Source organism: Solibacillus palustris, assembly GCF_022549215.1.
Lineage (GTDB): Bacteria > Bacillota > Bacilli > Bacillales_A > Planococcaceae > Solibacillus > Solibacillus daqui.
In genome coordinates this window covers 1-57671 of the sequence record NZ_JAKZFC010000011.1, presented here as the reverse complement: position 1 = coordinate 57671, position 57671 = coordinate 1, and the positions used below count along the sequence as shown (strand labels likewise).

62 protein-coding genes, 2 tRNA genes and 2 riboswitches (1 of these 66 running past the window's edge) are annotated in these 57671 nt (G+C 38.4%); of the genes, 59 read left to right on the top strand and 5 right to left on the bottom strand.

Features of this window, described 5'->3' with window-relative positions:
- From LZ480_RS18700 to thiW, 15 genes are all read left to right on the top strand, one after another.
- Window positions 1-612, top strand: the 3' end of a protein-coding gene (locus LZ480_RS18700; protein ID WP_241371059.1) for an aminotransferase class I/II-fold pyridoxal phosphate-dependent enzyme. The gene continues 810 nt to the left of window position 1, outside the view; the window shows 612 of its 1422 coding nt (coding positions 811-1422); the start codon falls outside the window, past its left edge; its stop codon occupies window positions 610-612.
- Window positions 613-632: 20 nt separating this feature from the next.
- Window positions 633-1259, top strand: coding sequence for a dTMP kinase (gene tmk, locus LZ480_RS18695; RefSeq protein WP_241371058.1), 627 nt, complete (start codon window positions 633-635; stop codon window positions 1257-1259).
- A 69-nt stretch (window positions 1260-1328) separates the two neighbouring features.
- Window positions 1329-1658 (top strand): cyclic-di-AMP receptor, encoded by a 330-nt coding sequence (locus LZ480_RS18690; RefSeq protein ID WP_108711162.1) that lies wholly within the window; start codon window positions 1329-1331, stop codon window positions 1656-1658.
- Window positions 1659-1678: 20 nt separating this feature from the next.
- Window positions 1679-2116, top strand: a complete 438-nt coding sequence (locus LZ480_RS18685) for a YaaR family protein (RefSeq protein WP_241371057.1) — start codon at window positions 1679-1681, stop codon at window positions 2114-2116.
- 120 nt (window positions 2117-2236) lie between these two features.
- The gene (holB, locus tag LZ480_RS18680) at window positions 2237-3241 is read left to right on the top strand and encodes a DNA polymerase III subunit delta' (protein WP_241371056.1); all 1005 of its coding nucleotides are present in this window, start codon (window positions 2237-2239) and stop codon (window positions 3239-3241) included.
- Complete coding sequence (locus LZ480_RS18675; protein WP_241371055.1) at window positions 3234-4049, top strand: PSP1 domain-containing protein; 816 nt, start codon at window positions 3234-3236, stop codon at window positions 4047-4049. Before holB ends, LZ480_RS18675 begins: the two co-directional genes overlap by 8 nt.
- 24 nt (window positions 4050-4073) lie before the next feature.
- Window positions 4074-4433, top strand: a complete 360-nt coding sequence (yabA, locus tag LZ480_RS18670) for a DNA replication initiation control protein YabA (RefSeq protein WP_332844050.1) — start codon at window positions 4074-4076, stop codon at window positions 4431-4433.
- Window positions 4434-4642: 209 nt separating this feature from the next.
- Entirely contained in the window at window positions 4643-5392 is a 750-nt protein-coding gene (locus LZ480_RS18665; protein WP_241371062.1) for a tRNA1(Val) (adenine(37)-N6)-methyltransferase, read from the top strand.
- Entirely contained in the window at window positions 5376-5654 is a 279-nt protein-coding gene (locus tag LZ480_RS18660; RefSeq protein ID WP_241371054.1) for a GIY-YIG nuclease family protein, read from the top strand. Before LZ480_RS18665 ends, LZ480_RS18660 begins: the two co-directional genes overlap by 17 nt.
- Complete coding sequence (gene rsmI / locus LZ480_RS18655) at window positions 5635-6510, top strand: 16S rRNA (cytidine(1402)-2'-O)-methyltransferase (protein WP_241371053.1); 876 nt, start codon at window positions 5635-5637, stop codon at window positions 6508-6510. Before LZ480_RS18660 ends, rsmI begins: the two co-directional genes overlap by 20 nt.
- A gap of 107 nt (window positions 6511-6617) precedes the next feature.
- Window positions 6618-6705: riboswitch (TPP riboswitch) on the top strand.
- Window positions 6706-6815: 110 nt separating this feature from the next.
- A riboswitch (TPP riboswitch) is annotated at window positions 6816-6903 on the top strand.
- Between the two features lie 95 nt (window positions 6904-6998).
- Window positions 6999-7685, top strand: a complete 687-nt coding sequence (gene tenA / locus LZ480_RS18650) for a thiaminase II (protein WP_241371052.1) — start codon at window positions 6999-7001, stop codon at window positions 7683-7685.
- A 23-nt stretch (window positions 7686-7708) separates the two neighbouring features.
- A complete protein-coding gene (locus LZ480_RS18645) occupies window positions 7709-8446 on the top strand; it encodes an ABC transporter ATP-binding protein (protein WP_241371051.1) in 738 nt (245 codons plus the stop codon).
- Window positions 8433-9203: an ABC transporter permease gene (locus LZ480_RS18640; RefSeq protein WP_241371050.1), complete on the top strand. Its 771-nt coding sequence runs from the start codon at window positions 8433-8435 to the stop codon at window positions 9201-9203. The genes LZ480_RS18645 and LZ480_RS18640 overlap by 14 nt, the downstream gene beginning before the upstream one ends.
- A 14-nt stretch (window positions 9204-9217) precedes the next feature.
- The gene (locus LZ480_RS18635; protein ID WP_241371049.1) at window positions 9218-10222 is read left to right on the top strand and encodes an ABC transporter substrate-binding protein; all 1005 of its coding nucleotides are present in this window, start codon (window positions 9218-9220) and stop codon (window positions 10220-10222) included.
- A 21-nt stretch (window positions 10223-10243) separates the two neighbouring features.
- Complete coding sequence (gene thiW, locus LZ480_RS18630; protein ID WP_241371048.1) at window positions 10244-10750, top strand: energy coupling factor transporter S component ThiW; 507 nt, start codon at window positions 10244-10246, stop codon at window positions 10748-10750.
- 122 nt (window positions 10751-10872) lie between these two features.
- Here the strand turns inward: thiW and LZ480_RS18625 are convergent, their stop codons facing one another.
- Window positions 10873-11151 carry an AbrB/MazE/SpoVT family DNA-binding domain-containing protein gene (locus LZ480_RS18625; RefSeq protein ID WP_255731559.1) on the bottom strand — a complete coding sequence of 93 codons (279 nt, stop codon included), beginning with the start codon at window positions 11149-11151 and terminating at the stop codon, window positions 10873-10875.
- A 344-nt stretch (window positions 11152-11495) separates the two neighbouring features.
- Here LZ480_RS18625 and metG point away from each other — a divergent pair, with 344 nt between their 5' ends.
- From metG to mfd, 17 genes are all read left to right on the top strand, one after another.
- Complete coding sequence (gene metG, locus LZ480_RS18620) at window positions 11496-13454, top strand: methionine--tRNA ligase (RefSeq protein WP_332844049.1); 1959 nt, start codon at window positions 11496-11498, stop codon at window positions 13452-13454.
- A 249-nt stretch (window positions 13455-13703) separates the two neighbouring features.
- Window positions 13704-14480: a TatD family hydrolase gene (locus LZ480_RS18615; RefSeq protein ID WP_241371046.1), complete on the top strand. Its 777-nt coding sequence runs from the start codon at window positions 13704-13706 to the stop codon at window positions 14478-14480.
- 245 nt (window positions 14481-14725) lie between these two features.
- Entirely contained in the window at window positions 14726-15925 is a 1200-nt protein-coding gene (locus LZ480_RS18610) for a G5 and 3D domain-containing protein (protein WP_241371045.1), read from the top strand.
- A gap of 171 nt (window positions 15926-16096) precedes the next feature.
- Window positions 16097-16660, top strand: a complete 564-nt coding sequence (gene rnmV, locus LZ480_RS18605) for a ribonuclease M5 (RefSeq protein WP_241371044.1) — start codon at window positions 16097-16099, stop codon at window positions 16658-16660.
- Complete coding sequence (gene rsmA / locus LZ480_RS18600) at window positions 16653-17540, top strand: 16S rRNA (adenine(1518)-N(6)/adenine(1519)-N(6))-dimethyltransferase RsmA (protein WP_241371043.1); 888 nt, start codon at window positions 16653-16655, stop codon at window positions 17538-17540. Before rnmV ends, rsmA begins: the two co-directional genes overlap by 8 nt.
- 140 nt (window positions 17541-17680) lie before the next feature.
- Window positions 17681-17938: a biofilm formation stimulator Veg gene (veg, locus tag LZ480_RS18595; protein ID WP_241371042.1), complete on the top strand. Its 258-nt coding sequence runs from the start codon at window positions 17681-17683 to the stop codon at window positions 17936-17938.
- A gap of 107 nt (window positions 17939-18045) precedes the next feature.
- The gene (locus LZ480_RS18590) at window positions 18046-18237 is read left to right on the top strand and encodes a small, acid-soluble spore protein, alpha/beta type (RefSeq protein ID WP_241371041.1); all 192 of its coding nucleotides are present in this window, start codon (window positions 18046-18048) and stop codon (window positions 18235-18237) included.
- A 192-nt stretch (window positions 18238-18429) separates the two neighbouring features.
- On the top strand, window positions 18430-19296 hold the full coding sequence (gene ispE / locus LZ480_RS18585) for a 4-(cytidine 5'-diphospho)-2-C-methyl-D-erythritol kinase (protein ID WP_241371040.1): 867 nt from the start codon (window positions 18430-18432) through the stop codon (window positions 19294-19296).
- 70 nt (window positions 19297-19366) lie between these two features.
- Entirely contained in the window at window positions 19367-20194 is an 828-nt protein-coding gene (purR, locus tag LZ480_RS18580) for a pur operon repressor (protein ID WP_241371039.1), read from the top strand.
- A 1-nt stretch (window position 20195) separates the two neighbouring features.
- A complete protein-coding gene (locus tag LZ480_RS18575; protein WP_241371038.1) occupies window positions 20196-20570 on the top strand; it encodes a RidA family protein in 375 nt (124 codons plus the stop codon).
- 269 nt (window positions 20571-20839) lie between these two features.
- The gene (gene spoVG / locus LZ480_RS18570; protein ID WP_241371037.1) at window positions 20840-21139 is read left to right on the top strand and encodes a septation regulator SpoVG; all 300 of its coding nucleotides are present in this window, start codon (window positions 20840-20842) and stop codon (window positions 21137-21139) included.
- Window positions 21140-21421: 282 nt separating this feature from the next.
- Entirely contained in the window at window positions 21422-22792 is a 1371-nt protein-coding gene (gene glmU / locus LZ480_RS18565; RefSeq protein WP_241371036.1) for a bifunctional UDP-N-acetylglucosamine diphosphorylase/glucosamine-1-phosphate N-acetyltransferase GlmU, read from the top strand.
- Window positions 22793-22818: 26 nt separating this feature from the next.
- A complete protein-coding gene (locus LZ480_RS18560) occupies window positions 22819-23778 on the top strand; it encodes a ribose-phosphate diphosphokinase (protein WP_241371035.1) in 960 nt (319 codons plus the stop codon).
- A gap of 133 nt (window positions 23779-23911) precedes the next feature.
- A complete protein-coding gene (locus LZ480_RS18555) occupies window positions 23912-25111 on the top strand; it encodes an MFS transporter (protein ID WP_241371034.1) in 1200 nt (399 codons plus the stop codon).
- 159 nt (window positions 25112-25270) lie between these two features.
- A complete protein-coding gene (gene pth, locus LZ480_RS18550) occupies window positions 25271-25834 on the top strand; it encodes an aminoacyl-tRNA hydrolase (protein ID WP_241371033.1) in 564 nt (187 codons plus the stop codon).
- A 57-nt stretch (window positions 25835-25891) separates the two neighbouring features.
- Entirely contained in the window at window positions 25892-26119 is a 228-nt protein-coding gene (locus tag LZ480_RS18545; RefSeq protein ID WP_241371032.1) for an anti-sigma-F factor Fin, read from the top strand.
- A gap of 82 nt (window positions 26120-26201) precedes the next feature.
- A complete protein-coding gene (mfd, locus tag LZ480_RS18540; protein WP_241371031.1) occupies window positions 26202-29714 on the top strand; it encodes a transcription-repair coupling factor in 3513 nt (1170 codons plus the stop codon).
- 67 nt (window positions 29715-29781) lie between these two features.
- On the opposite strand, the gene LZ480_RS18535 is transcribed toward mfd, so the two are convergent.
- On the bottom strand, window positions 29782-30105 hold the full coding sequence (locus LZ480_RS18535; RefSeq protein WP_241371030.1) for a hypothetical protein: 324 nt from the start codon (window positions 30103-30105) through the stop codon (window positions 29782-29784).
- 241 nt (window positions 30106-30346) lie between these two features.
- On the opposite strand from LZ480_RS18535, the gene spoVT reads away from it, so the two are divergent.
- The 8 genes from spoVT (at window position 30347) to LZ480_RS18495 (ending at window position 36384) form a co-directional block, all read left to right on the top strand.
- Window positions 30347-30883 carry a stage V sporulation protein T gene (gene spoVT / locus LZ480_RS18530; protein WP_241371029.1) on the top strand — a complete coding sequence of 179 codons (537 nt, stop codon included), beginning with the start codon at window positions 30347-30349 and terminating at the stop codon, window positions 30881-30883.
- A gap of 208 nt (window positions 30884-31091) precedes the next feature.
- Window positions 31092-32696, top strand: coding sequence for a putative polysaccharide biosynthesis protein (locus tag LZ480_RS18525; RefSeq protein ID WP_241371028.1), 1605 nt, complete (start codon window positions 31092-31094; stop codon window positions 32694-32696).
- A gap of 9 nt (window positions 32697-32705) precedes the next feature.
- Window positions 32706-34172: a bifunctional methyltransferase/pyrophosphohydrolase YabN gene (gene yabN / locus LZ480_RS18520; RefSeq protein ID WP_241371027.1), complete on the top strand. Its 1467-nt coding sequence runs from the start codon at window positions 32706-32708 to the stop codon at window positions 34170-34172.
- Window positions 34173-34176: 4 nt separating this feature from the next.
- Window positions 34177-34467: an RNA-binding S4 domain-containing protein gene (locus tag LZ480_RS18515; RefSeq protein WP_241371026.1), complete on the top strand. Its 291-nt coding sequence runs from the start codon at window positions 34177-34179 to the stop codon at window positions 34465-34467.
- 84 nt (window positions 34468-34551) lie between these two features.
- Window positions 34552-34851, top strand: a complete 300-nt coding sequence (yabP, locus tag LZ480_RS18510) for a sporulation protein YabP (protein WP_241371025.1) — start codon at window positions 34552-34554, stop codon at window positions 34849-34851.
- Window positions 34848-35306, top strand: coding sequence for a spore cortex biosynthesis protein YabQ (gene yabQ, locus LZ480_RS18505; RefSeq protein WP_332844048.1), 459 nt, complete (start codon window positions 34848-34850; stop codon window positions 35304-35306). Before yabP ends, yabQ begins: the two co-directional genes overlap by 4 nt.
- 47 nt (window positions 35307-35353) lie before the next feature.
- On the top strand, window positions 35354-35770 hold the full coding sequence (locus LZ480_RS20025; RefSeq protein ID WP_241371024.1) for an FtsB family cell division protein: 417 nt from the start codon (window positions 35354-35356) through the stop codon (window positions 35768-35770).
- 185 nt (window positions 35771-35955) lie between these two features.
- Window positions 35956-36384: a S1 domain-containing RNA-binding protein gene (locus LZ480_RS18495; protein WP_008408265.1), complete on the top strand. Its 429-nt coding sequence runs from the start codon at window positions 35956-35958 to the stop codon at window positions 36382-36384.
- A 189-nt stretch (window positions 36385-36573) separates the two neighbouring features.
- On the opposite strand, the gene LZ480_RS18490 is transcribed toward LZ480_RS18495, so the two are convergent.
- From LZ480_RS18490 to LZ480_RS18480, 3 genes are all read right to left on the bottom strand, one after another.
- Window positions 36574-36795: a sodium:potassium antiporter gene (locus tag LZ480_RS18490; RefSeq protein WP_241371023.1), complete on the bottom strand. Its 222-nt coding sequence runs from the start codon at window positions 36793-36795 to the stop codon at window positions 36574-36576.
- Window positions 36796-37010: 215 nt separating this feature from the next.
- Window positions 37011-37082 (bottom strand) — tRNA-Glu (locus LZ480_RS18485).
- A gap of 9 nt (window positions 37083-37091) precedes the next feature.
- Window positions 37092-37168, bottom strand: a tRNA-Met gene (locus tag LZ480_RS18480).
- 277 nt (window positions 37169-37445) lie between these two features.
- On the opposite strand from LZ480_RS18480, the gene LZ480_RS18475 reads away from it, so the two are divergent.
- The 19 genes from LZ480_RS18475 (at window position 37446) to lysS (ending at window position 57223) form a co-directional block, all read left to right on the top strand.
- Window positions 37446-39806 carry a SpoIIE family protein phosphatase gene (locus LZ480_RS18475; protein ID WP_241371022.1) on the top strand — a complete coding sequence of 787 codons (2361 nt, stop codon included), beginning with the start codon at window positions 37446-37448 and terminating at the stop codon, window positions 39804-39806.
- A 141-nt stretch (window positions 39807-39947) separates the two neighbouring features.
- Window positions 39948-41354: a tRNA lysidine(34) synthetase TilS gene (gene tilS / locus LZ480_RS18470; protein ID WP_241371021.1), complete on the top strand. Its 1407-nt coding sequence runs from the start codon at window positions 39948-39950 to the stop codon at window positions 41352-41354.
- A gap of 32 nt (window positions 41355-41386) precedes the next feature.
- Window positions 41387-41929: a hypoxanthine phosphoribosyltransferase gene (hpt, locus tag LZ480_RS18465; RefSeq protein ID WP_241371020.1), complete on the top strand. Its 543-nt coding sequence runs from the start codon at window positions 41387-41389 to the stop codon at window positions 41927-41929.
- Window positions 41930-42217: 288 nt separating this feature from the next.
- A complete protein-coding gene (gene ftsH / locus LZ480_RS18460; protein WP_241371019.1) occupies window positions 42218-44245 on the top strand; it encodes an ATP-dependent zinc metalloprotease FtsH in 2028 nt (675 codons plus the stop codon).
- A 433-nt stretch (window positions 44246-44678) separates the two neighbouring features.
- Window positions 44679-45101 (top strand): MarR family transcriptional regulator, encoded by a 423-nt coding sequence (locus tag LZ480_RS18455; RefSeq protein WP_241371018.1) that lies wholly within the window; start codon window positions 44679-44681, stop codon window positions 45099-45101.
- A gap of 12 nt (window positions 45102-45113) precedes the next feature.
- Complete coding sequence (locus tag LZ480_RS18450; protein ID WP_241371017.1) at window positions 45114-45740, top strand: nitroreductase family protein; 627 nt, start codon at window positions 45114-45116, stop codon at window positions 45738-45740.
- Window positions 45741-45822: 82 nt separating this feature from the next.
- Entirely contained in the window at window positions 45823-46590 is a 768-nt protein-coding gene (locus LZ480_RS18445) for a type III pantothenate kinase (protein ID WP_241371016.1), read from the top strand.
- Between the two features lie 17 nt (window positions 46591-46607).
- Window positions 46608-47489 (top strand): Hsp33 family molecular chaperone HslO, encoded by an 882-nt coding sequence (hslO, locus tag LZ480_RS18440; protein ID WP_241371015.1) that lies wholly within the window; start codon window positions 46608-46610, stop codon window positions 47487-47489.
- Window positions 47473-48429 carry a peptidyl-prolyl cis-trans isomerase gene (locus LZ480_RS18435; protein ID WP_241371014.1) on the top strand — a complete coding sequence of 319 codons (957 nt, stop codon included), beginning with the start codon at window positions 47473-47475 and terminating at the stop codon, window positions 48427-48429. The genes hslO and LZ480_RS18435 overlap by 17 nt, the downstream gene beginning before the upstream one ends.
- A 167-nt stretch (window positions 48430-48596) precedes the next feature.
- Window positions 48597-49532, top strand: coding sequence for a cysteine synthase A (cysK, locus tag LZ480_RS18430; protein WP_241371013.1), 936 nt, complete (start codon window positions 48597-48599; stop codon window positions 49530-49532).
- A 229-nt stretch (window positions 49533-49761) separates the two neighbouring features.
- Entirely contained in the window at window positions 49762-51171 is a 1410-nt protein-coding gene (locus LZ480_RS18425) for an anthranilate synthase component I family protein (protein WP_241371012.1), read from the top strand.
- Window positions 51168-51737 carry an aminodeoxychorismate/anthranilate synthase component II gene (pabA, locus tag LZ480_RS18420; RefSeq protein WP_241371011.1) on the top strand — a complete coding sequence of 190 codons (570 nt, stop codon included), beginning with the start codon at window positions 51168-51170 and terminating at the stop codon, window positions 51735-51737. The genes LZ480_RS18425 and pabA overlap by 4 nt, the downstream gene beginning before the upstream one ends.
- Window positions 51738-51748: 11 nt before the next feature.
- Window positions 51749-52612, top strand: a complete 864-nt coding sequence (gene pabC / locus LZ480_RS18415) for an aminodeoxychorismate lyase (protein WP_241371010.1) — start codon at window positions 51749-51751, stop codon at window positions 52610-52612.
- Window positions 52596-53456, top strand: a complete 861-nt coding sequence (gene folP / locus LZ480_RS18410) for a dihydropteroate synthase (protein WP_241371009.1) — start codon at window positions 52596-52598, stop codon at window positions 53454-53456. The genes pabC and folP overlap by 17 nt, the downstream gene beginning before the upstream one ends.
- A gap of 10 nt (window positions 53457-53466) precedes the next feature.
- Window positions 53467-53835, top strand: coding sequence for a dihydroneopterin aldolase (gene folB / locus LZ480_RS18405; protein WP_241371008.1), 369 nt, complete (start codon window positions 53467-53469; stop codon window positions 53833-53835).
- A complete protein-coding gene (folK, locus tag LZ480_RS18400) occupies window positions 53832-54353 on the top strand; it encodes a 2-amino-4-hydroxy-6-hydroxymethyldihydropteridine diphosphokinase (RefSeq protein ID WP_241371007.1) in 522 nt (173 codons plus the stop codon). Before folB ends, folK begins: the two co-directional genes overlap by 4 nt.
- On the top strand, window positions 54305-54508 hold the full coding sequence (locus LZ480_RS18395; RefSeq protein ID WP_241371006.1) for a helix-turn-helix domain-containing protein: 204 nt from the start codon (window positions 54305-54307) through the stop codon (window positions 54506-54508). Before folK ends, LZ480_RS18395 begins: the two co-directional genes overlap by 49 nt.
- Window positions 54509-54529: 21 nt before the next feature.
- Window positions 54530-55549, top strand: a complete 1020-nt coding sequence (dusB, locus tag LZ480_RS18390) for a tRNA dihydrouridine synthase DusB (RefSeq protein ID WP_241371005.1) — start codon at window positions 54530-54532, stop codon at window positions 55547-55549.
- A 171-nt stretch (window positions 55550-55720) separates the two neighbouring features.
- Window positions 55721-57223: a lysine--tRNA ligase gene (gene lysS, locus LZ480_RS18385; protein WP_241371004.1), complete on the top strand. Its 1503-nt coding sequence runs from the start codon at window positions 55721-55723 to the stop codon at window positions 57221-57223.
- The last annotated feature ends 448 nt before the right edge of the window (window positions 57224-57671 follow it).

Sequence of the window (57671 nt, the reverse complement as noted above, 5' to 3'; positions counted from 1 at the left end):
AGCTATGTGGCGAATTATACGGAAAGTGATTTTGCCTATTTGATGGATAAGCGTAAGCAATTTATCGAATCATTAACGGCATCAACGCAACTACAAGTAATCGAAGTAGACGATGCGTTGAAACTTTTAATACGTGCACCAGGATATACAGGTTTTGAATTGAAAGATGCACTCGAAAAGATGCATGTCTATGTAGAATTGGCAGATACAATGCAAGTACTCCTTATTTTACCGTTATTAAAGCATGGGGATAGTTATCCATTTGCTGATTTACGTATTCGTATGAAAGAAGCGTTTATTCAATTGAAGGATCAACCATATAAAGAGCGAGTAGAGCAAAGTGCGAATTTTGAAATGGCAGCGATTACTAGCTCAGAATATACATTTGAGGAAATTGAACAGGCCCAAAAAGAGTGGGTACCTTATATGCGTGCGATTGGACGTACTGCAGCATCGACGATTATCCCGTACCCACCAGGTATTCCACTATTTGTACCAGGTGAGAAAATTACCGTTGCAAAATTAAGTCGGTTAGAAGAATTATTAGCCATAGGTGCAACATTTCAAGGTGAGCATCGATTACTAGAGAAGTTGATATATGTCATAAAATAAGTGCTAGGAGAATACTATATATGCAAAGAAGTTTATTTATTACATTTGAAGGCGGCGAGGGAGCTGGTAAAACAAGTGTATTACAGGCGATTGGCGAACGATTAAACAACCGCTCAGATATTTTATTTACACGTGAACCAGGTGGAATTGAAATCGCCGAAAAAATTCGTTCGATTATTTTAGATCCAGCACATACAGCAATGCATGAACGTACAGAGGCGCTACTTTATGCAGCAGCGCGTTCGCAGCACTTTTATCAGAAGGTAATTCCAGCGTTAGAAAGTGGTCAACATGTATTATGTGACCGTTTTATAGATTCGTCATTAGCGTATCAAGGCTATGCACGAGGAATTGGTGTTGATGATGTATTGGCGATTAATGAATTTGCAATTGGCAAACGTATGCCAGATGTGACGATTTTCTTTGATATCACACCGGAAAAAGGTTTAGCACGTATTCAAGCGACACGTGCCGATGAAATTAACCGATTAGATGCAGAGGGATTAGCATTCCACCATAAAGTATATGAAGGATATGAATATGTCATGGAGCGTTATCCGGAGCGTTTTAGAGTTGTCAATGCCGATCAGGCACTAGAGCAAGTAATTGAAGATGTGTGGATGATTTTAAATCCAATATTAGGGTAAAAGTAAATGAAGTGTAGCTTTTATTTATGATATAATAAAAGCACCAATTCAATGAAGGGGTGAGTGCGGATGAAATTAGTAGTAGCTGTGGTGCAAGATCAAGATAGTAATCGTTTATCAAATGCATTAACAAAAAACAACTATCGTGCGACGAAATTAGCGAGTACAGGTGGTTTTTTACGATCTGGAAATACGACATTTTTAATTGGTACGGATGATTCTCTTATCCCAAGATTATTAGATATTATTCGTGAAAACTGTCGATCACGTGAGCAAATGGTTGCTCCTGTGTCGCCAATGGGAGGAAACGCCGATTCCTATATTCCGTACCCTGTGGAAGTTGAAGTTGGAGGAGCAATTGTCTTTGTTTTACCAATCGAACAATTCCATCATTTTTAGTTTGTGGAGGCGAGCGGTAAATGAAAATTAATCAAGATCTCCGTATGAATTTAAACTCGAATCAAAACGTACGTCAAAATAACCAAGCAAATAATCGCTTCGGTGAAATGGTCGTGAAACAAGGTTCGAAAATGCAAACGGAGCAATTAACGAGACTAATAGGTGATATTTCAGCGGCTGGTGATCGTGTCGCTCGCTCGCGCAATTTACGCGAATTAGCGCGCTTTAAAATGCTTGTGAAGCGCTTTTTACAAGAGGCAGTTGATTATGGTCTAGAAATGAAGCAATCGCATACATGGAATCGTTTCGGTGAAGGACGTCGCTTAAAAATTGTCGAAACAATTGATGAGCATTTAGTAGAACTAGCTGAAGATATTTTAAATGAAGAAAAAGAGTCTATTGAGTTATTAGCCAAAATTGGCGAAATTAAAGGACTTTTAATTAATCTTTATATGTAAAATGCGCCCGTGTCTTTGTTGTGCACTAGACACGGGCTTTTTTCTAACAGATAGTATAGATTTGAATCGTACATAACACTTTTCAAATAAACATTAGCAACAAACGAAAAGGTGAAGGAAATGACACAAAAAATAGAACAGCTAACGAAGCTACAGCCTGTGGTAATGAAGCAGCTACAAACGATTGTCGAAAAAAATCGGTTAGCGCATGCATACATTTTTGAAGGCGAAAAGGGCACGGGTAAACGCGATGTTGTCTCGTTTTTTATGAAACTTCTCCTTTGTGGAAATTTGTCAAAAAATGTTCCATGTGAAACATGTCGAAATTGTCGAAGAATCGATTCGGGCAATCATCCAAACATTAAGCAAATTGAGCCGGATGGACAATTTATTAAAATTGACCAAGTGCGCGATTTAATTGCTGAGATGAAGATGACTGGTGTCGAAGAAGGTAAGAAAATTTATGTGCTACATCATGCCGATAAATTAAATGTTGCCTCAGCGAATATGCTTTTAAAGTTTTTAGAAGAGCCAGATGGACAAGTTGTTGCAATTCTATTAACCGAGCAAATTCAAGCGATTATCCCCACGATTCGTTCGCGTTGTCAGCATATAAAATTTGCTAAGGCACCGAGAGAAGCGATGATTGAAAGCCTAGAAAATCTAGGTGTTACAGCTTCGATGGCAGCGACATTAAGCATGGTAACTAATGATATAGATATTGCATTTGAGCTCTCAAAAGATGAGCAATTTTTACTTGCACGAAAAACAGTGTTAAAATTAGTAGAGATCGTTCATCAAAATGTTCATGAAGCATTATTATTTGTACATGACGAATGGTTGCCTCTATTTAAAGAAAAGGAGGCAATGGAACAGGCACTCGATTTGTTATTGTTTGCATATCGTGATATGGTAGCGATTAAAGCAAATCGAAATTCGACGTGCACATATCCTGATATGCATCAACGCTTTAATGACATCACATTGACATTAACGTATGATAAACTATCACGCCAAATGCAGTCTGTATTACAAGCGCGTGCGAATTTAAATCGTAATATGAATCGTACGTTATTGGTGGAACAGCTAATGCTGAATCTTCAGGAGGGGTACACATTTGTATAATGTAGTCGGAGTTCGCTTTAAAAAAGCGGGTAAAATATATTATTTTGATCCAGCAGCTTATATTTTAGAGGTTGGAGAATATGTCATCGTAGAAACTGCACGCGGTATTGAATATGGCAAGGTAGTCGTGCCAATGCGTCAAGTCGGAGAAAATGACGTTGTTTTACCATTAAAGCAAGTTGTTCGCCCAGCCGATGAGCGCGATCGTTTCCAAGTAGAAGAAAACGCAATTGAGTCCAATCGGGCGTTTGAATTAGCGAGTACTAAAATTATTGAGCACTCGTTAGAAATGAAGCTTGTTGACGTAGAATATACATTTGATCGTAATAAAATTATTTTTTATTTTACAGCAGAAGGACGTGTCGATTTTCGGGAGCTTGTAAAAGATTTAGCGAGTGTTTTCCGCACACGTATCGAACTGCGTCAAATTGGTGTACGTGATGAAGCGAAGTTACTAGGTGGAATTGGCCCATGTGGAAGAATGCTTTGCTGTTCGACATTTTTAGGTGATTTCGATCCAGTGTCGATTAAAATGGCAAAAGATCAAAACTTATCACTGAATCCAACGAAAATTTCAGGCTTATGCGGTCGTTTAATGTGCTGCTTAAAATATGAAAATGATGATTATGAAATTGCCAAAGAAGGTATGCCAGATGTTGGTGAAATGACAATGACTCCAGAAGGTGAAGGAAAAGTTGTCGGCTTAAATGTATTAGAACGATTAATTCAAGTATATTTAACGAAGCACGAGCGTATGGTTGAATATACCCTTGAAGAGTTATTGCAAGGTGAGAAAAATCTTATTTAGATAGAAATTAATGGGGTGGCTTGCGTGAAGGACCGTAATTTTTTAGATACTGTTATGGAGTTCGAGCAACAGCTTGAATCAATGCAGCAACAGTTTAACGCGTTAAAGCAATTTGTTGCGCATATGATGGAGGAGCATCAGACGCTTCAAACAGAAAACCTTCACCTACGTACGCGTTTAGAGGAGCTATTAGCCAAAGAAGCAAGTGTAGATCCACAAAAAGCGGAACTAAAAAAGGAACCTGTGGATATTGGAGAAGGCTATGACAATTTAGCAAGGCTTTATAATGAAGGCTTCCATGTATGTCATGTGCATTTTGGTGGCTCACGTAAAGGTGAAGATTGTTTGTTCTGTCTATCGTTTTTAAATAAACAAAATGGTTAACGAAGGAGGTGTCCGAGAAATATTTCTGGGACACCTCTTTTGCGCCGAAGATGGAGGTCAGCACGATGCTGGTTATGAATGCTTTGTCACAGGACGTGACGTTTTTAGCATTCGTTCCTCTTTATTCTGACCACCGCCTTAAGCAGTTAATTGATACATGAGGGATAGCCCTTTTGTTATTAGGAGATCAATTCATGGAGGATATAAAAGTGGAACAATGGTTAAAAGATGATGAACGCTTAGATTATTTACTTGCAGAAAACTTGCGAATTATTCAAAGCCCATCTGTTTTTTCTTTTTCATTAGATGCAGTGTTATTATCGCGTTTCGTGCAAATTCCAAAGAGTAAAGGGCATATTGTCGATCTTTGCTCAGGAAACGGGGTTATTCCGTTATTTTTAAGTGCAAGAACAAAGGCAAAAATTACTGGGGTTGAATTGCAACCACGTTTACATGATATGGCAACACGTAGTATTGCCTACAATAAATTAGAGCACCAAATTGAAATGAAGTTAGGCGATGTTAAGGATGTACCAAAAACGTTAGGAATTGAAAAATACGACGCAGTTACATGTAACCCACCGTACTTCTTAGCGCATGAACTAAGCGAAAAAAATACGAGTGAACATTATGCGATTGCGCGACATGAAATACATTTAACGTTAGAACAAGCAGTAGAAGCATCAAGTCGCTTATTAAAGCAAGGTGGAAAAGCTGCGTTTGTGCATCGTCCAGGCCGTTTATTAGATATTGTAACGGCAATGCGTGCAAATCGATTAGAGCCAAAGCGTATTCAATTTGTGTATCCGAAGCGTGGAAAGGAAGCGAATACACTGTTGATTGAAGCGATTAAAGACGGTAAGCCGGATTTAAAAATTTTACCTCCGCTCTATGTTTATGAAGACAATAACGAATACACGCCAGAAGTGAGGGCGTTATTATATGGCGACGAAAACTGAGCATTATTTTTATGTGTTGGAGTGTAGTGATGCCTCGCTGTATGCGGGTTATACGAATAATTTGGACAAGCGAATAACAGCGCATAATACTGGAAAGGGAGCAAAGTATACACGCGCACGTGGTCCAGTAAAATGTGTGTATTATGAAACATTCGACACAAAACAGCAAGCAATGTCGGCAGAATATGCCTTTAAACAATTAACACGAGCAAAAAAGTTTGTATATATGAGGAGGGCGCATGATGAAATCGCAAAAGAGTAGTCAGCATGAACAGGGTAGTTGCTTATATTTAGTTGCAACGCCGATTGGCAATTTAGAAGATATGACAATGCGTGCACTACGCATTTTAAAAGAAGTGGATATTATTGCAGCAGAAGATACGCGTAATACGAGAAAACTTTGTAACTATTTTGATATTCAAACACCTTTAATTAGTTATCATGAGCATAACTTAGAAGTAGGTGGCGAAAAATTATTAGCATTTTTACGCGAAGGAAAATCAGTAGCACTTGTTAGTGATGCTGGGTTACCTTGTATTTCAGACCCAGGTGCCGATATTGCAGCAAAAGCCATTGCAGAAGACTTTGCGGTTGTGCCAATCCCTGGGGCAAATGCTGCTTTAACAGCACTTATCGCATCAGGTATTACACCGCAGCCATTTTATTTCTTCGGCTTTTTGAATCGCAACAAAAAAGAGCGTCGTGAGCAGCTTGAAAAATTAAGTAAACGAGAAGAAACACTTTTATTTTATGAAGCACCACATCGCTTAAAGGATACATTAAAGGATTTACAGCTTATTCTTGGTAATCGACAAATTACATTAGCACGTGAATTAACAAAGAAATTTGAAGAGTTTTTACGTGGTTCAATTGAGGAAGCGATTACTTGGGCTAATGACAACGAAATTCGCGGTGAGTTTTGTGTAGTAGTTGAAGGCAATACATCAGGCGAAGTGGAAGAAGAAGACAATTATTGGACGGATATGACGTTAGATGAGCATGTAAACTATATAATAGAAGAAACTCAAATATCGTCGAAAGAAGCGATAAAAGAAGTTGCAAAATTGCGTGGACTTTCGAAAAGAGATGTGTATAATGAGTATCATCAAGGGCATTAGGAAAAGGTCCGTGGTGGAATTTAAATTGGATAAAAAAGTATTGTTTACTTGAAATCACTTGCGTAAATTGTAAGTCATGTTATGATAAAGATGAAAATAAATATTACTAATAGCACTGGGGGCGCCACTGGCTGAGAAGAACCCTTTGAACCGGATCTAGTTAGGACTAGCGTAGGGAAGTGAGGTATGTTGATAGGATACATGTACATTCCCCCGCTCTCTAAAAAGAGTGGGGTTTTATTTTTAGTGGAAAAGAAAAGTATAAGCTTTCAATGGAATCCACATAAGAAAAATTGAATAGGTAGATAAACTGCTAGGGGCGCCATTGGCTGAGAAGAACCCTTTGAACCGGATCTAGTTAGGACTAGCGTAGGGAAGTAGTTTCGAGTATATGTGTATACAACTTATACGACGAAACCATTTCCTGTTTTTTGGAAGTGGTTTTTATTTTTTTTAAAGTAAATGTTATAAAAAAGGAGGAAACAATAATGAAAGTGAAAACAGAAAAATTTACTGATCGACTTTTTAGAAATGTGCAACCTATTTGGGACGCAAATCATAGCCATCCATTTGTGCAAGAACTAGGGAAGGGAACACTTGATAAGGATAAATTTATTCAATACATGAAGCAGGATTATGTGTATTTAATCGATTATGCCAAACTATTTGCCATTGCCTCTGTCAAATCAACGGATCTTGATATGATGGGGAAATTTGCTGCGATATTAAATGATACACTCCATTTTGAAATGAATTTACATCGTGAATTTGCTGCGGAATTTGGAATTACATCAGAAGAGCTGGAGGCAACCAAACCAACGCCTGCGAATTTAGCATATACGAACTATATGTTAAATGCTGCGCAAAGTGGTAGCCTGGCGGAAGTAGTGGCCTGCCTATTACCCTGTGCGTGGGATTATTGGGAAATTGGCAAGCTGCTAAGAGCACAGTATGGTCATGATTTAGCGAATAATCCTTATGCCAAGTGGATAGAAACATACGATTCAGAGGAATTTGGCAACGGTGCAAAATGGTTAATTGATGTAATGAATGAATTAGCAGATGGGAAGCCCGAACGAGAGCTAGTCCAACTAGAAAAACATTTCCAAATGACGTCAAAGTACGAATATTTATTCTGGGATATGAACTATTACAAACAGGATTGGCCGATTTAGTTTGTTTAAGAAGGTGATAATAAATGGTAGTTAGCTTACAAAATGTGACCTATGCTTTTGAGAAACATTCCCCACCTGTAATCTTGAAATTGAATATGGAAATTAAGCAGGGGGAATTCGTATCAATAATCGGCAGAAGCGGTACAGGAAAAAGCACGATTTTTAAATTGATGACGGGACTACTTACACCCGATGAGGGGAGTATTGTTATTGATGATCGTCAAGTAGCCCCTGGTGATGTGGGTTTTATGCCACAAAAGGATTTGCTGCTGCCATGGCGTACAATTTTGGAAAATGTCATGATCGCAGCAGAGATTCAAAAGAACGTATTGTTAACAAAAGAGGAAGCAATTGTCTGGATTGAGCGAGTTGGTTTAAAGGATTATGTACAAGCTTATCCGAAAGAACTTTCTGGTGGAATGAGACAGCGCGCGGCTTTTTTAAGAGCACTCTTAACAGGTAAAGATGTGTTATTACTTGATGAACCATTTGGAGCATTGGATGCTTTTACGAAAAAAGAAATGCAGAGTTGGTTATTGTCGATGTGGGAACAATTAAAGAAAACAGTGCTCTTTATTACCCATGATTTAGAGGAAGCGATTTTACTAAGTGATCGCATTTTAATCTTACATCAAGATAAAAGCGTAGAGGAAATCATCGTTGATTTGCCAAGACCACGTGCCAACGAAATGAGCTATTCAGAAGCAGGTATAGCTCTAAGAAGAAAGCTAGAAAGGAAGATTTCTAGTGAAATGGATTAGAAGTTGGTTTCAACAATACGCTTTATTCCTACTGTTTTTTATAATCGTTCTTGTTGTACTTGAAGTGCTCGTAAGGCAAGGCATTGTGCCGAGCTTTATTATACCAGCACCAACAGGAGTTCTACAGATGATTATCGATAATTGGCGAGTCCTCATTTTCGTGCATTTAAAGGCAACCACAATCGAGTTTTTCATCGGCTTTTTGATAACTGTCCTATTGGGGGTGTCTCTTGCTATCGGGATGTTTTGCTTTAAACCTATAGAAAAAGTAATGTATCCGGCTGTCATCATTTCGCAAATGATTCCAATCATTGCACTATCTCCTATTTTTGTACTTTGGTTTGGTTATTCTATTTGGAGTAAGGTGGCAGTAACGGTGCTTATTTCATTTTTCCCTGTTGTGGTGAGCACCTATGATGGTTTAAGAGCGTGCGATAAAGATTATATCGAACTATTTCGTTCGATGGGTGCTTCCCGCAAGCAAATTTTTCTAAAGCTACATATTCCAATGGCATTACCTTCATTCTTCTCAGGTTTTAAAATGGCTATTGTGTTTGCACTAGTAGGGGCAACCATTGGGGAATGGCTAGGTGCAAGTGAAGGGTTAGGTTATTATAGCCGAAGAATGTCTGGGAATTTAAATGCGGAAGGAGTATTCGCGGCGATTACGATATTAACTTTTGTAGGGGTACTCCTTTTTGCATTTGCTACATGGATGGAGCGAATCATTCTTAAAAAATGGAAATATGAAAATTAGAGGTGGAACAGAAAATGAAAAATTGGAAAATTCCTGTTGTTTTTCTATTGTTGGTCATCATGTTGGTCGGCTGTAGTAATGATAAAGGTTCACAAGAAAACGGGCAATCAGAATTAGAGAAAATATCAATTATGCTTGATTGGTATCCGAATGCGGTACACTCAGCATTGTATGTTGCGAAGGAAAAAGGTTATTTTGAGGAGCAAGGATTAGATGTCGAAATCCAAATGCCTGCAGACACAAATGACCCGTTAAAGCTTGCTGCAACAGGGAAGGTCGATTTAGCAATTAGCTATCAAAGCCAAGTCGTGCAATCAAGAGCTGAGGGAATACCGGTTGTATCGGTAGCTGCTTATGTTCGCCATTCGCTTGATTCCATTATGATGAAAAAAGAAACAGGGATTAATTCACCAAAGGATTTAGAAGGTAAAAGCGTGGGTTATCCATCTACCGTGATAACTGAAGCAGTTATAAAAACGATGGTAGAACATGATGGTGGAGATTTTAGCAAAGTGAAAATGACAGATGTAGGATGGGACTTAATTCCTGCAGTTGCAACAGATAAGGTAGATGCAATCGGTGGTGGCTATATAAACCATGAATTGGTGTTACTCAATAAAGAAGGTTACGAGATGGAAGCTTTACGATTAGATGATTATGGTGTACCAGATAATTACGAGCTTGTTATCGTAGCAGGTGAAAAAACATTCAATAAGAAAAAAGCTTCGATCGAAAAGTTTTGGCAGGCTGTTACAAAAGGGCAACAGTTTGTAAAAGAAGATCCGGAAGCAGGATTACAAATTCTATTGGCAAATGAAAATGCAGACTCTACATTAGATGCTGAAGTTGAAAAAGAAAGCTTAAAAATACTTTTACCATTAATGGAGGACGAAGGAGTGCCATTTGGCTACCAAGAGGAAGAGAGTTGGCAAAACGTAGCGAATTGGCTATATGAAGCAGGTGTAATTGATACAAAGGTTGAACCGCAACAGTTTGTACAAAATATCGTTTCAAAATAACAACAGATAGGAAACAATAAAATGAATCAAACAAGAAAGTTAACGTACACAGCGATTCTTGCAGCTATTACCACTGCATCGAGTAGTGTTGTCTACATTCCGTTAGGCTTTGCAAAAATTTTTCCTATTCAGCATTTTGTCAATATCCTAGCAGCAGTAATGCTTGGTCCATGGTATGCGGTAATGAGTGCTTTTCTTACTTCAACAATGCGAAATCTCCTAGGCACAGGATCTATCTTTGCTTATCCAGGTAGTATGATCGGTGCTTTTCTTGCAGCCTTTCTTTATCAGAAAACAAAGAAGCTAAGCTTTGCAGCTGTCGGTGAAGTGTTTGGCACAGGAATTCTTGGAGCATTGGCAACTTATCCGATAGCAATCTTGCTATTAGGACAGGAGGCAACTTTATTAGGCTTTATACCAGCCTTTACAATGAGTTCTTTAGCGGGTGCTCTGTTAGGCTTTGTTATGTTAAAGGTAATGGTACAAAAAAAAGTATTTAGCGGTATGCTGCAGATGAAAATAAAATAGCAAAAAAAGGGCAATCAAAAGTCTAACGTAGATTTTTGATTGCCCTTTATTCAATCAAGAGTGCGAATTGTGAAACTCTTGATTATTTTATTTTAAAGCAGCACCTAAAAAAAGTGGTAAACTTATTTTTTTAAGTTTGCTTGAATTTCTCTAACTAATGTTTCTGCACCTTCAGCAGATAAAATTAATTTACCGCCTACTAAGCGCAAGTTGTCATCCGAAACTTCACCAGTTACTGCACAAGTCATGTTGGGCATATATTTTTTTAAGATAATCTTATCGTCATCTACATAAATTTCTAATGCGTCTTTTTCTGCAATTCCTAATGTACGGCGTAATTCGATTGGAATTACTACACGTCCTAATTCGTCTACTTTACGTACGATACCTGTTGATTTCATAATGATATTTCCTCCTATATTATAAAAGTTATTTATATTCGTCAAAATTCGACATTATTTCCTTGTCTATTTAGAATCATACCAACTAATGCCATAAACGTCAATAAATTAGCATTAGTATTTCCTTGGATTTAGAAAATTATTTGTTATATTTGTACTTTATGGTGATAATATTAAAGATTTTTATCATAGAAAAAAGTTATTAGTCAAAAAGTTTCAGATTATTCCCAAAATTTTATAACGTTTTTTCGACAAATTCTAATTACAACAAACTTTCATTGAAACAAATTTCGTACTTCGTTAGAATAAAGAAGATACTTAGCAAGCAAATGGAGGCTACATTAGTGAGTGAACAACAAACATTCTATATAACTACCCCAATTTATTATCCAAGTGGGAAATTCCACATTGGTACAGCGTATACAACTGTTGCGACAGATGCGATCGCTCGTTATAAACGTTTAAAAGGATTTGACGTGCGCTTCTTAACTGGAATGGATGAGCACGGTCAAAAAATTCAAGAAAAAGCACAGGAAACAGGCATGCATCCCCAAGATTACGTAAATGAAATCGCAGAGGGTGCAAAAAAATTATGGGCTACTATGGATATTTCCTATAATGATTTTATTCAAACTACCCAAAAGCGCCATATTGATGTTGTAGAGAAAATTTTCCAAAAGTTTTTAGATAATGGCGACATTTATAAAGGCGAGTATGAAGGCCTTTACTGTGTTCCATGTGAGTCATACTATACTGAGACGCAATTAGTTGATGGAAAGTGCCCAGATTGTGGTCGTGAAGTGCGAAAAGTAAAAGAAGAGTCCTACTTCTTTAATATGAAGAAATATGCCGATCGATTACTAGAATATTATGAAAATAATTTAGAATTTATTGAACCAGAATCTCGCAAAAATGAAATGATTAATAACTTTATTAAACCGGGATTGGAAGATTTATCAGTTTCTCGTACATCATTCGATTGGGGTATTAAAGTTCCTGGGGATGCCAAACATGTTATATACGTATGGGTAGATGCATTATCAAACTATATTACAGCTTTAGGCTATGGTTCAGATAACGAAGAGCTATTCAACAAATACTGGCCAGCAGATGTACATGTTGTTGGTAAGGACATTGTACGATTCCATACAATCTACTGGCCAATTTTCTTAATGGCATTAGATTTACCATTACCGAAGAAAATTTTCGCACACGGCTTCATTATGATGAAAGACGGTAAAATGTCGAAATCCAAGGGGAATGTTGTATACCCAGAAATGTTAATCGAGCGTTACGGCTTAGATGCAACACGTTACTTCCTATTACGTGAATTACCATTTGGCCAAGACGGCGTGTTCTCACCAGAATCATTTGTAGAGCGTACAAATTTCGACTTAGCAAATGATTTAGGGAATCTTTTAAACCGTACTGTTTCAATGATGAACAAGTATTTCGATGGTGCCATTCCTACTGAAAACTTAGAAACAACGGAGTTTGATGCAGCATTAAAAGTGCATGCAGAAAACGTACGCGTTAAATATGAAGAAAGTATGGAAAAAATGCAGTTTAGTGTTGTATTATCAGAGCTTTGGTCATTAGTATCACGTACAAATAAATATATCGACGAAACAGCACCATGGGTATTAGCAAAAGAAGAGGCAGACAAGCCAAAATTAGCAGCGGTTATGAACAATCTAGCAGAGAGCTTACGTCATATTGCGGTTATGATTCAACCTTTTATGACAAACGCGCCAAAACAAATTTTTGAGCAATTAGGTTTCGATGAAAAATTATTAGCATGGGACACAATTGAAACATTCGGTAATATTATTCCACAAAACATAAAAGTGGCAGAAAAAGGAACACCAATTTTCCCACGCTTAGATGTAGAAGTAGAGGTTGAATATATTCGTGAGCAAATGAAGGGCTCAGTAAAAACTGTTGAAGAAGAAACGCCTGCAGTTGAAGCGCCACAAACAGAAGAAATTACAATTGATGATTTTATGAAAGTAGATTTACGTGTGGCGACAGTATTAGCTTGCGAACCAGTAGCAAAAGCGAAAAAGTTACTAAAGTTACAAGTAGACCTTGGCTATGAACAACGCCAAGTTGTTTCAGGTATCGCAGAGCACTACAAGCCAGAAGAATTAATCGGTAAAAAAGTCGTTGTTGTAGCGAACTTAAAGCCAGTAACTTTACGAGGAGAGCTTTCTCAAGGGATGATTTTAGCAGGATCACATAATGGTGTATTAACATTAGCAACAGTCGATCCAAAACTTGCGAATGGTGCACAAGTAAAATAAATTGGAAAGTCTGTTGAACATCGATTAAGTTCAGCAGACTTTTCGTTATTGTCTAAAGACTAGTCAAAAACGATATTTTACAATAATATATACATGGTTATAAAAGGGTATAAAGTATGTTAATAGAACTAAATTCATATTTTCCATCTATTTAAATGACAGGTAAATAGGAATTTGTAATATACACGTAATAATTCTGAAAACTAAGAAATATTAGTAATGAGTACAATACACGATAGGAGAAAAAATATGAGCACATATATTGATACACATGTTCACTTAAATGCAGATCAGTATGACGAAGATTTAGAGGAAGTTATTGATAGAGCACTTGCAGCTAATTTAGAAAAAATGATTGTTATCGGCTTTGATAAAAAAACGATTGAACGTGCGATACAGCTAATAGATACTTATGATTTTATTTATGCTGTCATTGGCTGGCATCCGGTTGATGCGATTGATTGTACAGATGAGTATTTAGCTTGGATTGAAGAATTGGCAAAGCATCCCAAAGTAGTTGGTATTGGTGAAACTGGACTAGATTATTATTGGGACAAGTCACCCAAAGATGTGCAACAGTATTGGTTCCGAAAACAAATTCACTTAGCACAAAAATTGAATTTACCAATTATTATCCACAATCGTGACGCAACAGCGGATGTAGTACGTATTCTTAAAGAAGAAAATGCAGCTTCGGTTGGTGGAATTATGCATTGTTTCGGTGGAAGCGTCGAAACAGCACGTGAATGCATAAAGATGAATTTCATGATTAGCCTTGGAGGGCCAGTCACGTTTAAAAATGCACGTCAGCCAAAAGAGGTTGCCACAGAAATTCCGTTAGAACATTTATTAATTGAGACGGATGCACCATATTTAGCGCCACATCCATATAGAGGGAAGCGCAATGAGCCAGCCTATGTCACATTAGTGGCTGAGGAAATTGCTCGATTAAAAGAAATTGGGGTAGAAGAAGTGGCGCAAAAAACGACAGAAAATGCAAAGCGCTTTTTTAAATTGGATCAGTAAGAATCGTTAACATAAATTACTGTAATTTAACATTTAATTTAAAATGTTTTTCCAAATAAATTTATTGCAAAGTATATTTTTTGAGCGTTATTTTAGCTAGACATGTTTAAAAAATTTATACGCCTCCAATACTGGTTGTAACAAGATTTTGAGCAAAAAATGCATTTTTAAAGAAAATCATTTCTGTTGACAGTTTGAAATCAAGTCCGTATAATCCAACTTTGTATTAAGGAGGCGTTATTTTCATGTCAAAGCAAACCATGAAAAGCCAGTTCTTAGGATCATTGAGGAGTAAGCAAACAGGTGTAAGGATTTTATCGCTTGTCCTGTTTGTTACAGTAATTGCATTCGTTCTCTATCACGGAACGAAAAATCCCGTTATGCTAGAAGCAAACGGTGAGACAACAAAGGTTTATACACACGCAACTACGGTTGAAGAGTTTATAGAAACTCAAGATTTAGATATATCACAGTATGATAAAGTCACCCCCTCACTGAGTACCGAGATTGACAGTGGAATGTCGATTCATTGGGAACAGGCAAAAGAAATAGTAATTTCAGTTGATGGAAATCAGTCAAAAGTTTGGACAACTGAAAATGTAGTGAAGAACATTTTGGAAGAAGCAAATATAGAAGTAACAAAGCATGATTTAATATCACAAAGCTTAGATACAGAAGTAGGAGCAGATAACAAAATCGATATTCAAAAGGCGTTTCAGTTAACGCTTGTCGATGGCTTAGAAAAGAGACAAGTATGGTCCACTTCGACTACGGTCGCTAACTTTTTAAAACAACAAGAGATTCAATTAGCTGAATCTGATCGTGTCGACAAAAATTTGGAGGACGTTATCACTCCAAATGATAAAATCGCAGTTGTTCGCGTAGAAAAGGTTACCGATGTAGTGGAAGAATCAGTAGATTTCGCAGTTGAAAAGAAAAATGATTCTTCTTTAATGAAGGGCAATGAAAAGGTTGTTACAGAGGGTAAAAAAGGTAAGGTTGAACGCACGTACAATATCGTAAAAGAAAACGGTAAAGTTGTGTCGAAAGAAATTGTTGCAGAAAATGTCGTAGAGAAACCGACGACTAAAGTGGTCGCAGTTGGTACGAAAGTTGTTACAGCTAGCGTATCTCGTTCAGCAGAGCCGGCAACAGGTAAGGAATTTTATGTAGAGGCTACAGCGTATACACCATATTGTACAGGCTGCTCAGGTATTTCAGCAGCTGGTGTTAACTTACGCGCAAATTCCGATTTAAAATTAGTCGCAGTTGATCCAAGCGTTATTCCACTAGGGACAAAAGTATGGGTTGAAGGCTACGGCTATGCTGTTGCAGGAGATACAGGCGGTGCAATTAAAGGAAACAAAATTGATATATTAGTACAAACAAAAGCCCAAGCAAATAGCTGGGGTCGTAAAAAAGTACGTATTAAAGTATTAAATTAGTTTTAGGTTGTTATTAAGTTAGCTAACAACGACTTCCAAAATGTATATAGCTTTCTCGCTTTTTTGACTGATAGCGAGAAAGCTTTTTTCGTGCACAATCACGTACGCAAGTAACCAAACGTAATCTATGGTAAAATAACGAAATACTATGTTAGAAAAGAGGAGCATTTCTTGGACATACAAGAGATTATCGTTGTTGAAGGAAAAGACGATACAACGGCAGTTAAGCGCGCAACTGGTGCAGATACAATCGAAACCAATGGTTCAGCGATATCTGATGAAACACTTCGTCGGATTGCTCATGCACAAAAAAAGCGTGGTGTAATTGTATTTACTGATCCAGATTATCCCGGTCGTCGTATTCGGGCCATTATTGAAGAGCGCGTACCTGGAGTAAAGCATGCATTTTTAGCCAAAGCTAAAACAATCGCAAAAAACGGGAAAGGTTTAGGGATTGAACATGCGTGCGACGCGGATATTCGTGAAGCATTAAGCAATGTATATACATTAGCCGATTCAAAAATAGAAGAACAAATTACATTAGAAGATTTAATGACAGCTAAATTAATCGGTCATCCGCAATCGAAAATACGACGCGATCGATTAGGTGAAATTTTAAATATAGGTATGACAAATGGCAAGCAGCTGCACAAAAGATTAATGATGTTTCAAATTACAACCTTGCAGTTTGCACAAGCGATTCAAGCATTAGATCAGGAGGACACGCATGTATAAAGACATCGCCACACCGATTCGTACGAAAGAAATTTTAGAAAAGTACGGATTTTCATTTAAAAAGAGTTTAGGCCAAAACTTCTTAATTGACCCAAATATTTTACGCAATATCGTAAGTCACGCACATTTAACAGAAAACAGTGGGGCAATTGAAGTTGGCCCTGGTATTGGTGCATTAACAGAACATTTAGCACGTGAAGCGAAGAAGGTTGTGTCATTTGAAATTGACCAACGCCTTTTACCAGTATTAGAAGACACATTAAGCCCGTATGAAAACGTAACAATTGTGCATTCAGATATATTAAAAGCAGATGTTGTAAAGGTTATAGAAGAGGAAATGCCAGGCATCGATGATATTATGGTTGTTGCAAACTTGCCTTACTATGTGACAACGCCGATTTTAATGAAATTATTAAATGACCGCCTGCCAATTCGTGGTTTTGTTGTAATGATGCAAAAGGAAGTAGCGGATCGTATTACCGCACAGCCAGGAACGAAAGCGTATGGTTCCCTTTCGATTGCGATTCAATATTATTGCACAGCAGAAGTAGCGATGGTAGTACCAAAAACTGTGTTTATGCCACAACCAAATGTTGACTCAGCGGTAATTCGCTTAATTAAACACGATACTCCACCTGTACAAGTCATTGATGAAGACTTCTTATTTGAAGTATCACGTGCTTCTTTTGCACAACGTCGTAAAACGATTTTAAACAATTTACAAACAGGTCTTGTAAACGGTAAGCAAAACAAAGAACTCATTATCAAAGCACTAGAAGAGGCAGGCATTGATCCAACTCGTCGTGGTGAAACACTGTCTATTCAGGAATTCGGCAAATTGGCAGACTGCTTGCACCCACATTTTTGTGTTCGACAATAATGTGAAAAACGAACTAAAAAAAGTTTAAAAAATTAAATAAAAAATGTTGACGGCTATGTATCCTGGTGATAAAATAATATATTTTGTTGACGATTTTATTGGTTTGTGATACACTATTTTACAGTGAGGTGTATGCGAAAATGCCAAAAACGTTAGCAGACATTAAAAAGTCGTTAGATGGTCATTTGGGTAAACGTTTGCAATTAAAAGCAAATGGTGGTCGCAAGAAAACAGTTGAATGCGAAGGTATTTTAAGTGATACTTACCATGCCGTTTTCGTTATTGAACTGCAAGAAAAGGATAATGCGTGTAAGCGTGTATCTTACAGCTATACAGATATACTTACCGAAGCAGTAGAGATTACTTTTTTAGATGATGCAGTGGCAGCCATCAAATAGTTTTTCTAGTACTTATTTTTATATTTTGAAAAAGCGCTCCTTTTTGTGAGTGTTTTTTTATTTTTCGCACATACTAAAAGCGTCAACGAAAAAAGGAGGTTTTTTGCATGGCAAAACAAAAAATCATGTCGAGTCGTCTAAAGGAAGAGATTGCAAAGGAACTTGGATTTTATGACGTAGTAGAACGTGAGGGTTGGGGCGGTATTAAAGCCCGTGATGCAGGAAACATGGTCAAGCGTGCGGTTGAAATGGCTCAACAAAACTTAGCCAATCAATCTGCACAAAACAACCAAAAATAAGTTGACGCGAATCAGCACCTCCGTAAACAAAATCTACGGGGTGCTGATTTTGTTTTTTGGAACACAAAATTAATTTTTAGTCATAATAAATTACCTTTCGCTCAATGTTCGTGCGTTTCGTATGTTAAAATAAAAACTAATAAAATTGATCGCGTAACAAATGCGTGCCTTACAAGTAGGAGGAAATTTTCAATGTTATATGTAAAAGCACCTGCTAAAATTAATTTAACACTCGATGTACTATATAAGCGCCCAGATCATTACCATGAAGTTGAAATGATTATGACAACGGTTGATTTAGCAGACCGCATTGGACTGGAATCTCGAGCAGATGGACTAATTAAAATTGTTTCAACAGATAATTTTGTACCCGACGATCAGCGCAACTTTGCATATCAAGCAGCAGAGTTGTTAAAAAATACATACGGCATCACGGAAGGCGTAACGATTACAATTGAAAAGCAAATTCCGATTGCGGCAGGTTTAGCTGGTGGAAGTAGTGACGCGGCGGCCACCTTGCGTGGATTAAATGAGCTGTGGGAACTAAATTTAACACTCGATGAATTAGCAGAGCATGGGGCAAAAATTGGTTCGGATGTTTCATTCTGTGTTTATGGCGGGACAGCATTAGCGACAGGTCGTGGTGAAAAAATCATGGAACTCCCGGCACCACCAACAAGCTGGGTTTTATTAGCGAAGCCAAAAATTGGTGTTTCAACGGCCGATGTCTACGGCGGTTTAAAAATTGATGGCCTTGAACATCCCAATACGAAACAGATGATTACAGCCATTGAAAATAATAATTATGATTTAATGTGTAAGTCATTAGGCAATGTTTTGGAAACCGTAACTTTTAAGTTGCATCCTGAAGTTGTCATGATTAAAGAGCAAATGCACCGCTTTGGCGCGGATGCTGTACTGATGAGCGGCAGTGGTCCAACGGTGTTTGGCTTAGTAGAAAATGAAGCACGTGTCAGTCGTATTTATAATGGCTTGCGTGGTTTTTGTGAAGAAGTATACGTAGTTCGAATGTTAGGGGAGCGAAATCCACTTGCATAAATACGTATAATTATGGTAATTTGACTATTAAATATTCGTAATTAAAAAAACATGTTTAGGAGAGGGTCGCATGAAATGGAAGCGTAGTGAACGCCTTGTAGATATGACGTATTATCTGCTTGAGCATCCACATCAGTTGATCCCGCTAACTTATTTTTCGGAGCTTTACAGTTCTGCAAAGTCTTCAATTAGTGAAGATTTAACAATTGTGAAGGAAACATTTGAAGAAAAAGGAATCGGGCTTTTAATTACCGTACCTGGGGCAGCTGGCGGTGTTAAATATATCCCTAAAATGGCTGTGCAAGAAGTGCGTGAAGTTATTGGGGAATTTATGACAGAGTTAGGGCAATCAGATCGTTTATTACCTGGTGGCTATTTATTTATGACGGACCTTTTAGGAAATCCGGATTTAATGAATCGTGTTGGTAAGGTATTTGCGAGCGTTTATGCTAATCAGCAAATTGACGTCATAATGACAGTTGCAACGAAGGGGATTTCAATTGCCCATGCAATTGCAAGACATTTAAACGTACCAGTTGTTGTTGTAAGACGTGACAGCAAAGTAACGGAAGGCTCAACAGTAAGTATAAATTATGTTTCTGGATCTTCTCGTCGTATTCAAACGATGGTGTTATCTAAACGTAGTATGAAGAGCGGTCAACGTGTTCTAATTACTGACGATTTTATGAAAGTCGGCGGTACAATGAACGGCATGAAAAATTTACTTGAAGAATTTGATTGTGAATTAGCAGGCATTGCGGTATTAGTAGAAGCCGAGCATGCCGATGAAACATTAGTAGATGATTATTATTCTTTAGTAAAATTACAAGAAGTAAACGAGAAAGATCGTACTATTGCATTAAGTGAGGGTAATTTTTTCCAAAAGGAGAGAGATTAAAATGAAAACTGTTTCAACAACAAATGCACCAGCAGCAATCGGTCCTTACGCACAAGGGATTATCGTCAACAATATGTTTTATTCTTCAGGTCAAATCCCACTAAATTCTGCAGGCGAATTAGTGGATGGCGATATCGAAGCACAAACAAATCAAGTATTTGAAAACTTAAAAGCTGTTCTTGCAGCAGCAGGTTCCTCATTAGATCAAGTTGTCAAAACGACAGTGTTTATGAAGGATATGAACGACTTTGTAGCAATGAACGAAGTCTATGCTTTACACTTTGGTGACCATAAGCCAGCGCGCTCAGCAGTAGAAGTCGCACGCTTACCAAAAGACGTAAAAGTAGAAATCGAAGTCATTGCGTTAGTAAAATAATGTATTTGCACCACTTTCCTATAGAGGAGGGTGGTTTTTTTTAGAAAAAACCTCTAAATTATGACTAATTCGTCATCTAACCAACTGAATATTTAGTTTATTTTAACAATTATAAAAATTGTAGATAGAAAAAAATTACATTTTATTGTATTCTATTGATAAATGGTGCAAATTTAAGAAATTGAGTGATTTGAGGATGAGGAAAAGACAGCATTTCTTGAATCATACATCATTATTATGCGCGCCTAAGTATAGGGAGGTAATTATTTATGGAAGTAACAGACGTAAGATTACGCCGTGTTCAAACAGACGGACGTATGCGTGCCATTGCATCGATTACATTAGACGATGAATTTGTAATTCATGATATTCGAGTAATTGATGGCAATACGGGTTTATTTGTAGCGATGCCGAGCAAGCGAACGCCGGATGGAGAGTTCCGTGATATCGCGCATCCAATCAATTCGAATACGCGCAATAAAATTCAAGAAATCGTTTTAGAAGCATTTTATGCATCAACTGATGAAAATACGGAAGACGTAGTAGCGTTAGAAGAAGCAAATGTGTAATAAAACACTTAGGGGTCACTCAACAAAATGAGGGGGCTCTTTTTTTAATTAATTTATTAGGAATTCATGTTCTATAACAGAAAAAAAGGGAATAGTGTCGATAAAGTAGTAATAGAAAAGTTCGGGTATCAAAAGCGGCATTTTTGAAGTGGCTTAATAAAGTAGTTAAACCTATAAAATCATTTTAAATTCAAACTTTTGTCAAGTCTGAATACCTTGAAAAGATAGTGAATTTACTATATAGTCATAAGAGAAAATGAGCTAAAATGGAGGACTTATAAGATGTCAAATATTTTTGCAGTTATTTTGGCTGCTGGTCAAGGTACGCGCATGAAGTCCAAATTATATAAAGTGTTACATCCAGTTTGTGGGAAACCAATGGTAGAACATGTAATTGATCATATTGGCTCTCTAAATGTTGAACGTGTCGTTACGGTTGTAGGTCACGGTGCAGAGCTTGTAAAAGAAACACTGGGAGACAAAAGTGAGTATGTTTTACAAGCAGAGCAACTAGGTACAGCACATGCCGTTCAACAGGCTGAACCGATTTTAGGTAGCTTAGAAGGCACTACACTTGTTGTATGTGGTGATACACCGTTAATTCGCCCGGAAACGATGCAAGCATTATTTGCCCATCATGAGGCAAACAATGCGAAAGCAACAATTTTAACAGCGGTTGCAGAAAATCCAACTGGCTACGGACGCATTATTCGTGATTCAGACGGTCAAGTGGCACAAATCGTTGAGCAAAAGGATGCTTCAGCAGAACAACAACTAGTAAAAGAAATTAACACGGGTACGTATTGCTTTGATAACAAAGCATTATTCGAAGCGTTAAAGCAAGTAAAAAATGACAACGCGCAAGGTGAATACTACTTACCAGATGTCATTGAAATTTTACAAAAGCAAGGAGAAGTAGTAGCAGCCTATGTTACGGAGAACTTCGATGAAACGCTTGGTGTAAATGATCGATTTGCTTTATCACAAGCCGAAGAATTGATGCGTGCACGTATTAATGAGCGTCATATGCGTAATGGTGTAACAATTATTAACCCAGCCTCAACACATATTAGTGCAGATGCTGTTATCGGAAGTGATTCGGTACTTTTACCGGGTGTAATCATTGAAGGCAAAACAGTAATTGGTGAAGATTGTAAAATTGGTCCAAACAGTCATATCGTGAACAGCAAAATTGGCAACAGCACAACGATTCATAGTTCGGTAGTGTTAAATAGCCAAGTGGGTAACGAAACAGCTGTAGGTCCATTCGCGCACTTACGTCCAGAATCAACATTAGGCGACCATGTGAAAATTGGTAACTTTGTTGAAGTGAAGAAGAGCACGCTAGGTGATGATACGAAAGTCTCGCACTTAAGTTATATTGGGGATGCAGAAATTGGCAGCAACGTAAATGTTGGCTGCGGTTCAATAACTGTAAACTATGACGGTAAAAATAAGTTTAAAACAACAATAGAAGACGATGTATTTGTTGGTTGTAATTCCAACCTAGTTGCGCCAGTGACGCTGAAAAAAGGGTCATTTATTGCAGCTGGATCGACAATTACAAAAGAGGTACCTGAAGAGGCACTAGCAATCGCACGTGCTCGCCAAGAAAATAAGCTAGGCTATTTAAGCAAAAATAATTCAAAATAAAACTATTTTAAATACAGGAGGCCATCATGCCGTATCAATACGCTGACTCAAAATTAAAAATCTTCTCATTAAATTCTAACAATCCACTTGCTAAAGAGATTGCTGATGAAATGGGTGTAGAACTAGGGAAATCATCTGTAAAACACTTCAGTGATGGGGAAGTTCAAATTAGCATTGAAGAAAGTATTCGTGGAATGGATGTATTTATCGTTCAATCTACTTCTGCTCCTGTTAACGAGCATTTAATGGAACTTTTAATTATGGTTGATGCTGTTAAACGTGCATCTGCTCGTACAGTAAACGTTGTAATGCCTTACTATGGCTATGCACGCCAAGACCGTAAAGCAAAAGCACGTGAACCAATCACTGCTAAATTAGTTGCAAACTTACTTGAAACTGCTGGTGCTACACGTGTAATCGTTTTAGATTTACACGCACCTCAAATTCAAGGTTTCTTCGATATTTTAATCGATCACTTAGTAGCAGTACCTTTACTTGCAGAACATTTCGGTTCAAAAGGTTTCAATGAAGACGAATTAGTAATTGTTTCTCCAGACCATGGTGGTGTAACGCGTGCTCGTAAAATGGCAGAGCGTTTAAAAGCACCGATTGCAATTATTGATAAACGCCGTCCAAAACCTAACGTAGCGGAAGTAATGAACATTGTCGGTAATGTAGATGGTAAAGTATGTATCTTAATCGATGATATTATCGATACGGCAGGTACAATTACAATTGGTGCAGAAGCATTAATCAAGAGCGGTGCAAAAGAAGTTTACGCATGTTGCTCACACCCAGTATTATCTGGTCCAGCAATCGAACGTATTGAAAATTCTTCTATTAAAGAATTAGTTGTAACAAATACAATTCAATTAAGCGAAGAAAAGCTTTCTCCAAAAATTAAGCAATTATCAGTTGCAAAATTAATGGCAGATGCAATCTCTCGTGTTTACGAAAACAAATCAGTAAGTACTTTGTTTGATTAATTGATAGCTAGAGCAGCTTAGGAACGCGTTTCCTAAGCTGCTATTTTATTTTTCTAAAAAAACTTCGACTTCCGAAAGAAAATTAGTATAATGAGATTGATAAGAGTAAATATTAAGAAAATTAGAGGTCGAAATGAAAACATATAATGAAAAAATGAGTATTTATCATGGCATGGCGTCGGCTGTGGCACAAAATACTTCCAATAGCTATGTGCCGATTTTTGCAATGACGATTCTTGGAGCAACGAATTACCAAGTCGGATTAATTAGCTCATTACCACCGCTTGTGACACTTATTATGACGTTGCCGGCAGCAATTTTATTGAATCGCGCTATTGAGCAAAAAAAATTAGTTGCCTTCTCGGTTGTGGCGGCACGATTTATCTTTTTATTAATCGCTTTTGTAAGTTATGTACCGGGTAGCTTTGGTTCGTGGCTGTTATTGGGACTTATTGCCGCAATGAGTGTTCCCAATACGATGGCTAATATGGGATGGCAATCATTTATTGGCAATCTGATTGAAGAAAATCGCCGAGCACAGTTTTTTAGTGATCGCAATCGCTTATTAACGATTGTTGGGCTAATTGTAACGCTAACAATTGGTGTAGTCATGAAAGATATGACAACTAACAAATTTGCGTATCAAATTTTATTTATGTTTACTTTTTTCGTCGGGCTAGTGGAATTGTATTTCCTCATGAAGCATGATGAGCCTGTACGTGAAATGCAGCAACAAAAGAAGCGTGCAATGGATTGGTCGATTTTTAAATATAAACAGTATGTGCTTTTTTTAGTTGTGGCACTTGTTTTTAATTTTGGCTGGCAAATGGCTTGGGGGCTTTTTAATATTTATAATGTTCGTTATGCAGAGGCAACAATTTTTTGGATTAGTATGTTTAACGTGGCCAATATGCTTGCACAAATTTTTTCATTTAATCTATGGAAAAATTGGTCGCAAAAATATGGCAATATGGGGGTATTTGTTTGGGTAGCATTTGGCATGTCGACTGCGCCATTATTAATGGTTTTATCAACAAATCTGTATTACTTAACAGCGATGTCGATGTTGTCAGGTTTCTTTGTATCGGGGACCGTTCTAATTTTGTTTAACTTATTATTAGAAAACTCACCACAAGAAGTGCGTACGTATTGTATTACATCCTATAATGTGTTGCTAGCGATTATTGCCTTTATCTCTCCACAAATCGGTATTTGGCTACTTGAAACCTACTCGATGGATATAGCCATGTATTTATCAACGGCAATGCGATTTTTAGCGGCAGTCGGCTTCTTTGTTCTATATTATGTACGTAAAAAGCGCACGCAAGTTTAAATCAATACACATCACTTTTCTTTGGTAGATAGATAAGAATCAATTCCCATTGAAATTTACAGAAGAAAAGATATCCTTTCGCGCTACTTGGCGCGAAATGTGTTTTCTAACGATGTATGGTAGAATAAAGTCGATTAGAGAAAAAGGATGCGATATGTAGTGAAATTAATTATCGGTTTAGGAAATCCAGGAAAACCATATGAGCATACACGCCATAATATTGGATTTGATGTCATTGATGAATTAGCAAATCGTTGGAATGCACCATTAAATCAAAGTAAATTTAATGGTATGTATGCTAGCGTGCATCGTCCTGAAGGCAAAGTCATTTTATTGAAGCCATTAACATATATGAATTTATCGGGTGAAAGTGTGCGCCCGCTAATGGATTATTTTGATATTGATATAGAAGATATTATCGTAATTTATGATGATTTAGATTTAGAAACAGGGAAATTACGCTTACGTGCAAAAGGGAGTGCGGGTGGCCATAATGGCATTAAATCACTGATTCAGCACCTAGGTACGCAAGAATTCAATCGTATCCGTGTAGGGGTAAATCGTCCGCCAGCAGGCATGAAAGTGGCTGATTATGTGCTATCGAAGTTTTCAAAAGACGATCAGCCAGTTGTGACAGAAGCAATTGATAAAAGCTGTGATGCGGTAGAAACAGCATTAAAGAAGCCATTTTTAGAAGTAATGAATCAATTTAACGGCGCATAATTTAGTGCCAATACGGCTATACTTTACCATATACGACGTATAAAGGGGGCATACTACATGCCGATTCGTTATCGCTGTCGACATTGTAAAGTAGAGATGGGAAGTTTACCATTTGATGCGGAAAAAACGATTCATAAGCTGCATTTATTTGAAATCGGTGAAATGGACGAATTCGTTGAAAAAAATGCGCAAGGTGAAACAATTGTACACAGTATCTGTGAGCATTGTGAGCAGTCATTGCGCCAGTTCCCAGATTATTATGCACTAAAAAAATGGTTACAGTAAGGGAGTTGCTTTGGTCGCGAATGTTCGCGCCAAGGCTTTTTCCGTTTTTAAATTCGTGATTAAAATAGAAAGGAGCTTGAATGTGAGTACAATTCACCAAATATTTTTGCAAGATAAGCAGATTCATAATTTTTTACAACAAGTACAATCCGGTGCTGCGAATGATAGTCTCATAACAGGGTTAACAGGTAGTGCGAGACCGGCATTAATTCATTCCATGTTTGAAGAAACGAATAAATCGATTTATATTTTGTCATCGAATTTATTGCAGGCGCAAAAGCTCGTGGATGACTTAAGTGCACTGGTTGGTGAAGAAGTTGTTCATTACTATCCAGCGGAAGAATTTATTGCGGCGAATGTGACAATTTCATCGCCTGAATTACGTGCACAGCGTATTGCGACATTAGGGCGCTTAGTGAATAAGGAGCGTGGAATTTATATTATTCCTGTGGCCGGAATGCGAAAAATGCTCAATGCACCGACAGATTGGGCTGGCCATGAATTACAAACCACTGTAGGACAGGATATCGTCGTGGAAGATTGGCTACATATGTTAGTGGAAACAGGTTATACACGTAGCGAAATGGTCACATCACCAGGTGAGTTTGCATTGCGAGGAGGTATTTTAGATGTGTATCCTCCGTATATGGAAAATCCGGTTCGTTTAGAGTTATTTGATACAGAGGTAGATTCAATTCGTACATTTTCAGCAGATGACCAACGTTCGATTGGGAAATTACAGGAATTAACTATTTTACCAGCGACGGAGTTACTTATCACAAACGAGCAGCGTGTCATTTTAGCAGAGCGTTTAGAGGTATCCCTTGCAGCAAGTTTAAAAAAGGTACGTAAAAAGGAAACGCAAGAGCTGTTACTCGAAAATATTGGGCAAGATATTGAGCTACTACGTCAAGGGCAATTGCCAGATTATATTGCAAAATATGGGTCGTTGTTATTTGAGAAGCCTCATTTTTTAGGGGATTACTTCGCACAGGACGGCATTGTGTTGTTTGATGAGCTTGGGCGAATTCAAGAAGTGATGGAGGCGTGGGAACGCGAGGAGCATGAATGGTTTATTTCAATGATTGAAGATGGCAAAACGCTACATGATGTAAAACCGTCGTTTTCATTAAAAGAAGTGCTCTCGATGTTACAGCAAACTAAGCTTTATTTTGCATTATTTACACGGACATTTGCTGGGGTGACATTGAAAAAAACAATCAGTTTTTCATGTAAGCCAATGCAGCAATTCCATGGACAAATTGCGTTGTTACAAAATGAAATTGCTCGTTGGACGCAAGAAAAGTTCAGCGTGCTATTTACAGCTGATTCTACTGAGCGCATGAAGGCCATTCAAAATTTGATGGAAGATTATCATATTCAAGCAACAATTGGTTACGCCAACGCACCGGGGGTTTATATCGTCAATGCTGCATTGTCAGCCGGATTTGAATTGCCACAGCAACGTTTAGCTGTTGTAACAGATGATGAATTGTTCAAACAGCAGGTGAAGAAAAAATCACGACCACAGCAAATGACCAATGCCGAGCGTATTAAATCCTATACAGAAATCAAACCTGGTGATTATGTTGTACACGTGCATCACGGGATCGGAAAATACATTGGTATTGAAACATTGGTTGTGAATAATACACATCAAGACTACTTACATGTACGCTACCGTGAAGATGATAAGTTATATGTGCCAGTCGATCAAATCGAGCTGATTCAACGTTATGTACCATCGGGTGAAAAAGAGCCGAAGCTACATAAGCTAGGTGGTTCAGATTGGAAAAAGACGCGTACAAAAGTATCAAAAGCAGTGCAGGATATTGCCGATGATTTAATCAAGCTCTATGCCAAGCGTGAAGCAGAGAAAGGTTTTGCGTTCGCACCTGACTCTGATGAACAGCGTAGCTTTGAAGCGGCTTTCCCATATGAAGAAACCGAAGACCAATTACGAACAATTGTTGAAGTGAAGAAGGATATGGAACGCGAACGCCCGATGGATCGCCTTGTGTGTGGCGATGTAGGCTATGGCAAAACAGAAGTAGCCATTCGCGCGGCCTTTAAAGCAATTTTAGATGGCAAGCAAGTAGCATTTTTAGTGCCGACAACGATTTTAGCGCAACAGCATTATGAAACGGTTACGAAGCGTTTTGAAGACTATGCCATGAATGTTGGTCTACTAAGTCGTTTCCGTTCGAAAAAGCAACAAACCGAAACGTTAAAAGGTCTACGTGAGGGTACCGTGGATATCGTCATTGGTACGCATCGAATTTTATCAAAAGATGTAGAGTATCAAGATTTGGGCTTACTTATTGTTGATGAAGAACAGCGCTTTGGTGTAACACATAAAGAAAAAATTAAGCAGCTACGCACAAACGTTGACGTATTAACGTTAACAGCAACACCGATTCCACGAACGTTGCATATGTCGATGGTAGGGGTGCGTGATTTATCAGTAATCGAGACACCACCACAAAACCGTTTCCCTGTACAAACGTATGTGATGGAGCATAACGGTGCGTTAGTGCGTGAAGCAATTGAACGTGAAATGGCTCGTGGTGGGCAAGTGTTTTACTTATATAACCGCGTCGATGATATTACCCGCCGCGTCGAAGAAATTCAAATGCTAGTACCAGATGCCCGTGTAGCATTTGCACATGGGCAAATGACAGAGGCAAAACTAGAATCGGTTATTTTATCATTTATTGATGGAGAATATGATGTCCTTGTGACAACGACAATTATTGAAACTGGTGTCGACATTCCAAATGTAAATACGTTAATCGTTCATGATGCGGATCGTATGGGTTTATCGCAGTTGTATCAATTGCGTGGACGTGTTGGTCGTTCAAATCGTATTGCCTATGCGTACTTTATGTATGAGCGCGATAAAATGCTAACAGAAGTCGCAGAGCAACGTCTACAAGCGGTGAAAGAATTTACTGAGCTTGGTTCAGGTTTCAAAATTGCTATGCGTGATTTATCGATTCGTGGTGCGGGCAATTTACTTGGTGCACAGCAGCACGGCTTTATCGATTCAGTCGGCTTTGATTTATATTCACAAATGTTAGAAGAGGCTGTTGAGGAGCGTCGTACAGGTGTGAAAAAAGAAGAGAAGCAAGAAATTGAAGTGATTCTGCATGTAGACGCCTATATTCCAGATGCCTATATCCCAGATGGCTATCAAAAAATCCAAATGTATAAGCGTATCAAAGCGATGGAGCATTTAGAAGATTATTATGAAATTATCGACGAAATGCAGGACCGCTTTGGCGATGTACCTGTTGAAACGGAGCGCTTAATGCGTGTGGCACGTATGAAAGTGTGGGCGGCACAGGCTGGCGTTGTTTCAATTAAAGAAAAACAGCAGATCGTATCGATTACACTTTCAGAAGAAGGCACACAATACGCAGATGGTGCGAAAATTGTTGAGCAGTCAATGAACTTTGGGCGCGCGATCGGCTTTGGTATGGAAGGCACTCAGCTTGTTATTACCGTAGATTATCATAAATGTGGCAATCACTTACCGTTTGATGTCGTAGAAAAAATGATGGAAGTCATTGCAGGAGCAAAAAAGGGAAGTTAAAAGTAAAAGAAGGATACGAACAAGTAAATGACTTCTTCGTTTCCTTCTTTTTATATGGAGAAAATTATTATTCTAACATCGATTTAATAGAATGCTGAACGCTATAGTGAACACCGTTCTGATAATTTAATCTCTGTAATAGCTCCTCACGGTTACGATGTTCTTGGCGTAACGCTAAAAATTGATTTTCACGTGTTGTGGAGGTCATTGTAAGATCACGTTGGCCGTTTGGTTTTTCTAAATAACGTTTAAAAATACCATTTTCAAATTTTGAAATAACCTCTGCACGTTCTGTTGCATAGTTCGGGTAATGAGCCAAATGTGTTCCTGCATAGTATTGTTGCTGACGATATGCATCTGGCGTAGAGACAATAGCATCTACTCTTAACATTTCCAGCACCTCCTAAGGACGTTCCTAGATGTTTTGTTTTCGTTTTTATTTCATAAACAACGGAAAAAAATCTAAAATTGAAACAAATTCCCAAATATAGTCAATGTGATCTAATTTGAAATGCCCAAAAAGTGTGTAATTTAAAAAATTTGGTTTTGAACACATGCATAGCTTTAATTCTTTTAAGCCAAACTAGTAGCATCTTGATGTAAATAGATGTGAAAGCGAGGGAACATAAACGATGAAAGCAACAGGAATAGTTCGTCGCATCGATGATTTAGGTCGTGTTGTCATCCCGAAGGAAATTCGTAGAACATTGCGTATTCGTGAAGGCGATCCGTTAGAGATTTATACTGACCGAGAAGGTGAGGTCATTTTAAAAAAATATTCACCGATTAATGACTTAAGTGAATTTGCACAGCAGTATGTCGAAAGTTTATTTGAAACAATAGGCACACCAGCATGTATTAGCGACCGAGATGAAATGATTGCCGTTGCAGGTGCATCTAAAAAAGATTACTTAGCAAGACGGTTGACGATGTTCTCTGAAGATCATATAAAAAATCGAACAGTAACGGTTGAAAAACTCGAGCAATCTATTGAGCTTGTTACAGGACAGCATGAGCAAGTGAAGTCTTACTGTATTGTGCCTATTATTGCGCAAGGTGATCCCATTGGAGCCGTTTATTTATTTTCAAAGGTGCATTTCATAGGAGAGGTTGAACAGAAGGCAGCTGAAGCAGCAGCCAATTTTTTAGCGAAGCAAATGGAAAACTAAATCGTTGAAACAACGTCCATGTAAAGTGGGCGTTTTTGTTTGTGGATAGGAAAGTATATTATTTTTCCAAAGAAATCCATATTAGAAAAGAAATCATTTCGCATTATTTGTTGCGAAATGTATTTTTCTAATGGCACAACGTCTAATTTTACAAATAGTTATTCATGTTATACTAAATACATTGTATGTAGTAGAGGAAGGAAATAGAATGTCTTCGCAAAATTTTGGAATGAAAAATTATATGAAGGGTGCGCTATTACTAACGATGGCAGCACTTATTGTCAAAATATTAAGTGCTATTTACCGAGTGCCTTATCAAAATTTAGTAGGCGATCAAGGCTTTTATGTCTATCAGCAAGTGTATCCGTTTATTTCGTTTTTTGTCGTTTGGACATCAAGTGGATTTGCGGTAGCCATTTCCAAAATGCTAGCAGATATTGAAGCACGTGGTGGTACAGCCTTAGAAAAACGTGCCGTGTCTTGGGCAATTTTTAAATATTTGATGGTGCTATCACTAATATTTTTTAGTTTACTATTTTTCGGAGCAGATGCCCTTGCCGCTTTAATGAATGATGCCGAACTTGCAGGATTATTGAAGATGGGATCGTTCGTTACATTGTGCATGCCGTTACTAGCCTTATTAAAAGGGACGTTTCAAGCGAATAGTTATATGCAACCAGTTGCCTATGCACAAGTGTTTGAACAAGCAATTCGTGTAGCAATTATTTTAGTTGGTACGATTGTGTTGCTACAGTTTACGACCTCTGTGTATACTGTTGGGAAAATGGCAGTATTAGGAACCGTCATTGGTGAAGTAGCAGGAATCATATTGTTATTCTTGTTTTTAAAACGTGAACAACAGCCCATTGCGAAAAAAAAAGTGGCGGTGTGGCCGATTTTGAAAGAAGTAACGCTCTATAGTATCGCGATTAGCATGGGTGCGTTACTACTGTTATGTTTCCAACTGGTTGATTCATTTACGATTTTTAAAATGCTTGTGGCTTCTGGTATGGAAATTGACCAAGCGATGGAAGTGAAGGGTATTTATGATCGCGGACAGCCTCTTGTGCAGCTAGGAATTGTCATTGCAACGTCACTTTCGTTAGCGATTGTACCGCTCGTCGCATTAAAAGCAAAGGCAAAAAATGGACGTGGAGCAAAACCATTTATTCAATTGACGTATCGTAGCTCGCTCTTATTTGGCGTGGCGGCAGCGCTGGGACTCGTACTGGTTATGCCTTATGCGAACACGCTCTTATTTAAGACCGACAGCTATTCCAATATGCTACGATTATATGTAGTACAAATTGTTCCGTTATCGATAATATTGACGTTTATGGCGGTATTACAAGGCTATAGTAAATTAAAAATGCCGGCACTATTTTTGCTGATAAGTATTGCGTTAAAATATATAGGAAATGTGGTGCTTATTCCGCATTTAGATGTGCTAGGTGCTGCGATTGCGAGTACTGTTGGGTTAATTTTTGCAGCAATCGCATTAGTCATTTATATGAAAAAAATAGCAGTAAGTCGCTTAGCTACGGCAATGTTTTACCGAAAGCTACTTGTTGCAAGCATCGTAATGATTGTGACAATCACGTGTGCAGTGTTCCTTTTAGATATTGTGTTTACAGCTCCTGAGATGCGTCGTTCGGTAGCACTTATTTATAGTGGGATCCTCGTATCACTTGGGGCATTTAGTTTTATTACCGTTGTAGCGAAATTGCGTGTGTTGACGGAAAAGGATTGGTTTTTAATTCCGTTTGGCCGTCGTATGGCTATGTATCAATTATGGTTAAATCGAAAGAAGTAGGTGTATCGTGTGAATCAATTAACAGTTATCGGTTTAGGTGCAGCCGATTTTGAACAAATGCAAATGGGTGTTTATAAAAAAATTAAAGCCGCGAAAATTTTATATGTACGTACAGAGGATCATCCTGTACTACAAGATTTAAAGCAAGAGGGTATCGAATTTAAGAGTTTTGACGAAGTGTATATGAAGTACGGTACATTCGGTCCAGTATACGAGGAAATTGCAGAGCGCTTAATTGAGGCTGTAAAAGTAGAAGATATAATGTATGCAGTACCAGGGCATCCGTTAGTAGCCGAGCAAACGGTACAGCATTTAATTGAAGCTGACAGTCAAGGAAAGATTAAGCTTGTTATAGAAGGTGGTCAAAGCTTTTTAGACCCAATTTTCGGCGCGTTAAAAATTGACCCAATTGAAGGCTTCCAGCTATTAGATGGCACCAGCATGTCGATGCATGATATTAATATGCGCCAGCACATTTTAATTGCGCAAGTGTACGATTCGTTCAGTGCGTCTGAAGTAAAGCTCACATTAATGGAAAAATATCGTGATGATTATCCAGTAACAATTGTCACAGCAGCGGGTTCTTCACAAGAGCAATTACGTACTGTACCGTTATATGAGTTAGATCAGTCGGCAGAAATCAATAACTTAACGACAGTATATGTACCACCTGTCACAGCAGATGAAGATGCACTACGTGATTGGGTAACATTCCGTCAGATTATTGCGAAATTGCGCGGTCCAGAAGGTTGCCCTTGGGATCAAAAGCAAACGCATGAATCATTGAAGAAGTATTTATTAGAAGAGGCGCATGAATTTTTAGCTGCGGTTGATGCAGAAGACGATTTCGCAATGGTTGAGGAGCTTGGCGATGTTCTATTACAAGTATTCTTACATGCTCAAATTGGTGAGGATAATGGTTACTTCACACTAGAAGAAGTATTAGCGTCGATTAGTGAAAAAATGATTCGCCGTCACCCGCATGTGTTTGGGGATGTATCAGTAGAAGATGCCGATACAGTTGTAGCAAACTGGGAAGCGATTAAAAAAGAAGAAAAGGGCGAAACAGGGGACGAGCCATTACTAAAAAATGAATATCGCCCTGAATCAGCACTCCAAACATCATATAACTACCAGAAAAAAGCGGCGACAGTTGGCTTTGATTGGCCAAATGTAAAAGACGCATGGGATAAATTTACAGAAGAATGGCAAGAGTTCCGCGAAGAAATTTCAAGTGGTGAAGCGACAAGCCGCATGGACGAGTTTGGTGATGTACTGTTCACATTAGTAAACTTGGCGCGCTTCTACAAAATTTCACCAGAAGAAGCAATGCTACATGCCAATGAAAAATTCGCGCGTCGTTTTAACTTTGTCGAAAACAGTGTGAAAAATAGCGGCAAAACATTTAGTGATTTTACGTTAGATGAATTAGATAGCTTTTGGGATGAAGCAAAACGTTTAGAAAAAGGAGAGTAATTTTATGCGCTTAGATAAATTTTTGAAAGTTTCACGTTTAATTAAACGTCGTACATTAGCAAAAGAAGTAGCCGTACAAGGTCGTATTACTATTAACGGTAAAGTGGCAAAGGCCAGCAGTACTGTCAAAGTAGGCGATGAGCTAGCGATTCGCTTCGGGCAAAAAATCGTCACGGCACGTGTAGAAGAGCTGCGCGAAAGTGTGAAAAAAGAAGATGCATTAAAAATGTTTACCATTCTTAAAGAAGAGCGTCTTGAAAAAGTCGAACCAGAATTTATTGATGATGAAGAATAGAATGATGGCATGGCAGAAAAATCTGTCATGCTTTTTTTTAAGCAAGCATATAGTGTACAACTATGAAGGATAAGGGGGACTGGCATGACAATTCATCAAGAAAGTACACGCTATACAATTTCTTCAGGAGATCATTTAGTAACGGTACGCAATCGAAAACGAATGGACATGACATCAGTAAAAAGCATTGAACGCTTCGATCAAGAGGAATTTTTCGTTAACACATCACAAGGACATTTACTCATCCGTGGTGAAGAATTACGCATTGTGCATTTAGATGTGGACAAAGGCTTACTGACATTAGAAGGAGAAGTCAAACAACTCCAGTACGATGAAAGCGATAGCGGATTATCGAAAAGCTTCCTCCATAAATTATTTGGATGATGAGTGCGCAGCTTGTAAGCATCATCGTCATGTTTATAAGCGGAATTGCCGTGGGTATGGTAATTGATGGGACAAGAATAATCACAAGACAATTTCCGATAAAATTTATTCGCGATATAGCACGATATTTAGAAGCACTTGTATGGGTTCTTTTAGCCATTAGCACATTTTATTTATTATTTTTAATAAAGGGTGGACAATGGCGATTTGTCGACCCGCTGGCACAAATATTAGGAATTATTAGTTATGAGTTATTTTTCCAAAATATAGCTCGTTTTATCGGAAGGCTTTTTGTGAACATAGTGATTAAGCCCATTTATTTTATTGGACATGTCTTTGTGGTGATTATTCGTAAAATAATTCAGTTTGTAATAGCGCTTTGTTTATTAATAATAAATCCAATTTTCAAATTTTTAAAGAAATATTTGTTAAAAAACTTTAAATCGAAGAAATGAACTCGTATAATGATAATAACTGATTTAAAACAAAGGAGGAGACGGCAGTGGGGAAACGAGATATTCAAGATGAGCTACATAATAATGTTCAACCACTTGATAATGAATTTGTCCGTTCAAATCCAAACGCCAAAAAAGCGAAAAAAGCCGTATTGCTTCGCCGAAGACTGGCCATTTTTTTAATCATCGCAGTTGCTTCAATTGTCGGTTTAGCACAATTTTCAAGCATGCAAAATGAACGACTTGCTGACAAACAAATTAAAAAAGCCGAAGTAAACGCACAGTTAGAAGAATCCTTAGAAAAACAAGAAATGTTAAATTTACAAATTACAAAATTAGAAGACGATGAATATATTGCGAAGTTAGCACGAAAAGAGTTTTTCCTTTCTGAAGAAGGCGAGATTATCTTTACGATTCCAGATAGCAAAGATGAAAAAACAGATTCGGATAAAAAGAGTGAATAATGACACAAAAGTAGTATAGAGTTATAAAAAAATGTCATTTATTACCTTTTGGAAGAGTGTCTTGTTGACACTCTTTTTATGTTAGCTATAATTAGAAGAGAAGCTATTGAACAAAAGTTTCATTATTAATTGATAAACGACTTTTATTAGAAGTCTCTTAAAATTTAAGGAGGAGCATTTTTTTTATGTCAATTGAAGTAGGCAGCAAAGTACAAGGTAAGGTAACAGGCATCACAAATTTCGGTGCATTCGTTGAGCTTCCAGATGGAAAAACAGGTTTAGTTCATATTAGTGAAGTAGCGGACAACTATGTAAAAGATATTAACGAACACCTTAAAGTCGGCGATGAAGTCGAAGTAAAAGTGATGAATGTTGAAGCGGATGGTAAGATTGGTCTCTCAATTCGTAAAGCAAAGCCTCAAGCTGAGCGACCAGAGCGCCCACAACGTCCTCGTCGTGAAAACAATCGTTCAAATGATCGCAACGATCGTCAACCAAAAGAAAACTTTGAACAAAAAATGGCGCGCTTCTTAAAAGATAGCGATGAACGTTTAACTACATTAAAACGTGCAACTGAATCAAAACGTGGTGGACGAGGAGCTCGCAGAGGATAATTTTGCTGGCTATTTGAAACTTAGAAAAAGTGTCATATAGATGAAAAAGCAGATTTACACAGAGGAAGCCCTGTGTGAATCTGCTTTTTGTTTGTGTGTAGCGAGGAAAGCATAAATTTTTTAGTGTAATCCGCAAAAGAAAAATAACAACTTGTGCTATTTTCGCCAGAGCTATGCTTTCAAATAAAATTAACGTTTTTGTTCTGGTGAGGATTTATTCGCATTTTCGGCATTATGTTTAATAAGAACACGAATTAATGTGATAAAGCAAAAAATACCGCCAATTAAACCAATCGCAATCATAATAATTTGTAAAGGTAATGGTAAGTTTGTTAAAACAACACCACCGACGACTAAAAGCATACTAACGCCACACAGAAAAGCTAAATATGTAAAGTTTTGTATCAACATCAACGCCACCTCCTTTTCCATTATAAAGTGAAACGTACTATTATTTCCATTAAACGATAAAGAAAAAAGAGATTGCCTAGGAAATAAATTCAAGACAATCCCTTTGCGCTGAGGATGTTGAGAATATATTCTCAACATCGCCTATAGCGGGTTATTTATACATGATACGAGTGTTTTCCAAAAAGTACATACTTTTTGGATAGCACTTTCTAAGATGACCCGTACGGGATTCGAACCCGTGTTACCGCCGTGAAAGGGCGGTGTCTTAACCACTTGACCAACGGGCCAAACAAATATGGTGGCGGCAGAGGGAGTCGAACCCACGACCTTTCGGGTATGAACCGAGTGCTCTAGCCAACTGAGCTACACCGCCAATTTAACAACAAAACTAATAATACAAGGCTACGTTAAAAGTGTCAACACTATTTTCATAAATTTAAATAAGAATAATTTATACTTATCTTTTTTGGGAAGATAGTTAAAATACTTTAATTTGGAGAGGGATTGTGCATGAAATAGGGATAAAATATTACAATTTTCACTGTTATGTAAAAAAATCGTCGAACGTTTTTTTTATGAGGCTACTATAAACAGACAAAATTCTAATTGCATCTTTTCTATAATAGCGACAAAAAGAAAAGGTGAGTATAGTGGTTACAATCAATCGTCAGCAAGAAGAAAAAATGTTTCCTAGTTTAAAACTCGATGAATTAAACAGTAGAAAGCAGTTGTTTGCGGTAAGTATTTTATTTATTGCCTTTTGCTTTGCGCAGGCAGTATTTTTTGAAACGATTGTCCCATTATTTTTACCGCTTTGGCTCGTACTAAGGGAAAAGTTACCGAACTCTCAAAAATTCGTATTAATCGGCGGACTTTTGGGGACGTTTTTATTAGGGTTTGGTCAAGGGATGTTGGTTCTCTTACAATTGTTATGGCTAGAGGGATTACACCGTTTCCCATATGTAAAAATTTCAGTCTATGCACAGTTACTAACAGCGGTTTTGGCTGTGCCAATACTTTGGCAAATAGTGCTTAATGGTGGGTTGCCGACGGTGTTGGTAATTGCTTCAGTTGTTTATGAAAGCTTGTTTGCCCTTATGATCTTGTTTTTTTTAAATCAACTTGTACCAATTAAAGGTGCGCGAAATGATGAATGGACAAAACATAAAATGGTTGCAGCTGTATTCATTTTAGCCAGTTTGATTGTTGGTATGAAGGAACTTGTCGTAGTATATTTTTCGTTACCACAAATTATGCTGCAATTAGTGATTTGTATTGTGGCGTTTACATCCACAATAGGGGCGACTGTTGTTTTGACGTTAGCCCTTGGATTTTTAATTGGTTTGGCAGACTTATCATTTACAGGGATGATGATATTGTATGCGTGTAGCGGGTTAGTTGCGAGCTTTGTACAACTTTATGGGCGTGTAGTTCTTGCGGTTTTTAGCTTGCTGCCGAGTGTGTTTTTCTTTTTTTACGATGCTACGTTGCCACTCGATAGCGTGTACTTTTTATCAAGTATAACGGGTGTAATTTTATTTTTGCTTTTGCCAAAGAGTTTCTTGCAAGAGTGTCGAGATTACTATACGCAACAAACAACACCTGTTGTTCGCATTCATCGTAATGAAATGGTGGAGCAACAATTACAACAATTTCAACACTTTGCGTTTTTTATGAATGAACTTGTATTCGAGCGATTTACAAAAGATGTAGCAGCAACAACAAATCAACCTACACATAATGAGCCATTTTTAATTTGTTCAAGCTGTTTTCGCCGTGCGCAATGCTTTGGTGGCGAGCAAGAAATGGTGCCAATTATAGAAAATTGGCGTTTAGCAAGACGTAGTTCGAAGCCCGTAACATGGTTGCGTGCAGAAGAACAATTGAAAAGCAAATGTATCAAATCTGGAAAATTACTAGAGGAGCTCCAAGCGGCATTACAAAAAGAGCAAATGGAGCGTCAGTTTTATCATGGTAAAAAGATGATTGCGCTTCAATTAAGAGATTTAACGGAGCATTTACAGCAATTACTACAGCATCAGCAAAAAGAGCTAGATGCTCCAGAAACATCGAATCAATTACAGCAGTTTTTAATAGAGCAAGGCTTAAAGTGCTTGCATATTGAATGGCAAAACAATGAAATCGGCGAGCGTGAAATCAATTTTTATATGGCTGATGAAGGCGATTTACAAGGATTGATGCAAGCACTTGAAAAGAATTTGTTTGAATGGTTTCACGAACCAATGCAGGGGGAGCTTATAAGTGAACAACGTCATCCGATTTTTTACCGACAGTTAAAGTTTCGTTCAGCAATTCGCTATCAATTGGAGTATGATGTATATACGTATTCTTATAAAGATCATGCTATTTCGGGCGACTCCTATCGGGTTTTTCCACTGCATAAAGGTTTAATGGCAATGATGCTATCGGATGGAATGGGGAGAAATCAGTCAGCGCAAGAAGAAAGCGAACGTTTAATTCATATGTTGCAGCAATGCTTAGCTTATAATCTAGACCCAGAAACGGCAATGCATACGATGCACTACGTTTTATCGCTTAAAAATGATTCGGATATGTATGCCACGATGGATTTTGCACTTGTTGATTTACAGTTTGGCAATTTGTGGTGTTGGAAAGCGGGCGGTATGACGACGTATGTGCTGCGTGGCGACGAATTATTTAAAGTAGAGAGTACATGTGCTCCAATAGGATTTTTACCGGACTTTGCTGTCGATACAGAATTGGTGAAACTCCGTGCAGAAGATGTTATTTTAATGGTATCAGACGGCTTATTCACGGCATTAGAGCAATGGGATGTGCAGGAAAAGCGATTTATATCAGCGATTCGTGAAAGTTTAGCACAAGGTGCATCGATTCAAGTCGCATTATTTGATTGTATGACGCATTATAAGCAGAAGTATGAAATAACTGACGATTGTACTGTCATGCTGTTTCGTTTGCAACATGTAGCAAAGCCGTGGCATGTTTTTCGACCGACCAATGTCGTTTAAATTGATTCAGCGGGGGGAAACCCCGGCTGAATCAATTTGAACCCCGGTGAATGTCACAGATTTTTTAGGGGGATTTTTCAAGCGGTTTAAAAAATCTGGACAAAAGTTAGCCGAGGCGTAATTGAAAATGGGGTGAATTTGATGCATAGTTTAGAGCATCGTGTATTAGCATATATGAAAGAACTTCAGCTCATACAGCAAGGAGATAAATTATTGATAGCTTGTTCGGGAGGCGTTGATTCAATGGCGCTTCTCTCTTTTTTTCAGCGCTTTCGCCATTATCTGCAGATTGATATAGCAGTCGCACATGTGGATCATATGCTGCGTGGAGAGGTTTCAGCTCAAGATCGTTTATTTGTGGAACAGTATTGTAATGATTTTGCGATACCGGTTTATAGCTGTGCCATTCCCATTGCATCGATTTACGAACAGGAGGGAGGCAATACACAAGCCATTTGCCGCCGAGAGCGCTATCAATTTTTTGACCAACTAATGCAAGAGCATGCATTCACAAAGCTTGTAACGGCACATCATGCGGATGACCAATTAGAATCAATGCTCATGGCTTTAACAAAGGCGAGCTCGTTAAATGGCTTAAAGGGAATTTTGCCGATTCGTTCATTTGCACAACAATTTGTTATTCGCCCATTTTTAGCGGTTACAAAAGCGCAAATAGGGGAATATTTACATAGCGAAGCACTTACGTATCGTGAAGATGCAAGTAATGCAAAAGATGCGTATACACGGAATCGTTTTCGCCATCATATTGTCCCGTTATTAAAACGGGAAAATGCATTGGTATCAGAGCATGCAGTACAGATTTCGCAGCAGCTTATTGCCGATGATTTATTATTAATGCAACTTGCACAAGACCGTTTTTCACATCTTTTCGAAAGAATTGATGCAAATTGTTATAAAGTATCGGTTTCTACGTTACAAAATGAACCACTTGCTTTACAAAGAAGGCTCATTTTAATACTATTAAATTATCTTTATAACCAATCGAATACAATTCAAAGCTATGCACTTTGTACGGCCATTTTGGCGTTATTTGATACGTCTGAAGGTAGCCGTTCAGTCGATTTACCTGAGAATTTTATTGCACGCCGTCATTACGATGAAATTGTATTTGAACAAAAGCAAAGAAATAGTTCGCTCAAACAGCAACAGCTTACATTCAATAAATGGTATACATTTGGATCTATTCGAATGTTTATTGGGGAGCTTGCACAATGCGATGATGCGTTTCTACAACAGCATCAACCAAAATATTTCTCTGCTTCCTCGATGGCAATTCCGCTCATTGTAAGAGCTCCTGAAAAAGGGGATCGCCTTGCACTACAAGGTATGCAGCAAAAGAAAAAAGTATCTCGCATTTTTATTGATGACAAGATTCCTTTCATTAAAAGAGCCAATTGGCCGTTATTAGTCGATTCAAATGGCGAGCCGATAGCTTTATTAGCTGTACGCTTAAACAATAAATTTTCCAACGTAAAATTGGCCAAGCATGATTGTGTACTTATTGTGGAAAGCGATGAATGTTATTAGAATGTTGAAATAATCTAAGGAGGAATCTACCCATGATTCAAAATGATATTGAAAAAATAGTGATTTCAGAAGAACAAATCCAGGAGCGTATTAAAGAACTAGGTGCACAATTAACAGAAGAGTACAAAGATAGCTTCCCATTAGCGGTAGGTGTATTAAAAGGGGCTATGCCTTTCATGACAGATTTAATGAAACGTTTTGATTCTTACGTTGAGTTAGATTTCATGGATGTATCTTCGTATGGTAACGCAACGGTTTCGTCTGGAGAAGTAAAAATTTTGAAAGACTTAAATACAAGTGTTGAAGGCCGTGACGTTATAATTATCGAGGATATTATCGATAGTGGTTTAACATTGAGCTATTTGGTGGATTTATTTAAATACCGTAAAGCAAAATCAATTAAAATCGTAACATTATTAGATAAGCCATCTGGTCGTAAAGTAAACTTAGAGGCAGATGTTGTTGGCTTCGAAGTACCAGATGGATTTGTAGTAGGATACGGTCTAGATTACGCAGAGAAATATCGTAACTTACCATACATCGGAATTTTAAAACGCGAAGTATACTCATTTTAACTTGATTCAGCGGGGGTTCAAACCCCAGCTGAATCAAGTTAAGCTCCTGCGGATGTCACAGATTTTTTAGGGGAATTTTTCAAGCGAGCTTGAAAAATCTGGACGCAATTACGCCGAGGCGTAATTGATTAACTTGGACGAATTTGGGAGTTCGGTTGGTAATTGAGCGGATTTTGTCATAATTCACTTGAACATTTAAAATACTTGGTGCTTTTCATTGTATCAATTTTTCAACGTATGTTAAGATTTTACTTATAGTTTTTCTGTAACGTTGTGAGGAGGCTGGGGATGAATCGAATATTTCGATACACCATATTTTATTTACTAATTTTTCTCGTGATTATCGGGATTTTTGGAACATTTAGTGGTGGTAAAAAGACAACTGAAAACCTAGAATATTACGCATTTTTTGAGGCGCTTGAAAGTGATAAAGTGGATTCCATCACAATTCAGCCTGAACGAGGCGTGTATAAAATCGTAGGTCATATGAAGGGCGCTGAAGAGGGCGAAACATTTACAGTAAATATTCTGCAAAATGACCAAACTTCGGTAGATCGCATCACACAAATTCAAGCGGGTAAATACCCAGGTGTTGAAGTTTTAGAAGCGGCCCAAACAAGTGGATTCGTAACGTTCCTTACGAGCATCATTCCATTTGTCATTATTATTATTCTGTTCTTCTTCTTATTAAGCCAGTCACAAGGTGGCGGTAATAAGGTAATGAACTTCGGTAAATCAAAGGCAAAGCTATTTGATGACTCGAAGAAAAAAGTTCGCTTCAACGATGTAGCGGGTGCTGATGAAGAAAAGCAAGAGCTTGTTGAAGTAGTAGACTTCTTAAAAGATCACCGCAAATTCACGGATATCGGTGCGCGTATTCCTAAAGGGATTCTACTTGTAGGTCCTCCAGGTACAGGTAAAACATTACTTGCACGTGCGGTAGCTGGTGAAGCAGGCGTACCATTCTTCTCGATTTCAGGTTCTGACTTCGTAGAAATGTTCGTTGGTGTTGGTGCATCTCGTGTTCGTGACTTATTTGAGAACGCGAAGAAAAATGCACCATGTATCATTTTCATCGATGAGATTGATGCAGTAGGTCGTCAACGTGGTGCTGGTCTTGGTGGTGGTCACGATGAGCGTGAACAAACATTAAACCAATTACTAGTTGAAATGGATGGTTTCGGAGCTAACGAAGGTATTATTATCATCGCGGCAACAAACCGCCCAGATATTCTAGATAAAGCGTTATTGCGTCCTGGTCGTTTTGACCGTCAAATTACGGTAGGACACCCTGATGTAAAAGGCCGTGAAGCAATTCTTAAAGTACATGCACGCAACAAGCCGTTATCAGATGCAGTTGATTTAGCTGCTGTTGCACAACGTACACCAGGATTCTCGGGTGCCGATTTAGAAAACTTATTAAACGAAGCTGCTCTTGTTGCTGCTCGTAAAAACAAAAAATCAATTAACATGGCAGACATCGACGAAGCCTCTGACCGCGTCATCGCTGGTCCAGCAAAGGCGAGTCGTGTTTACTCTCCAAAAGAGAAAAAACTTGTGGCATTCCACGAAGCGGGTCACGTTGTTGTTGGCTTAGAATTAGACGAAGCCGATACTGTTCACAAAGTAACAATCGTACCACGTGGTCAAGCGGGTGGTTACGCGATTATGTTACCAAAGGAAGAGCGCTTCTTTACAACAAAACAAGAGTTACTTGACCGTATCGCTGGTTTATTAGGTGGACGTGTTGCGGAAGAAATCGTACTTGGTGAAGTTTCAACAGGTGCACATAATGACTTCCAAAAAGTAACGAGCATTGCACGTGCGATGGTAACAGAGTATGGGATGAGCAGTAATTTAGGAGCGGTTCAATACGGTTCAAACCAAGGTGGTAATCCGTTCTTAGGTCGTGATTTTGGCTCAGATCAAAACTACTCGGATACAATTGCTTACGAAATCGATAAAGAAGTACAACGTATCGTTGACGAGCAATATGCACGTACAAAACGTATCCTAACGGAAAATCGTCAATTACTTGATTTAATTGCCAACACGTTAATGACGAAAGAAACATTAAACGCACAAGAAATCGAGCATTTACGTGATCATGGTACACTTCCAGTTGTCGAGGCTGAAGCAGAGCCAGTATCTCTAGAAAAAGAGAAAGAAGCAACACCGACAGTTGAAACTGCTGGTAATGTTTCAATCAACAAAGAGGTAATAGGTGAAGTGAAGTCACCAACAGTAGAAGATTTACCACAAGACGCTTCGCCAGAGCGCCCACAAGGCATCAATGAAGACCGTCCAAAACAATAATGCATGAACAAAAACGATCTCCTTGAATTATTCAAGGAAATCGTTTTTTTTTATTTCAAAAAAGCATATGATTTGCGTTCTATAATATTTCTTTTATAATTGACTAGTCAACAGTTGATTAGTCTTGTGTTAAACTTGCTCCAGCAAAAGTCCCCCACTTCTATAAATGGGGGTGACTGCCAAAGTATAACCTTCATTCAGTGGAGGTCAAACCCCGGATGAATAGGAAAATAAAGGATAAAAGCGTCACGTCCTGTGACAACGCCTTTGTCATCAACTTTATGTTGACCTAAAGTCTCTGGCAGATGTCACAGATTTTTAAAGGGGTTTTTCGAAAGAGCTCGAAAAAAATCTGGACGCAATTACGCTGGGGCGTATTTGATATCCTACCGAGCTGTTGTAATTGGTGAGGAAAGGAGTTCTTCAAGCAACTATGGAGCAATTGAAACAAATTATTTTATTAATGAAGGCAATTGATCGGCAAGTAACAAAACAGTTTGAACAACAAACAGACATTAGTATGACGCGCTATGAGCTTTTGTTCACTCTCATCAACAAAGGAACGGTATCTCAGCAAATTTTAAAACAAGCACTGCAAATCGACCAAGCAGCGATTACAAGACATTTAAAACTGCTAGAAGATGAACAGCTTGTTGAACGCAACCGTAACGAAAAAAATAATCGAGAAGTGCTCGTAAGTATTACTGAAGCGGGACGGAACCAATTAATGTACTGTCAAAAAGGAAAAAATCACTATTTAGATCAGTTGGCGTACAATTTTTCACAGCAAGAATTAGAGCTACTAAATAACTTACTACAGCGTTTACAACAAAATAGTGACCAATACGAAAGATAAGAGGGATTACTCATGACAACGACAATAACATCAGCAAAAAATCTTATGTATGCAAGAAAATCTGTTCGTAAATATAAAGAGGGTGTAACGATTCCACAAGAAGTGTTGCACCAATTAATTGAAGATGCGATTTCAGCACCTTCATCAAGCAATATGCAGCCTTGGCGTTTTTTAGTAATCCAAGACCAAGACGTAAAAAATGAACTGTTACCGATTGCAAATAATCAACAACAAGTTGCAACGTGCTCGGCATTAATTGCGGTGTTAGGTGATTTAGAAATGTATGAGCGTTCTGAGGAAATTTATCAAGCTAATGTAGAGTTAGGCGCTATGCCACAGGACGTTGCGGATATGATGATTGCTAATTCTCGCAAACTGTATAGCTCATTGCCACAAGATGTATTAAAAAGTATTATTTCGTTTGATGCAGGGCTTGTTTCGATGCAATTAATGCTTTTAGCAAAAGAAATGGGCTATGACACAGTAACAATGGGTGGCTTCAATAAAGTACAATTTGCACAATATTTTAATTTACCAGCCAACGAAATACCGATTGTATTAATCGCTTTAGGTGAAGCGGAAATTCCAGCACACAGCACTTCACGTCTCGCATTAGAAAAAATTACGCGTTTTATTTAAGGAAGCGTATTAGTGACTATAATCGAAGCGTTCAACTATGGTATCATTTTTGCATAGAATACTTTAAAAGTAGGTGACGAGCATGATATTAGTAATGGATGCAGGAAATTCTAACATCATTATAGGTGTTTACGAGCAAGATCAGCTTCGTTACCATTGGCGTATGGAGACGGACCCGCGAAAAACAGAAGATGAATATGCAATGCAGTTGAAGGCGTTTTTTACGCATGAAGGATTAGCGTTTGAACAAATGACAGGGATTATTATATCATCAGTAGTTCCCCCAATTATGTTTGCGCTAGAAGCAATGTGCCGTAAGTATTTCCATATTGCACCGCTTGTAGTAGGACCAGGCGTAAAAACCGGTTTAAATATTAAGTATGAAAACCCTCGTGAAGTCGGAGCAGATCGTATTGTCAATGCAGTGGCAGCGCTCGCTCAATATGGCGGTAAACCGCTAATTGTCGTAGATTTTGGGACGGCCATTACGTATTGCTATTTAAATGAACAAGGTACGTATATGGGGGGAGCAATCGCACCAGGCATAGCGATTTCTACAGAGGCCTTGTTTGCCCGTGCATCAAAATTACCGCGTATCGAAATCATGAAAACCGAGCAAGTTGTTGGCAAAAATACAATTGCTGCGATGCAGGCAGGTATTTTTTATGGATTTATTGGGCAAGTAGAGGGTATCGTTAATCGCATGAAAGCCCAAAGCAAAATCGAGCCACTTGTTGTCGCGACGGGCGGGTTAGCGAAACTTATTACGCAAGAAACACAAGTGATTGATATTGTAGATCCGTTTTTAACTTTAAAGGGCTTGCATATTATTTATAAAAGAAATCAGTAGAAAAGAGGAATTTCAACATGAAAGACTACTTAGTAAGAGCAATTGCATTTGACGGACAAGTACGTGCATTTGCAACGAAAACAACAGAAACTGTAAGCGAAGCACAACACCGTCATAACACGTGGCCAGTCGTTTCAGCAGCATTAGGTCGTTCAATGACTGCGGCTGTTATGATGGGTGCAATGTTAAAAGGTGATGATAAAATTACAGTTAAAATTGAAGGGAACGGTCCAATCGGTCCGATGGTAATCGATGCGGATGCAAAAGGTGATGTGCGTGGTTTCGTAACAAACCCACATGTACACTTTGATTTAAACGAACATGGAAAATTAGATGTACGTGCTGGTGTAGGGAGTGAGGGTACATTAACAGTTGTAAAAGATTTAGGGCTACGTGATATGTTCTCAGGTCAAACACCAATCGTTTCAGGGGAGGTTGCCGAAGACTTCACTTACTACTTCGCATCATCTGAGCAAGTGCCTTCATCAGTAGGTTTAGGTGTATTAGTAAACCCAGACAACACAATTTTAGCTGCTGGGGGCTTCATTATTCAATTAATGCCAGGTTGTGATGAGGAAACAATTGATGAAATCGAAAAGCGTTTATCTTCTATTGAGCCCGTTTCAAAAATGATTGAAAAAGGATATTCACCAGAGCAAATTTTAACTGCCGTATTAGGCGAAGGCAATGTACAAATTCTTTCAACATTACCTGTTCAATTTCAATGTCAATGTTCAAAAGAGCGTTTCGGTGCAGCGATTATCGGTTTAGGTGTCAATGAAATTCAAGAAATGATTGATGAAGATGGAGGAGCAGAAGCACAATGTCACTTCTGTTTAGAAAAATATTACTTCGATCAAAAAGAGCTTGAAGGTTTCATCGATGAAATCCAATCGTAATTTACACCAAACACCAGAAAATGTACCGTATACACAACGACGCTTAAAAACCAAACCAACGTTACTACTATTACTTATCTTGTTTATCGGAAATATATTATGGTTTGTGGTATGGTTACTCCCTTCTGACGTTCCGTCATTAGAAAACGGTAGCGAGTCTATCGCTACCGTTGACGGAGAGGCCATTACACGCCAGCAATGGCTTGCCGCAATGGAGAGCCGCTTTGGGAAAGAAACGCTTCGTGATTTAGTCAATGAGGCGGTCATGGAAAAAGCCGCAGACAAATATAAAATTAAAGTGAGCGAAGAAGAAATTGATTTAGAAATCGCATTGCTACGTTCGGCACAAGATGCAAACGACACGACTTTACATAGTTTATCAACTGACCAATTACGACAAAAAATACGTGCACAGTTAATTTTAGATAAAGTGCTGACAAATGATGTTGTTGTAGAAGACGAGGAAGCGGAGAGCTATTATGAAGAAAACCAGTCTTTCTATAATATCCCAACAACATTCCGTACCAGTCTAATTGTTGTGAATTCTAAAGAAGATGCTGAACGCGTTGAAAAGGAATTAAAAAACGGCTCGGAATTTGATGTTTTAGCACGTGAGCATTCAATGGATGCTGCATCAGCGAGCTTAGGTGGGGATATTGGCTTTGTCTCTTCTGAGCAGTCTTCATTAGACACGGCTATTTCTAAAGAGGTACAACAATTAAAAGAGCAAGAAACATCAAAACCATTTGTGTTACAAGATGGTCGATATGCGATTGTGACTGTTTCGGAAATCGTTGAGGGGCACTCGTTCTCTTATGATGAGGTATCTCAACACGTAAAACGTCAATTAGCTCTAGAACAACTTCCACCTTCTATTACACCAGAGGCTTTCTGGGCAGAATTTGATGCTGTGTGGATTTACGGCGAAGCAAAAAAATAACTTCCAATACGACATGCCAAAAATGGTGTGTCGTATTTTTTTAAATAAGGGTAAGAATAATTTTCGAAAAATTTATGCAAATAATTGACAACATTTCACGAGACTGTTAAGATTAAAATTAAGTAAAACCTATTAACTTGGTAGGGATTGAGAGGGGATATTGAATTATGAGTAAATTAGTAAACTCTGTGGCTGAATTAGTGGGTCGCACACCAATCGTAAAACTAAACAATGCAACAGGCGAAAACGACGGGAATGTATACGTAAAATTAGAATACTTCAACCCAGGTTCATCAGTAAAAGACCGTTTAGCTTTAGCGATGATCGAAGCAGCTGAAAAAGACGGTACATTAAAACCAGGTGGCACAATTATCGAGCCAACTTCAGGTAACACAGGGATCGGCCTTGCAATGATCGCAGCAGCAAAAGGCTACAAAGCGATTTTAGTAATGCCAGAAACAATGTCATTAGAGCGTCGCAACCTTTTACGTGCTTACGGTGCAGATTTAGTATTAACACCTGGTCCAGAAGGTATGAAAGGCGCTATCGCAAAAGCAGAGGAATTATCAGCTTCTGAGGGCTACTTCTTACCACAACAATTTAAAAATGAAGCAAATGCTGAAATTCACCGTTTAACGACAGGTCCAGAAATCGTAGAGGCATTTGAAGCGGATGGCTTACAAGTAGACGCATTTGTTGCTGGTGTTGGTACGGGTGGTACAATTACTGGCGCAGGTGAAGTATTAAAAGAAAAATTCCCAGCAATTGAAATTATCGCAGTAGAGCCAAAAGATTCTCCAGTACTTTCTGGTGGTAACCCTGGTCCACACAAAATTCAAGGTATTGGTGCTGGTTTCGTACCAGACGTATTAGATACAGAAATATATACGTCAGTATTCCCAGTAGAAAACGAAGTAGCATTCGAAAACGCACGTAAAGTGGCACGTGAAGAAGGTATTTTAGCGGGGATTTCATCTGGTGCAGCGATTTATGCAGCAATTGAAACAGCTAAACGTTTAGGTAAAGGGAAAAACGTAGTAGCGATCATCCCATCAAATGGTGAGCGTTACTTATCAACTCCTTTATACCAATTCGAAGACTAACTGATAGCAAACTAATAGCCATTCTAGTAGAGATATTTTACTAGGATGGCTTTTTCTAATGGGCGGAAAAATATGAATCATTTAAGGGGATTTATATAAGAGAAGCCATTAAATCGTGTTGCTTTGGCGGGTTTTGCGTTTTTCTAATGTGGAAAATCGCATTTCTCTAGCAATTTTCAGTACTTTCAAGTTTAATTAAAGCAAATAGTTAAAAGAAGGTGGATATAATATGCAGCAACTTGCAACGCACGTATTTCCGATGACGAAAGATGAGTTTTTTTATAGCTTTAAACAACAGACTGCAAATGTAACACAACGCGTATTTTTAGAAAGCGGGCGCGGTGGCCATTATTCAATTGCTGCATGGGGTCCATTTGCGACAGCGCAATCTATAGAAAATGGTTTACAGATTACCTGGGGAAATGACGAAACAGAAGTCAGATACGGGGAAGCGTTATCGCAACTTGAACAATTTATTAAGCAATATGAAATCGAAGCAAATGTGGAACTACCAGATTTTCAAGGTGGGGCGATTGGTTTTATTTCGTATGATTATGCGCGCACGATTGAAGTGTTTGAAGAAGTAGCGATAAATGATTTACATGTGCCAGACATTTATTTTTATTTGTTCGACCATTGGGCAGTTCATAATGTTGCGACAAATGAAGTCACTCTGATGAAGTTTGCGACGAGCGAAATGGATTTACAACAGTGGCAACATAAATGGGAACAAGCAGCTACTACAGGGATGACATTGCGCAACTTTAATCAAGAGGCCGCAACAAATGTAGTGCAAGATGAAAGTGAATTACAAGTATCATTTGCTGGTGCAGACTTTGAGGCAGCCGTCGGGAAAATTCAAGACTACATCGGACAAGGTGATGTATTCCAAGTGAACTTGTCGGTACGTCAGGCAAAAAAACTATCGGCAACACCCATTACAATGTACGAGGCAGTACGCTCGTTTAATCCATCACCGTATATGGGGTACATTGAAAGTGAACATTTTGCTGTTGTCAGTGGCTCACCAGAATTACTCGTAAAGAAAAAAGGTAAAGAATTATCAACGCGTCCGATTGCTGGTACGCGTCCACGTGGAGCATCGGAAGCAGAAGATTTAGCGCTTGCCAATGAGCTGATCGAGCACGAAAAAGAGCGAGCTGAACATGTGATGCTCGTAGACCTAGAACGAAATGACTTAGGGCGAGTGAGCGCGTACGGCACAGTGGAAGTCAATGAGTTCATGGTCATTGAGTATTACTCGCATGTCATGCATATCGTGTCCAATGTACGCGGCCAAGTAGCACCTAACAAATCAAATGCCGATGTGATTCGTGCGATGTTCCCAGGTGGCACAATTACCGGTGCGCCGAAAATTCGTACGATGGAAATTATTGAGGAGCTTGAGCCCGTGCGTCGAGGACTTTATACTGGTTCGATTGGATGGATTGGCTATACAGGTGATTTAGAATTAAATATCGTAATTCGAACAGCGTTTATTCAAGATGATGTAACATATATTCAAGCGGGTGCGGGAATTGTTATCGATTCGGTTCCGGGAAATGAATATGTGGAGTCAATGAATAAAGCAAAGGCAATGTGGCAAGCAAAAGCGATGGCAGAAGAGGTGAACAAATGATTTTAATGATTGATAATTATGATTCGTTTACGTATAACTTAGTGCAATATTTCGGGGAGTTTGGCTATGAATTAGTCGTTAAGCGTAATGATACCGTTACTATTGAAGAAATTAAGCAGTTAAATCCGAAGATGATCGTTATTTCGCCAGGGCCATGTACACCAAATGAAGCGGGTCAAAGCCTAAATATCATTGAATATTTTGCTGGGAAAATTCCAATTCTAGGAGTTTGCTTAGGACATCAAGCGATTGCACAAGTATTTGGTGGTGATGTTGTTCGCGCCAAACGTTTAATGCACGGTAAAACGTCCCCAGTGCATCATAAAGAAATCGGCTTGCATGCTAAAAATAATAATCCCTTTTTAGCAACAAGATATCATTCACTTATTGTAGAACCAACAACATTACCGGATTGTTTAGAAGTAACAGCCTGGACTGAAGAAGGCGAAATTATGGGATTGCGCCATAAGGAATTTGCGATTGAAGGTGTACAGTATCACCCAGAGTCGATTATGACGGAGGATGGTAAGTTACTTTTAAAAACGTTTATTGAAAACTATTGCTAGGAGGAATGAGGATGCTTTGTTGGATGAACGGACAATTTATCGAAGAACAGGATTTACGCATTTCACCGTTTGATCATGGTTTTTTATATGGGCTTGGCTTTTTTGAAACATTTCGTACATATAAGGGAAAAGCGGTATTTTTACCACTCCATTTCGGACGTTTACTAGAGGCATTAAAGGAGTATCGTATTCAATTTCCTTATAGCTTACAAGAAATAAAACAAATTATTGAACAGTTGAATGCACAAGATGGAAATGAAGGCTATTTCCGTTTAAATGTTTCGGCAGGACCGCATGCAATTGGGTTAGCACCTTCAGAATATGTGGAGCCAACTGTTATTTTGTTTCGTAAGGAGCTTCCACAAGTAAAGCGTGGTACTGAAAAAGAGGCAGTTTGGTTAAAAACTTTGCGTAATTCGCCTGAACAAGAACAGCGTCACAAAAGTCATCATTATGGAAATAACGTACGTGCGCGCATGGAACTGCCAAGCCTAGCAGCACATGAAGGTTTTTTTACGGATGCACGTGGTGTTGTAGCTGAGGGGATTACGTCAAATATTTTTTGGATAAAAGACGGTATACTATATACACCTTCCACAAAAATAGGTATTTTACCTGGTATTACGCGTGCACTTGTCATTGAGCTTGCAGCGTTAATAGGAATCCAAGTAAGAGAAGGTAGCTTTTTAAAGTGGGAGCTTGAGCAGGCAGATGAATGCTTTATTACAACTGCTGTGCAGGAACTCGTGCCGATATCACACATAGGTAATGTTCGGTTTGCAGGTAGTGAAGGGCATATTTATCAAAAGCTGCATAATGCCTATATCGAAAAAATTGTAACCAATTTAGGAGAGCGCAATGCTAGAAAATTATAAAACGTTAACGCTGAATAATATTGAATTAGATTTTTACAAAGAAACATTTGTCATGGGGATACTAAATGTTACGCCAGATTCGTTTTCAGATGGTGGCCAGTTTAATTCGATCGACAAGGCTGTAGCCCAAGCGAAAAAGATGGTCGCAGATGGAGCAAAAATTATTGATGTAGGCGGCGAATCGACGCGTCCAGGCTATACACGTATTTCTGATGAAGAAGAAATTGCACGTGTGGTATCGGTCATTGAAGCACTAGTGAAGGAAGTACCGGCAATTATTTCAATTGATACGTATAAATCAAATGTAGCACGCGCAGCGATTAAAGCGGGTGCACATATGATTAACGATATTTGGGGAGCAAAGGCCGATCCACATATGGCACAAGTTGCGGCGGAGCTAAATGTGCCAATTTTTTTAATGCATAACCGTGATAATGATGTATATGGGGATTATTTTAATGACTTTTTACAAGATATGAAGGAAAGTATTGAAATCGTGAAAAAAGCCGGTGTACCAGCTGAGCACATTATGTTAGATCCGGGCATTGGTTTTGTCAAAAACTTAGCGCAAAGTATCGAAACAATGCAGCGCTTAGATGAGCTTGTTGCGCTGGGCTATCCGGTACTACTTGCAACATCACGTAAACGTATGATCGGCGCGGTACTGGATTTACCTGTAGATGAGCGTGTTGAAGGAACTGCCGCTACATGTGCATTCGGTGTACAAAAGGGTTGTCATCTTATGCGGGTGCATGACGTAAAAGAAATTGCGCGAACTGTCAAAATGATGGACGCGCTAGTAGGGAAATTCGAAGTACAAGGTGAATTAGCACCAAGACATTAAGGAGTTCTGTATGGATTATATTCATTTAAGAGATATGCAGTTTTTTGGTTATCATGGGGTATTACCAGAGGAAAACGTATTAGGCCAACGCTTTCGTGCCAATGTGTCATTAGCGGTAGATATCAAAGGTGCAGGTGAGACCGATGAGTTAGACGATACCGTTAGCTATGTAGGTGTGTACGATATATGTAAGGAAGTAATTGAAGGAAAGCCTTATAAATTAATTGAAGCGGTTGCCGAAGCGATTGCGACACAGATACTAACGAAATACGAGGGACAAGTGTTTGGCTGCCGCGTGGAAGTTGTAAAGCCGGACCCACCAATTCCAGGGCATTATAAGGAAGTGGCTGTTGAAATTACGCGAGGGCAATTCGTATGAAGGTAGCATATTTATCGATTGGCACAAATATAGGTGAGCGCGAACAAAACTTACAAGATGCCGTGCGTATGCTATTGGCGCATGAAGCAATTATCGTAACGGAAGTGTCATCGATTTACGAGACAGCAGCGGTAGGCTTTACGGAGCAGGCGGATTTTTTAAATATCGCGTTAAGCTTACAAACAAATTTGTCAGCGCATGAGCTACTGTTAGTGTGTCAACAAATTGAAAATGATTTAGGCCGCGTACGTGAATTTCGCTGGGGCCCTCGTATTATTGATTTGGATATTCTATTGTACAATAACGAAACGTACAACACAGAAAAGCTTGTTGTACCACACCCTCGCATGTACGAACGTGCTTTTGTGCTCGTACCATTAAAAGAGATTATAGTAGAAGAATGTGATATGCTTGTAAACGTACAAAAAGCATATCAAGCATTCGACATAGAGAAAGAGGGCGTCAAGCTGTGGAAGACGATCGCTACGGTCGACGAATTCGTGCCTTCCGAAAGCTAAAGCGAATTCAGCAAACCGAACTAGCAAAACGTATTGGTATATCTGTAACGATTTTAGGACGGATTGAACGAGGTGAAAAATTGCCTAGTAGGGAGCAACTTCAATCAATTGCGGATGTATTTAACATAGATATTCAGGAATTGAAAGGTGACTAACACTTAATGGAGGGACAAACGTTGTCAAACATCGAACAAAAACCGTTCCAAATTGGCGACATCGTCATGGATAACCGCGTCGTACTTGCCCCGATGGCAGGTGTATGTAACTCAGCCTTCCGTTTAACAGTAAAGGAATTTGGTGCGGGTTTAGTTTACGCAGAGATGATTAGCGATAAAGCGTTAAACATTCGCAATCAAAAAACGATGGACATGCTTTATATCGATGAGCGTGAAAATCCAATGACACTTCAAATTTTCGGAGGAGACAAAGAAAATTTAGTGGAAGCGGCAAAATTTGTAGATAAGCATACAACAGCGGATATTATCGATATTAATATGGGCTGCCCTGTCAATAAAATCATCAAATGTGAAGCAGGTGCCAAGTGGTTACTTGACCCGAACAAAATTTATGAGATGGTGTCAGTGGTAGTGGACGCAGTGGATAAGCCGGTATCGGTAAAAATGCGTATCGGCTGGGATGATGAGCATGTTTTTGCTGTAGAAAACGCACTTGCTGCTGAACGCGCAGGTGTATCTGCTATTGCGATGCATGGTCGTACACGTGCGCAGATGTATGAAGGCAAAGCCAACTGGGATGTACTTGCAGAAGTGAAGAAGCATATTTCTGTACCGTTTATTGGTAACGGGGATGTGGAAACACCCCAAGATGCCAAACGTATGCTCGATCATACAGGTGTGGACGCTGTGATGATTGGTCGCGCGGCATTAGGTAATCCGTGGATGATGTATCAAACGGTGCGTTATTTAGAAACGGGTGAGCTATTACCAGAGCCATCCCTTCGCGAAAAGATGGACGTTTGCCTATTACACTTTGAACGTTTAAAGGCGTTAAAAGGAGAAAAGGTAGCGGTACGTGAAATGCGTAGCCATGCATCATGGTACTTAAAAGGTCTTCGTGGTAATGGGAAAATCCGAAACGCCATTAACACGGCTGAAACAGAAGTGGAGTTACGTTCGGTTATTAACGGTGTAGTAGTAGAATATGAGGCAAATGGTAAATTATTAGAAGAAGTGTAAAACGAGAAGGGCATCTATTATTAGGTGCCTTTTGTTGTATAATAATAATCATTTCACAGAATTATTAAACATTTCGAATTAATTCGAAACAGATGAATCGACAAACGAAATGCTGTACAATAGAAACATTATGGACAATTGTGCCGTTTTGGAGCGCAAAAATATTAAGGAGTGATACACGTGTCAAATATCGAAGAATTAAACGACCAACTTTTGGTGAGACGCCAAAAGATGACGGATATTCAAGAAAACGGTATGGACCCATTCGGTAGCCGTTTTGAACGTACACATTTATCGAATGAAGTCATTGCAGAAAATGAACGATTTGATAAAGAACAATTAGAAGAAAATCCACGCGAAGTTGTAATTGCCGGCCGAATCATGACAAAGCGCGGTAAAGGGAAAGCTGGTTTTGCCCACATTCAAGATTTAGGTGGTCAAATTCAAATTTACGTGCGTAAAGATGCAATCGGAGAAGAAGCGTACGAATTATTCAACAAAGCTGATCTTGGTGATATCGTAGGTGTAAAAGGGAATGTATTCCGCACACAAGTTGGGGAGTTATCAGTAAAAGCTACTGAATTCACATTCTTAACAAAAGCATTACGCCCATTACCAGACAAATTTCACGGTTTAACTGACGTAGAACAACGCTACCGTCAACGTTATGTAGACTTAATGACAAACGATGAATCAAAAACGACATTCATCTTACGTTCAAAAATTATCCGTGCAATCCGCAACTACTTAGATAATAACGGTTATTTAGAAGTAGAAACACCAATGCTACACACAATTGCTGGTGGTGCTGCGGCGCGTCCGTTCATTACACACCACAATGCATTAGATATGGAATTATATATGCGTATCGCAATCGAGCTACATTTAAAACGTTTAATCGTTGGTGGCTTAGAAAAAGTATATGAAATCGGCCGTGTATTCCGTAACGAGGGGATTTCAACTCGTCACAACCCAGAGTTTACAATGATTGAATTATATGAAGCATATGCAGATTATAACGACATTATGGACTTAACAGAAAACTTAATCGCACACGTTGCGCAAGAGGTACTAGGTTCTACTTCTGTACAGTACGGTGAAGATACAATTGAATTAGGTGTCGGTTGGAAACGTGTACACATGGTTGATGCGGTTAAAGAAGCAACAGGTGTAGACTTCTGGGTACCAATGACTGTAGAAGAAGCACGTAAGCACGCTGCTGAGCACGGTGTAGAAATTAAAGATGCTCATGAAGTAGGTCACATCATTAATGAATTCTTTGAGCAAAAAATTGAAGAAACATTAGTTCAACCTACATTTGTAACAGGTCACCCGGTGGAAATTTCTCCATTAGCGAAGAAAAATTCTGAGGACCCACGTTTCACTGATCGTTTTGAGTTATTTATTGTTCGTCGTGAGCATGCCAATGCCTTCACAGAATTAAATGACCCAATCGATCAACGCGAACGCTTTGAAGCTCAAATGGCTGAAAAAGAAGCTGGTAATGATGAAGCGCATGAAATGGACAACGACTTCATTGAAGCATTAGAATATGGTATGCCTCCAACAGGTGGTTTAGGTATCGGTATTGACCGTCTTGTTATGCTATTAACAAACTCACCATCAATTCGTGATGTACTATTATTCCCAACAATGCGCCACACTTCAAAATAAAATTTGCAATTCAAGTTGGAGAATCCATAAAAGGGGTTCTCCTTTTTTTCTTCATATAGGTAGAATGTTTATGTAAGTGTTAAATAATAGAATGTTTGATGAGTATTTATATACGATTGATTCGTTGTTAGAATACGTATTATTTTTTTACAGTCATTTAAATTAGACATGAAGAGTTAGTATAGTTGATAAGTTTACGAGACTTTTAAAAGAAATTAATAATTTTCTTTAAAAACTATTGCAATATAATTTGGTGTGTGATAAATTATTACTTGTCGCTAAAACAAAACGACATTATTTTAAAAAGCTTTACTTTCTATTTTGAAAATGATAAAGTGTAAAAGTTATTAATTTCAGAACAACATGTCCGAAACAATTCTTTTAAGAAAGTTGTTGACATCGGAGAAATGAAATGATAAGATATAAAAGTTGTCATAAACGATAACAA

Bases quoted from the DNA above. Each gene is read 5' to 3' on its own strand.
- holB (WP_241371056.1), top strand. From the start codon at position 2,237: ATGACACAAAAAATAGAACAGCTAACGAAGCTACAGCCTGTGGTAATG.
- hpt (WP_241371020.1), top strand. From the start codon at position 41,387: ATGATTCAAAATGATATTGAAAAAATAGTGATTTCAGAAGAACAAATC.
- LZ480_RS18495 (WP_008408265.1), top strand. From the start codon at position 35,956: ATGTCAATTGAAGTAGGCAGCAAAGTACAAGGTAAGGTAACAGGCATC.
- folP (WP_241371009.1), top strand. From the start codon at position 52,596: ATGCTAGAAAATTATAAAACGTTAACGCTGAATAATATTGAATTAGAT.
- LZ480_RS18685 (WP_241371057.1), top strand. From the start codon at position 1,679: ATGAAAATTAATCAAGATCTCCGTATGAATTTAAACTCGAATCAAAAC.
- LZ480_RS18555 (WP_241371034.1), top strand. From the start codon at position 23,912: ATGAAAACATATAATGAAAAAATGAGTATTTATCATGGCATGGCGTCG.
- tenA (WP_241371052.1), top strand. From the start codon at position 6,999: ATGAAAGTGAAAACAGAAAAATTTACTGATCGACTTTTTAGAAATGTG.
- folB (WP_241371008.1), top strand. From the start codon at position 53,467: ATGGATTATATTCATTTAAGAGATATGCAGTTTTTTGGTTATCATGGG.
- LZ480_RS18560 (WP_241371035.1), top strand. From the start codon at position 22,819: ATGCCGTATCAATACGCTGACTCAAAATTAAAAATCTTCTCATTAAAT.
- rsmA (WP_241371043.1), top strand. From the start codon at position 16,653: ATGTATAAAGACATCGCCACACCGATTCGTACGAAAGAAATTTTAGAA.
- LZ480_RS18575 (WP_241371038.1), top strand. From the start codon at position 20,196: ATGAAAACTGTTTCAACAACAAATGCACCAGCAGCAATCGGTCCTTAC.
- pabA (WP_241371011.1), top strand. From the start codon at position 51,168: ATGATTTTAATGATTGATAATTATGATTCGTTTACGTATAACTTAGTG.
- spoVT (WP_241371029.1), top strand. From the start codon at position 30,347: ATGAAAGCAACAGGAATAGTTCGTCGCATCGATGATTTAGGTCGTGTT.
- LZ480_RS18545 (WP_241371032.1), top strand. From the start codon at position 25,892: ATGCCGATTCGTTATCGCTGTCGACATTGTAAAGTAGAGATGGGAAGT.
- tilS (WP_241371021.1), top strand. From the start codon at position 39,948: ATGCATAGTTTAGAGCATCGTGTATTAGCATATATGAAAGAACTTCAG.
- rsmI (WP_241371053.1), top strand. From the start codon at position 5,635: ATGAAATCGCAAAAGAGTAGTCAGCATGAACAGGGTAGTTGCTTATAT.
- LZ480_RS18590 (WP_241371041.1), top strand. From the start codon at position 18,046: ATGGCAAAACAAAAAATCATGTCGAGTCGTCTAAAGGAAGAGATTGCA.
- LZ480_RS18450 (WP_241371017.1), top strand. From the start codon at position 45,114: ATGACAACGACAATAACATCAGCAAAAAATCTTATGTATGCAAGAAAA.
- cysK (WP_241371013.1), top strand. From the start codon at position 48,597: ATGAGTAAATTAGTAAACTCTGTGGCTGAATTAGTGGGTCGCACACCA.
- spoVG (WP_241371037.1), top strand. From the start codon at position 20,840: ATGGAAGTAACAGACGTAAGATTACGCCGTGTTCAAACAGACGGACGT.
- LZ480_RS18660 (WP_241371054.1), top strand. From the start codon at position 5,376: ATGGCGACGAAAACTGAGCATTATTTTTATGTGTTGGAGTGTAGTGAT.
- LZ480_RS18615 (WP_241371046.1), top strand. From the start codon at position 13,704: ATGAGCACATATATTGATACACATGTTCACTTAAATGCAGATCAGTAT.
- LZ480_RS18690 (WP_108711162.1), top strand. From the start codon at position 1,329: ATGAAATTAGTAGTAGCTGTGGTGCAAGATCAAGATAGTAATCGTTTA.
- LZ480_RS18525 (WP_241371028.1), top strand. From the start codon at position 31,092: ATGTCTTCGCAAAATTTTGGAATGAAAAATTATATGAAGGGTGCGCTA.
- LZ480_RS18435 (WP_241371014.1), top strand. From the start codon at position 47,473: ATGAAATCCAATCGTAATTTACACCAAACACCAGAAAATGTACCGTAT.
- LZ480_RS18425 (WP_241371012.1), top strand. From the start codon at position 49,762: ATGCAGCAACTTGCAACGCACGTATTTCCGATGACGAAAGATGAGTTT.
- LZ480_RS18610 (WP_241371045.1), top strand. From the start codon at position 14,726: ATGTCAAAGCAAACCATGAAAAGCCAGTTCTTAGGATCATTGAGGAGT.
- ispE (WP_241371040.1), top strand. From the start codon at position 18,430: ATGTTATATGTAAAAGCACCTGCTAAAATTAATTTAACACTCGATGTA.
- yabQ (WP_332844048.1), top strand. From the start codon at position 34,848: ATGATGAGTGCGCAGCTTGTAAGCATCATCGTCATGTTTATAAGCGGA.
- veg (WP_241371042.1), top strand. From the start codon at position 17,681: ATGCCAAAAACGTTAGCAGACATTAAAAAGTCGTTAGATGGTCATTTG.
- tmk (WP_241371058.1), top strand. From the start codon at position 633: ATGCAAAGAAGTTTATTTATTACATTTGAAGGCGGCGAGGGAGCTGGT.
- pabC (WP_241371010.1), top strand. From the start codon at position 51,749: ATGCTTTGTTGGATGAACGGACAATTTATCGAAGAACAGGATTTACGC.
- folK (WP_241371007.1), top strand. From the start codon at position 53,832: ATGAAGGTAGCATATTTATCGATTGGCACAAATATAGGTGAGCGCGAA.
- glmU (WP_241371036.1), top strand. From the start codon at position 21,422: ATGTCAAATATTTTTGCAGTTATTTTGGCTGCTGGTCAAGGTACGCGC.
- LZ480_RS18535 (WP_241371030.1), bottom strand. From the start codon at position 30,105: ATGTTAAGAGTAGATGCTATTGTCTCTACGCCAGATGCATATCGTCAG.
- LZ480_RS18455 (WP_241371018.1), top strand. From the start codon at position 44,679: ATGGAGCAATTGAAACAAATTATTTTATTAATGAAGGCAATTGATCGG.
- purR (WP_241371039.1), top strand. From the start codon at position 19,367: ATGAAATGGAAGCGTAGTGAACGCCTTGTAGATATGACGTATTATCTG.
- LZ480_RS18515 (WP_241371026.1), top strand. From the start codon at position 34,177: ATGCGCTTAGATAAATTTTTGAAAGTTTCACGTTTAATTAAACGTCGT.
- LZ480_RS18445 (WP_241371016.1), top strand. From the start codon at position 45,823: ATGATATTAGTAATGGATGCAGGAAATTCTAACATCATTATAGGTGTT.
- hslO (WP_241371015.1), top strand. From the start codon at position 46,608: ATGAAAGACTACTTAGTAAGAGCAATTGCATTTGACGGACAAGTACGT.
- LZ480_RS18635 (WP_241371049.1), top strand. From the start codon at position 9,218: ATGAAAAATTGGAAAATTCCTGTTGTTTTTCTATTGTTGGTCATCATG.
- thiW (WP_241371048.1), top strand. From the start codon at position 10,244: ATGAATCAAACAAGAAAGTTAACGTACACAGCGATTCTTGCAGCTATT.
- LZ480_RS18490 (WP_241371023.1), bottom strand. From the start codon at position 36,795: ATGTTGATACAAAACTTTACATATTTAGCTTTTCTGTGTGGCGTTAGT.
- LZ480_RS18625 (WP_255731559.1), bottom strand. From the start codon at position 11,151: ATGAAATCAACAGGTATCGTACGTAAAGTAGACGAATTAGGACGTGTA.
- LZ480_RS18645 (WP_241371051.1), top strand. From the start codon at position 7,709: ATGGTAGTTAGCTTACAAAATGTGACCTATGCTTTTGAGAAACATTCC.
- yabP (WP_241371025.1), top strand. From the start codon at position 34,552: ATGACAATTCATCAAGAAAGTACACGCTATACAATTTCTTCAGGAGAT.
- ftsH (WP_241371019.1), top strand. From the start codon at position 42,218: ATGAATCGAATATTTCGATACACCATATTTTATTTACTAATTTTTCTC.